The following is a 57,439-nucleotide window of genomic DNA, read 5'->3' as shown; positions in this document are numbered from 1 at the left end:
TAATAACAGCCGTTAATATTAGATTTGAGATAAAATTTATGAAATTGAAGCTACAACTCCCTGTAAGGCTTGATTTTCAAGGCAAGTAAAGAGCTTTATTTAAAAATAGAGCATAATTAATTATGTACTGAAGAACCAAAAGTTTTACTAAATTTTATTTCCAACTTCATCTTTTAGGATTTCAGCTTGAACGCAATTTCATCGAGATACTTTTGATGAATCTCTGCACAAAGGCATCTTTAACAGACTCTACAAAGGGCCTGCCATTAATGTAGCTTGCACTGTTTCCCCAATAGACTGGGCTACAGACCAAGATGTTTCTACCTGTCCCAAAGGTTCCATTGGAATTAAAATACTGACGCCCACCCAAGGAGTGCGTTGCTTACGCCACTGTGCTAATTGATCCGCTACAAACCAGTGAAAAGGCGATGAATTTCCGCCGCCTGGCATGGCGTACCATTGCAAGACAGCAAAAGTTTGTTGTGGTGTGGAGGCGCGAAAGAACCTAGCTTTTACTTGAGTTTTGACATTAGAAGCCAACTTGGCAGGTGGTTTGACAGTAAATTCAGCAGAACGAGATTGAGCTACATCCCATTTTCCCCAACGCGATCTTCCCCAGCCGTTAACGTCTGTCCACTCTACCTCTGGTTGATCCATAGGCCCATTTTGCGGTAACAAAAGTAGAATTGCCTGGGATTCAGAGCCTTCTTTTTTAATTATCTGCAAAGACCATCGATGTTCGCCAATTTGTTGTTGTGCTTGTTCAATGGTTTGCCAACCAGGAAGGGTTAACCCAGTCTTGTGGATCTGTTTTAATTGTCTGAGGGTAGTAACAGGGGGTGGCTGTTTCCATTGCCAGTGTCCTGTTAGGTATCCGGGAATCCCTGCAATTGCCAGTAGCAGTAGCAATAACAAGAGTGCTGCTACTTGACTCAATTGGTTTTCCTTGAAAAACTTGGAGAAGGAAGTCATCAGTAAAATTTGCAATACTTACGCAAAATTTTACTTTATAAAATAACATTGTGAGTTCAGTAATATTTAGGACTTACGTATAAGGGATGAAAAATTAAGGAAGTGGGCAATTTGGAGATGGAGAAGCAGGGAGCGGGAGAAATGACCCCTGACCCCTGCCGTGGAATGAAGGGGAGAACATATTCTTACGTCCCCCAATAAGAGTTAAGTGTTTCTCGAACAGGAATAGGTCGAATCCCCATCTGAACTATCACACTTGCTCCCTGCTCTCTGCCCCCTGCCTCTTCTTCAATCCCCAATCCCCAGTTCAACTTTCTGCTTCTTGCTGAGTTTCTGGAGATGTCGAGAAATAGTTATTAATCCAATTCAGTAAGGGTACTAATGACACCAGCATACAAGCAGAGTAAAGATCGCCACCCCAACCCTCATGTAGCCATCTAAAGGCCGCTTCTTGTCCTGTGCCGTGAAAGAAAGTCAGTAAAGTATTACGAATGATATTGGCACTAGTACTAACGATCGCAGCAATAGATAAAAACGATATAGTTGTGGGGCGTGAAGACAAAGCATCTGTCCAATAAAGCAGCATCAGACCGACGTAAAGAGTAGTAAATAACATTTTCAACCCCGCACAATAGGGGGCAACTTCTACAATCCGTCCTCCCACATACAGATTTATCTCATCTACAGTTACTTCCATACCAAATTGATTTAGTATGAAACCTGCCGCACCAGCGATAAAGCTCTGGAGAGGCAAAGTATAGGGTGCAATGAGATAGGGTAATGCCGTTGGGGTTGCCAAAAATACTAGTAGCAGGGGAAATCCTTGCAGTCTCAAACCTGATATTCCCTTAAACCACAAGCATAATCCTACTAATATAACGGGCAAGGAAAGGTTAACCCACTCTGTAACACCGCTAAGATAAAAAACTGCTCCTAATAACAAGAAAACAGCGCCCAAAGGATGGATGGTATCTGGTAAACGTCTCCATTTTTTCCGGTTTATCCAGCCCAGATAAGCCGCGAATGGTAGACCAATAATCCCGTGGCTAAAATATTCGTGTTCTGTACTAATATTTTTGTATAGCCAACCATCCAACCAATGTAGCAATATCGGAGCATAAAGCAGCAGCAAAACGCCTAAAATAGCTAGATTTAACAAGCCTGATGCGTTTATGTTTTTAACCTGTTGCCGGAGTGCCATGATTTTCAGTATTAGTCATTGGTCATTGGTCATTGGTCATTAGTCATTGGTTTTAAACAAAGGACAAATGACAAAGATTTAGACGTAAATTTAGGTATGAATTAACTTCAGGCTACCACGCTGCTAAGGTCAGCAAGAGAGAGTTCATTTGCCTCATAACTTGCTGAGACTGAATTAGCGATCGCAGCTACAACTTCTTTAACTTGGCTACTGCTCAAACCAGGATACATCGGTAATGATAATATTTGCTGTGATAACTTCTCTGCTTGGGGAAAATCTCCCGGCTGATAGCCTAAGTTGCTAAATGCTGGCTGGAGATGACAAGGAATTGGGTAATGAATGCCAGTTTGAATCCCCGCTGCTGTGAGTTTTTCCTGGAGTTGCTGGCGTTCTATTGGGCAAGAATCATCAACTTTAATCACGTAAAGATGATACACATGTCCTGTATCACTTTGGTTTTCTATAGGAATAATCCCAGCAGTGGCTAAAGGTGCTAGTTCTGAATCATACTGCTGGGCAATAGTCAAGCGATCGCGATTCCACTTTGGCAAATATGGTAATTTTTTATGTAAAATCGCTGCTTGCAAAGTATCCAAGCGGCTATTTGTACCTGGTTCAGTATGAAAATACTTTTGCGATGCACCATAATTTCGCAAGCGCACCATCTTCTGGGCTACATTTGAATCCCGTGTCAGCAGCATTCCTCCATCTCCAAATGCTCCCAAATTTTTGCTGGGATAGAAACTAAAAGCTGCTGCTATTCCTACTGAACCAGCATAATATCCATCTCTTTGGGCAAGATGTGCTTGGGCGGCATCTTCAAAAATTAGTAGTTTGTAGGTATCGGCAAAATTAATTAAATCATCTGGTGATACCATTTGCCCATAGAGATGCACAGGGATAATAGCTTTAGTCTGAGATGTAATTGCCTTTGCTGCGGATTCTAAATCAATTAAAGCTGTTTGGCGATCGCAATCTACCAAAATGGGCTTGGCACCAGCGCGTAGCACCCCGATTAAGGTTGCGATAAAAGTGTTTGCTGGTAAAATTACTTCATCGCCAGCACCGATATTACAGGCTTGTAATCCTAGAGCGATCGCATCTGTTCCTGATGCAACACCAACCCCGTAAGCTGCTCCAGACGCTACCGCAAATGCTGCTTCAAAATCTGAGAGTGCTTGCCCTAAAATAAAGTCTCCCCGTTCCAATACAGATTGGATTGCATCTTGCAATTGCGTTTGTATTGGTTCATGTTGTAATTTCAAATCTACAAAAGGAACTCTAATAGTCATTTTATTCATTACCAGTTGTCCTCAACAAATATTTTCTCGTATGCCAAAAATAGAACCGCCCGCCTAATTTTCAGTGTGAAATTGTAATAGATTTAATCTATTGGATCGGGAGTTAGATCAACTATCTTGTAGACTAGGGATAATTCAAAATCATCCCCTATTCATTTGCTTCCTCGAAGTTACCATCAGACTTATTCCAAAATTGCCATTCCAACTTCTCTCAAAATGCAAAAAGCTTTTCAACTAAGCTTTTGACTAATTTGTAGCTTGCTTCCCCATAGAAATATGCTTAGTCTATTTACGTCATACTGTACTAGGATTATCATTTCTTGGTGCTAGATGTTATCGGTAAAAGTGGCTATATATAATTACACTAATATGCTAGTTATTTTCAGTAAATTTACTTTAAACAAGTCAGTAAAAGTTTTCGCTTATATAGATCGAGAATGACACTGCCTTTACATTCTGTCTCTAGAATTAGCTTACCCTAGCTGAATCCAAATCTAACGCGCCTGATTGCAAAATCTCAAGCAATAAAGACTACACCAGCGATCAACAAAGAACATTCAGCATCAGTAAGTAGTAACTAGCGGACACACTTCGCCGGCTTAAGGGAAGGGATAAAAAATTTTTGCCCTAAATTTGTTTGTCGGAGGCAAAATTAGGGAATGCTTAAAAATAGCAATTGATAACCTAGAAATAGAGCTTATATCAATTACAAAATCGAGAAATTATTAAGGTAGCAGTGGCAATGATAGAGCCTGAAAACAAATTATTTGCCCTAAAGGATGGTTGGGATTCTCATGAATCAAGAGAACAACAACGCCTCAAAGCTTTGTCAGATTTAGGTTTGCGGCAACCAGAAACGATTCCAGTTTTTGAAGAAGCCACACAGACTGCTGCCCACTTTTTGGAAGCACCAATTTCCATATTGGGATTTGTGGATCAAGAACGTCACTGGTTCAAGTCGTCGGTGGGCTTATCTAGACTGGGATTGATGAATCATTTGGCACAAAGCCGCCAACTGTTACGCCGGGAATCCTTTTGCACTCAGGTAGTAGAGAGTTTACAAATATTTGTAATTAATGATACACATAAGCTTACAGATCCAGTACTTGCTAGCAGCAAGTTAGTGCAAGATTATGGTATTCGTGCTTACTTAGGAGCGCCACTGATAGATGCTGAAGGACATTGTTTGGGTGCATTGGCGGTGATGGATTTAGTCCCACGCAATTTTACAAACCGAGACATTGAGTTTTTACAAATCATCGCTCGTTGGAGCATGAGTGAATTTGAGCGTAACCGACTCCTACAAGGGAAACTTGAATCAAGCACTCCCAAAAACGCTCCAATATTTTCACTCAATGACGAACGTAATACTGAGGTTAAAATCACCGCATCTACTAAAGATAGCGACTCTATTTCTACCAAGCAACTGAAACTAGAACTTTTGGGTCAGCTAACTCAGGAGTTACGCACGCCCTTAACATCTGTACTCGGTATGGCTAGTGTTTTAGGACGTGAGATTTATGGCCCTTTGACAACTAAGCAGAGAGAATATTTAGAAATCATCCAACACAGTGGTCGGTACTTACTTTCTCTAGTAAACGAAATTACCGAACTAGGAGCTATGGATGAAAACTCAACTGCGCTAAATCTAGCTCCTGTGGATATTGAAATGCTGTGCCAACAAGCTATCAATACCCTAGAAGAAGTGGCTAACCGCCGCGAGCAAGATATTCGCCTGTCTATAGAACCGGGACGCAATCGCATTTGGCCTTTAGATAAAGACAAGGTGCGGCAAATCCTCTATCACCTGGTTTTTAGTGTAATTCAACTTTCGGCTACAGGTAGCATTGTTCGCATTCATGTTTCTTACAAGGAAGATACGCTCAACATTACTATTTGGGTTTCCCATCCTTGGCTGGGAGATGGCATCACTGAGGTTGATCCCTATTTTCGTCTTAATTCCTTGTCGCTGCTGGAATTGACAGGTGAGGTAGGAACTTACAATCCTCATGCAGAAGGCCAAGAGCAACTAGATGCTTCATCAGTAGCGGTGGATAATTCCAAAAATTCGAGTGATTCCCACGCAAAATTCTTTGCTACTAGTTCCGGTATAAATTTAGCTAAATCACATGGAAGTCTTTCTCGTGAAAGCTTGGGTCTATTACTAAGTTGTCAACTGGCAGAATTGCATGGTGGACACATTTTGATTCAAGGTTCGCCAGAATCAGGATATCGTTATGTGCTTTCTTTGCCGCTGCAAGTGGCGACTCCTTCACAAGCAATTAGTGATGTCTAATCTTGGGGATTGGGGATTGGGGAAGGTGGGGCCCCCTCTGGGGATAAGGGGTAATGGGGATTGGGAACTTGGGATTGGGAAAGACGTATTTTTTATCTATAAATCATTAATTTGTAGCGAATTCTCTGTGTGCCTTGGCCCTTGCCTCGACGCGGCGGGAAAGCATACCCCTACGGGGAAGCAAGCTACGCGTAGCGTCTCGTAGAGAAGCGTATCGGCATTAAAATTTCAACCCTCAATTCACCACGATTTTACGTAAAGTTGTACTAAGTACATGAAAAACTATCTTAACTTCCTATTGACTAAGGTGGTTTTAGATTAAAGGTAGTGATTAATGGCTAGGAATAAGAGCGCCATAGACGATGTACAATTTCCGTCATTACCTTTTTATAGAGGTATGCACTATGATCAATTCCAAGTTCTGCGTCGGCAGGCTAATTGATCGCAATGTTTTTTATGAATTTAGTCTGGCAACGATTTACTTTATCATCTTTACCGCTCAAAGAATATCTTGCTAGCAGTTATGTACACCGCTCTCTGGTGGGACTGTTAAGTTCTTGGCGGCAAACCAGCATCTTGCTCCAGTGGGGAGATGCGATCTCAACTGCTTTACTCAGCTTAATATATGCTCTTGCACCTTTTGCTTCGAGTACGTTGGTGGGTTTGTTGCTAGTGGCTTGTGCCGGATTTTGGCTGTTGTTGACTCTTTCTGATGAAGTCACAACAACAAATGTTTCGTCAGTCACTCCGATTCACTTACTGGTATTGCTCTACTGGGGAGTTGCCGCAGTTGCAACAGCATTATCACCAGTAAAAAAGGCAGCACTTAATGACTTGGGTACGTTGACCTTGTATTTGCTACTATTTACCCTTTGTGCCAGGGTATTAAGGTCGCCTCGCCTCCGGTCTTGGATTATCATTCTTTATCTGCATGTATCGTTAATTGTCAGCGTATATGGGTTGCGACAATGGTTTTTTGGAGCCACAGCACTAGCGACTTGGGTTGATCCAGAATCTCCTCTGTCTAAGACGACAAGAGTCTACAGTTATTTAGGCAATCCCAACTTATTAGCTGGATACCTTTTACCAGCAGTAATTTTTAGCCTAGTGGCAATTTTTGCATGGCAAAGCTGGCTTAAAAAAGCTCTAGCATTAACAATGTTAATTGTCAATACTTCCTGCCTGATTCTGACTTTTAGTCGTGGCGGTTGGATTGGACTAGTGGTAGCATTTTTAGCTGCGATGGCATTGCTAGTTTATTGGAAAAGCGTGGAAATGCCTCGTTTTTGGCGTACTTGGTCACTGCCGATTGTCTTGGGAGGTTTGATTGGGGTATTAGTGCTAGCAGTGATATTTGTAGAGCCAGTGCGCCTGCGGGTATTCAGTATTTTTGCCGACCGTAAAGATAGTAGTAATAATTTTCGCCGAAATGTGTGGGATGCTGTTTTTGAGATGATTCGCGATCGCCCAATTTTCGGCATTGGCCCTGGTCACGCCTCTTTTAATAAAGTTTATCCACTCTACCAACACCCTCGTTACACTGCTTTGAGTGCCTATTCGATATTGTTGGAAGTGACGGTAGAAACTGGCTTTGTTGGTTTAGCCTGCTTTCTCTGGCTCATAATTGTCACATTTAATACGGCATTTTTGCAAGTGCGACGATTGCGACAAGTGAAAAGTGTTGAGGGATTTTGGTTAATTGGAGCGATCGCTATTTTGTTGGGTATGCTAGCTCACGGCACTGTAGATACTGTCTGGTATCGTCCTGAAGTTAATACCCTCTGGTGGCTGATCGTTGCCTTAATTGCTAGCTACTGGACACCTTTAGCTCAAAACCAGACAAATTCAACTAATTCAGAACCAGCAGTAAATTAACATAAATAAGTTGTCAGTTGTTTTCTTACTGGACAACCTGACAACTTTTGAATTTTCCATGAATAAACTTTGAATTGTCTAATCTCTGTAGGTAGTAGCACTTGGGGCATTAGGGTCGCGATAAGCAGTCGCCCGGTCATCACGCTTCTTACCAGCCAAACCACCTAAACCTAAGAGACCAAGCAATCCTAGCCAACCCCAATCAAAATCGTTGCGATCGTCAGTAGTCGTTGTTGGAGCAGTAGTACTGGCTCCGGTATCATTACTTGTCTGAGCTTGGGCAGAGAGGGATAAGGGTAAAATTCCCATACTCAAGGTGAGAACGCCAGCGCCAATAGCTGCAATGAAATTACTTTTCATAAGTTGTGAAAATTCTTGGTGTCGTCTGAAGTTACCCACCACTGTATCGAGTCTCAACCTTAAGAAAATCAATCTGCGGCTATAAACTAGACATTTTCATAACTCACGCTGTAGACATACAACATGGTTTTCACAGCAGTCTGTTTCTCACTCTGGCTGTGGTAGTTTAGCAACACTAAATCCTCAATAACTTTTCATTGCCCGTTGAATGTCACGCTGGTCTTGGCGTCGTTTCAGGTCTTCTCGCTTATCATGGAGCTTTTTACCTTTGCCAAGGGCTATACTCACTTTTAGCCAGCCTCGTTTGAGATACATTTTCAACGGGATTAAAGTTAAACCCTGCTGTTCGACTTTGCCAATTAGCTTACGGAGTTCTTGACGATGCAATAATAGCTTGCGTGTACGCCGTGGTTCATGATTGAAATATTGTCCACTAGCGTTGTAAGGCGAGATATGCACATTGATCAACCATGCTTCGCCATTGCGAAGCAAAGCATAGCCATCCTGGAGATTGACTTTCCCCGCACGAATTGACTTCACCTCTGTTCCTGTCAATTCAATTCCAGCCTCGTAAGTTTCTAGAATTTCATACAAATAACGGGCTTGACGGTTGTCGCAAATAACTTTGTAACCTTCGTTCTTGTCGCTCATTGATAATTTTGTGTGCTTTAAATGTACCTAAAAAATTATTTGGATTGGCTTGTAAATTATAGGGTGTATCTTAGAACCGCTATGAATGTTGAACCACATATCACTAATCTAGCTTTTTTAAGTTCACAATTAAGAGTTTTCTAGCAAATTTAAGTTATCGAAACAGAATTTAGGAGTCAGGAGCAAAGCCGGAGACGTTTCCGTTAGCGCCGATCAGAATATTGATGAGTTGTTACAAATTACAAAGGTCTTTGTGCCTCTCAAGCACGGGTAGTCAAAGGTGAGTTAGACTTCATTAACCTTCCTAAGGATTTAAGATTTTCTTTATAAATCAGCCCTAAAGGCAGTAATTAGCTGATAATCCTGTCATAGTATGAAACATAAGAACACTATTATTGTTTGTGTTCACTCATGGAACACGTAGAAGTAAATTTCTGAGTAAAAAAATGCTAGGGGTGTATTATCCATGCCCTTGACGATCCTTATAGTGGATGATGATTTGGGCACTCGTCTGTCTGTTAGCGACTATCTTGAACTGTCTGGCTACTCAGTGATCACGGCTAATGACGGTCAAGAGGCTTTGTTTATGGTGGATGAGTATCATCCTGATTTGATTGTCACGGATATCGTTATGCCACGGATCAATGGCTATGAACTAGTGCGTCGGGTGCGTCAGCAACCAGTGTTTCGTTTATTGCCTGTAATTTTATTAACGGCACGCATTAAGACCCAAGAAAGAATTCTGGGCTACCAGTCAGGGTGCGATTTATATCTACCCAAGCCTTTTGAACTGGAAGAGTTAGCAGCAGCAATCCGCAATCTTTTGGAGCGATCGCAAATTATCCAATCAGAGTATCGTTTTTCTCATAGAGAGAGTTTGGGTATTTCCGCCTCTACAAAAGCGGGGGATGTCCATAATTCTCTGTCTACTCAAATTCAGACATCCCATCTGCACTCACCCCTAACTCATAGAGAACAAGAAGTCTTAGAGTTATTAACTCATGGTCTTTCTAATGCCGAAATGGGTCTTCAGCTACACCTGAGTCCTCGAACTGTAGAAAAATACGTTAGCAGTTTATTGAGAAAAACCTCAACTAGCAACCGAGCAGAATTAGTGCGTTTTGCGATGAAGCATGGTCTGGTGGAATAAAAGTTAGGAGTTAAAAGTGAGAAGTGAGAAATTAAAACTCCTAACTCCTAACTCCTAACTCATAACTCCTCACTTTTAACTTTTGTCAGTAAACCTTCACAAGCATCGATCAATAAATCAATAACCTGATTAAATCCCTCTTCACCGCCGTAATAGGGATCTGGAACTTCCTTTAGAGTGTGTCGAGAGCAAAACTCGCACATCAAACGCACTTTATGCTTATATTCCTGAGTGCGATCAAGAGTGAGGATATTCTCATAATTTTCTCGATCCATCGCTAAAATCAAATCAAAGTCTTGAAAGTCTGACTTTTGAAACTGGCGTGCCCGTCCACGCAGTTTAATTCCCAACTTTGCAGCAGCCGCAGCACTCATACGTCTGTCAGGTGGGCTACCAATGTGATAACTAGATGTCCCAGCAGAGTCACAGAGGATGCGCTCGCTCAAGCCAGCCTGCTCAATTAAATGATTCATGATATTTTCTGCCGATGGCGATCGGCAGATGTTACCTAAGCAGACAAACAGTAACTTGTAAGGCATAGATATTATTTGTCCTTTGTCAATAGTCATTTGTCCTTTGTCCAATGACTAATGACCCTTCGGGTGACGCTCCTACGTCGCTAACGCTGCGCTAACACCAGTTGCTCATGGGGGAAACCCCCAAGACCGCACTGGCTCACCAATGACTAATGACCAATGACTAAAATCCAGGTAACTCCAACCCACTGGTTAATTCTTCCATACGTTCTCGCATGGTTGCTGTGGACTTGTTGTAGGCTTCTTTCATTGCCACTGCTACAAGATCGGAAAGTACTTCTGCACCTTCTGCTAAAGCTTCTGGAGAAATTTCCACCCGCTTGGGTTCTTGGTTCCCACTGACAATCACTTTTACCAGACCACCACCAGATTCTCCTTGAATCTCCATTTGCTCCAATTCTTCTTGGAGTCGCTTTGCACCTTCTTGAACTTGCTGCGCTTTCTTAAAAGCTTCAGCCAATTCTTTCATTTTTCCTAAGCCGAAGCCAAATCCCTGTCCTTTTCCTGTCATAATTATTTGTACGCGTGTGCGTTGAATAACAAATCAAATTCAATTATAGATGCGGTAAGTAATTTGACTCTTTTTTTACCAATAATTAATGCTTCATAGAATGGGAGTAGGGAATTGGGCATTAGAGATTGGGCATTGGTTATTAATTCTTCCCCATTCCCCATTCCCCACTCCCCACTCCCTATCCACAAGCACCTTGAAACTCTCCGATAATTTTGACTTCTGGCTCTAAATTAATAGACCAACGTTCTTGTACTTGATGTTGGATGTGGCGAATGAGACAGAAGATATCACTAGCTTTTGCTCCACCACGGTTAACGATAAAATTAGCATGAAGTAGTGCTACTTGCGCTCCGCCAATTTGGTAGCCTTTCAAACCAGTTTGTTCAATTAACCAGCCAGCACTGTAAGGTTTGGGATTGCGGAACACACTACCACAACTGGGGAAGTTATATGGTTGGGTGCTTAACCGATGCTTTTTGTGTTGTTTGGTGATTGCTACAACTGCTGCTGGGTCTGCACCTGGGGCAAGTTGTAAGGTGGCTTGGGTGACGATGCGATCGCCACCCTGCAATGATGAAGTCCGGTAGCTATAACCTAATTGATCGGGGGTAAGAGTTTCTAGCGTCCCATCGGGTGAAAGTACCTGGGCACTAACTAACATATCTGCAATACAGCGATTATGTGCCCCTGCATTCATGACTACTGCACCCCCGGCTGTTCCAGGGATACCAACAGCCCACTCCAAACCTTCCCATCCTAATTCCGCTGCTGCCCATGCCAAACTAGGAATTGATTCTCCAGCAGCAACGGTTAATTGACCGGTTTGGGGGTCAAAGTTGCTGAAGCGGAGATGACGAGTCGCAATGACTAAGCCTGATATACCACCATCGCTTACCAGCAAGTTAGAACCTGCTCCCAGCGTTGTCACCTTTAAATCACGTTCTTTTGCGTATTTAAGACTTGCTTGCAGTGCTTCTACATTTCGGGGGGAAACGTACAACTGTGCTTCTCCCCCAACTCTATAGGAAGTGAACGCTGACAAAGAAGCCTGAGACTTGATTGCACAATCAGTATTGGGTAAGTAAATTACTTCACTCTCCACCGAATTAGCTGTTTGCTGTTTCTTTGTATTCAAAGCAGAAACTGTGCAGACGTTTCCAGCGGCCTGGGAAATGGTCATTTTTACTTTTTCTTGGTAAAATTTTTACATTTATTTACCGCAAAGATACGGTAATGGAGTTAACTTCTGAAACCGTTACTAGAGGGTCGCTTTGCTCAGAAATAAAACTTTGCAAAGTCTTCACTTTAGGATGTGGCTTTAGCAGGCTCACAAAGTGTTGTAATTACTTCAGGAATCACCTGGTTCAAGTTTCCAGCTCCCAAAAACAACGCCAAGTCTCCTGGGCGTAATGTTTGTAGCAAGTACTCACACACTGCGGGTAAAGTTGGTTGATAAACGACAGAAGAATGCTGTTTAGCAATCTCTGCGGCTAGACTTTCACCACTAATTTGTCCTAAATTTGGTTCACCGGCACTGTAAATATCAGTCAGCACAACCAAATCAGCATGTGCAAAAGACTCGGCAAATTCTTCTAAAAAGGTGAGTGTACGGCTATAGCGGTGAGGTTGGAAGATGGCAACCACTCTTTGCCCTGGTCTTGCCTGTAAACGGGCTGCGGCGAGAGTAACGCGAATCTCGCTCGGATGATGGGCATAATCATCGATGAAGGTAATGCCATTGACTTCACCTCGGAACTCAAAGCGTCGTCTTGCTCCTTCAAAGGTAGCGATACCTTTGGCAATTGCTCCAAATTCTAAACCCAAGGCGCGACCAACAGCTACGGCGGCTAGGGCATTGCTGAGATTATGCCGACTGAGCAGCCGCAATGTCAATACGCCCAAAGCTTTGCCTTTTTCCCAAACCAAAGCAGTGGTGCCATCAGCCCGATAATCAATATTGGTGACGGTGTAATCAGCGTTGGTATCTGAGTGTAAGCTGTAGGTAATTGTGGGTTGTAAGCGATCGCGCACTGTCGCACAGTCAATGCTACCTATCAAGGTTTTACAACTCTTAGCAAATGTCTGGAAGATGTCAATGACTTCTTCTAATGTCTCGTAGTGGTCAGGATGATCGAGTTCAATATTGGTAATGATGCCAATTTCAGGAGCGTGTTTTACCAGGGAACCATCTGATTCATCTGCCTCGGCTACCAAATATTGGCTTTGTCCCAATCTAGCATTACCGGACCATGCATTGACTTCGCCACCGACTAAAATCGTTGGGTCTAGACCTGCTTCCAAAAGCATATAGCCAATCATACTACTGGTTGTCGTTTTGCCGTGTGTTCCTGCCACTGCAATGCTGTAGTACTCGGCAATTAGAGCTGCTAGTACATCTGAACGATGTAAAGTTGGACAACCTAATTCCAGCGCTGCTTTGTATTCTAAATTATTAGTATTAATTGCTGTTGAACAAATGACTTGAGGCAATTTCGAGTTAGTATCAGGAGTTAATTGTTCTTGTGAATTTAATACTACTGCATTAGCCAATACTTGAGGTCGAAAGAATTCAAGATTGCTTGCCTCTTGTTTACCAAAAATATGAGCGCCGATAGATTCCAACTTGCGCGTAATATGGTTTGGACGAAGATCCGAACCTGATACTGGAAATTGACGCTTTGTGAGAACGTATGCCAGAGCAGACATACCTATGCCACCGATGCCAATGAAATGAAATGGTCTACCACTAAAATCTACAGAATTAGTCATTTCTTGCTCCTCTTACACCACACCACACCATAATCACAAATGACACGCGTATCATAACAGGAATTTGATTTTTACCGTAACTACTCCTGTATCATGTTCATGTTTGATGTCCAAATGATGTTTCTGCTCTGGTTTTCTTTGTTCAGAATGATTTTACCTTGGTTAGAGGTTTTTGCTATTTTTGAACTGTTCTTAAGATTATTCTGAAAATTTTGGCCGCATCGGGAAAGAAATTCTTGTAATGTCAAATACATAAATTTGGCTGCCTTACTGTAATTGGCTACATAATACATTGTTTAGTGAAACTGATTTGAAATTGCATCAAGTTTAGGCGTGAATTGAGTAAAATAGTACATTGGTAATAAAACTATTTTTCAATTGCATAAAACCCAGGCATAACTGGATGCAGCAACTAGCAATTTTTGGTGGCACATTTGATCCAATTCATTGGGGACACTTGCTTGTAGCCGAGACAGCTTTGCATCAAGTATGCCTTGAAAAGGTAATTTGGGTGCCATCCCTAAATCCTCCTCACAAAGAAGCAGCTTTGTTTGAGCATCGTGTACAAATGCTGCAATTAGCCATAAAAGATAACCCAGCGTTTACTGTCTCACTAGTGGAGACAAATCGCTCTGGGACTTCTTATGCCATTAACACCCTGATTGACTTATCTGCTTGTTACCCAAATACTCACTGGTGCTGGATTGTCGGCTTGGATACTTTCCAAACCTTACCCCGTTGGCACCGTGGACACGAACTAGCGCAAATGTGTGATTGGTTAATCGCACCCCGACTGCTAGGTGGTGAGACTATAACTCAAAGCAAATTAATCTGCAAGCAAGTGGAGCAACAACTTAGAGAGCAATCGTCCACCATTCACTGGCAACTCTTGGATATACCTTTAGTAGGAGTTTCGTCAAGTCTAATTCGCAAATTTCGCCGCGAACGCCAGTCAATTCGTTATTTAGTACCGGAATCGGTCAGATCATATATCACTAACAGCAATCTCTACTCTCACAAATCTGAATAAATTATGTGTTTTTTTATTGATCTAACACTTTATGGTTATAAGTGCCCCCCCCCTTTGCGATATGATTGGGGTCAACGATATCAACATATAAGCATAAATACAGAGGGCAAGGTACTGTGATTAGAGTTGCAATCAACGGTTTCGGGCGGATTGGACGTAACTTTGCGCGTTGTTGGGTGGGTAGAGAGAATAGTCAAATCGATCTTGTCGCGATTAATGACACGTCAGACCCCAGAACTAATGCTCACCTGCTCAAGTATGACTCAATGCTAGGGAAGATCAAAGGTGCTGAGGTTAGTGCCGACGATAACTCTATCATTGTTAACGGCAAGACCATTAAGTGCGTATCCGATCGCAACCCCGAAAACTTGCCCTGGAGAGATTGGGGAATTGACCTAATTATCGAAGCAACCGGGGTGTTTACTAGCAAAGAAGGGGCGCTCAAGCATGTGAATGCTGGAGCCAAGAAAGTTCTGATTACCGCTCCAGGTAAAAACGAGGATGGCACTTTTGTGGTTGGTGTGAATCATCACGACTATGACCACAACGTACACAACATTATCAGTAACGCTAGCTGTACTACCAACTGCTTGGCACCAATCGCCAAGGTGTTGAACGATAAGTTCGGCATTATCAAAGGTACGATGACCACCACCCATAGCTATACAGGCGATCAGCGCTTGCTAGACGCTTCTCACCGGGATTTGCGACGGGCAAGGGCCGCAGCGATAAACATTGTACCTACCTCCACTGGTGCAGCGAAAGCAGTGGCGCTAGTTATCCCAGACCTGAAAGGCAAGCTAAATGGCGTTGCCTTGCGCGTACCAACCCCGAACGTCTCAATGGTAGATTTCGTAGTGCAGGTTGAGAAGCGTACTATTACTGAAGAAGTTAACCAAGCTCTCAAAGATGCTGCCGAAGGCCCACTTAAAGGTATTTTGGCCTACAGCGATCTAGAACTGGTATCGTCTGATTATCAAGGTCATGACGCTTCTTCGATTGTTGATGCTAGCTTGACTTTGGTCTTGGGTAATGACTTAGTAAAAGTCATGGCATGGTATGACAACGAGTGGGGTTACAGCCAACGAGTTTTGGATTTGGCAGAATTAGTAGCCGAGAAGTGGCAATAATTTGTCATTTGTCATTGGTCATTAGTCATTGGAAAAATCACAAATGACAAAGGACTATTGACCAAAATGTTGAAATCCCTGGCTAAGATTCAGAACTTGGTCAGGGAATTTTTTTTGCTCGTCGTGCAATATTACTGTCGATCCGGCTGTAATCCTGCCTGCGATCGCCGCACCTTCTCCAAGATGTTGCACTAAGGCTGATGCTAATTCTTGTGGTAAACATAGGACTAATTCAAAGTCTTCGCCACCATATAGAGCATATTTTAACGCTTGCTCTGGTGGCAACCAATGATTAAAAGTTTTTGGTACGGGAATTTGTCTGTGTTCTAAAACAGCGCCAACACCACTGGCGCGGCAAATTTGGATAATCGCATCTGCCAAACCATCACTGCTATCTATACCAGCAATGAAGAGTTGGGAGTTAGGAGTTAAAATTTTCCAGAGGATTGGTAAGACATCTAATCGTGGTTGTGGACGTTGATGTGTGCGGATTAGAGCCGTGCGTTCTGCATCTTTGAGGTCTTGGCCTAATTCGGGATGTAAGAGCAGTTCTAAGCCAGCGTGGGAAGCTCCATGAACGCCTGTAACGACGATCGCATCACCCACAACAGCAGCAGAACGGCGGATAATTTGACTATGGTTAACTTGACCAAAAGCGGTAATTGCCAGAGTAGTCACAGGCGATCGCACTACATCACCCCCAACAATTGGGGTATTGTATTTTTGCAGGCATTCTGTCATTCCCTGGTATAAGCGTTCTACCCAACTCACCCTAAGTTCACCGGGTAGTCCCAACCCGACAGTGATTCCTAATGGAGAAGCACCCATTGCTGCTAAATCTGATAAATTGGCAGCAGCAGCTCGCCAACCTGCATCTTCTGGGGAAGTGGTGAGGTTACTAAAATGAACGCCATCAACCAGCACATCTGTAGTCACTACCAAAGATTGCCCTGGTGCAGTCTCAAGTACTGCGGCATCATCGCCGATAATTTCTGGAGGACAGAAACGCTGTAATCTTTCTAAAAGACCTTGTTCGCCAATGTCTTTTACGTGTTGAGAAGATAACTCACTGTTCACAATCGGTTTTCCGTGTTGCAAAATTACGAAGAAAACTGATGATTACTTTACTGTTTAAGATAAGGGTATCGTCTAGGAGTCAGTTGGAATGGTAACAACACCAGTAACCAGCATCACATTTGAGGAGTACTTAACCTATGATGATGGTAGCGATTTTCATTATGAACTGGTGGATGGCAAGCTAGAGCTAATGAACCCACCAACTATTGAACACTTCCTGATTGCCAAATTTCTTGAGCAATTACTGGATGCAGAAATCAAACGTTGTAACTTTACTTGGCTGTGTTTTCGAGAAAGTGGGGTGAGAACGGGTAGAAATAAATCTAGGTTGACTGATTTGTGTGTAGTGACACTGGAGCAAGCCAGAGAATTGTTAAATGCTTCAGCAGTATTTGAGTCACCGCCGTTACTGTTTGTCGAGGTCGTTAGTCCAGAGTCAGTGAAACGGGACTATCGTTATAAACGCTCAGAATATGCCGCTTTAGAGGTTCCTGAATATTGGATTGTAGACCCACTACAAGCAAAAATTTCAGTGTTACTACTCGAAGATGGATTTTATGAAGAAACAGTTTTTACAGACAATCAGCAAATTGGATCACGGACTTTTCCAGAAATAGCGATCACAGTTGATCAGGTGTTCACCGCCGGAAATCTGAATCAGGGGAGACGCGATTAATCGCGTCTGTACAGGAATTATTCTCCCCCTGCTCTCTTCTTATGCAGCTTGCGGTTCAACCAGATTTTCTATCCCTTGAACCACTTTTGCTGATTCGATTTTGTCACCAGCTTTCAGTTTATCCAAAACTTCTCTGCCTTCGGTGAGATAGCCAAAAACGGCATAACGACCATCCAATAGGTTGCGTCCGGCAGGAGTGAGTTCTGGTTCAAACAAAAAGAAGAAAAATTGTGATGAACCACCATTGACTTCACTTTCAGGACGAGCCATCACTACTGCACCAAAGGCAGAAAAAGGTAGAACTGGCATATCAACGTAACGACCAGCTTCTTCTAAAGTAATGCCATAAGTAGGTGCTTTATCTCCTTGAACTAAGATTTCTAAGGGAATAGCGCGATATTTGCCCGTTTTGGGGTCAATGAAACCCACCTCTTTCCCAGTTGGATCTCCAGTTTGGAGAAAGTAAGATTCTTCAGAACGGGTAAATTCTAAACCATTATAAAAACCCCTCTGCACCAAATCTACAAAATTACCAGCAGTCACGGGGGCGCTGTAACCATCCACGACAAGGGACAAATCGCCTTTGTTGGTTTTGATTTCTACAGTGGCACGACCTTTAAGTTGCGGCAGATTACTATATTCAGCAGGGACTTCAAAGGGGAATTGTTTCACCATTGACTCTTCTAGCTGAGTAACTAGATTTAGCAGTTTACCTCTCTCTTGCAGAGTTTGTTCTTTATCTTTGTTGTTTGCCAATTCTTGCAATTTACCCACCCCAGATTTCAACTCGGTAATCCAAGCTTCGGCTTGGGGTTGGCGTTCTGCGGGAACGCTTGTTAAGATTTGGGAAGGTTTATCGAGAATGCGGGATGCTTGGCTGATGTCTTTGGAAATAGCACCCCAACGCCGATTCGCCCGCAGTTGGGCAGAGATGTCCTCTAAACTGCCTTGTAGTTGCCGCACAGGTTTGTTATCTATCGGGAGTGCATACCGCAACAAAGCCTTTCCGTCGGTAATTGCATTGCCGGCTGGCAGTGCGGCGCTACTGGAGGGAGTCCACCCAGCTGTAGTTATGCCTAAAAATATTGTTACCAGCAGTATTGCCATTAGGCTGTTCTTCAGCCAGGATTTTAATAAGTTAAGCATGGGATAACTCAAATGCAGCAGTGAATTGTTGACTGGACGTAACCCATCAATAATCTTCCCACGTTAGGTGATGAGTGGAGCAGAGGTCTAGGGCAGAGGATAAATAACTAATGACAAATGACAACTAACTCAATGACAAATGCCCAATGACGACCCTAGAAGGGTACAATAAATGCCGATTGTCTTCCAAAATTTGAAAGTTTCATGATCTCCAGTAACGACTTTCGACCCGGTGTTTCAATTGTATTGGATGGGTCTGTATGGCGAGTGCTTGAATTCCTACACGTCAAGCCAGGCAAAGGTTCCGCTTTTGTACGAACTAAGCTAAAAAATGTCCAGAGTGGGAGCGTAATGGAAAAAACGTTCCGCGCAGGGGAAACAGTGCCGCAAGCCACTCTAGAAAAAAGCACGATGCAGCATACCTATAAAGAAGGCGATGAGTTTGTCTTTATGGATATGGAAACATACGAAGAAGGTAGATTGACTCGCGCACAAATTGGCGATCGCGTCAAATACCTGAAGGAAGGTATGGAAGCCGAAGTTATTAAATGGGGCGAACAGGTGCTAGGAGTAGAATTGCCTAAGTCTGTGGTTCTAGAAATTGTCCAAACAGATCCAGGTTTAAAAGGTGACACCGCCACAGGTGGCTCAAAACCAGCAACTCTGGAAACTGGTGCAGTTGTGATGGTTCCTTTGTTTATTTCCCAAGGAGAACGCATCAAAGTTGATACCCAGGAAGATAAATATATCAGCAGGGAATAACTTTCATCTCTATGGAGATGCAAGTCCCGATTTAAATCCCTACATAGGGATTAATCCCCTGCCACACTTAAAATACTAATTTACGGATAGGTCGAGGTAATAAAAACTGTGCCATTGGACTTTAATGAAATCCGCCAACTTCTGGCAACTATCGCACAAACAGATATTGCAGAAGTCACGCTCAAAAGCGATGATTTTGAACTAACAGTCCGTAAGGCTGTGAGCATTAGCAATCAGATGTTGTCGGTAGGTCAAGGGACTTTAGGCAGTGTGGTAGGTTCAGGCTTGACATCAGGTTCATCTGGGGGAAACCAGGTGAGCGGAAGTCAGGTAACGGAGGTGTCCACATCTCGTGTGTTTGAGAATACTGGTACTAGTACGCAATTGCAGTTGTCAGTAAGTCCTCCCTCAACCATTGACCAAAGATTAGTAGAAGTACCTTCCCCAATGGTAGGAACGTTTTATCGCGCTCCTGCGCCTGGAGAAGCGGCATTTGTGGAAGTGGGCGATCGCATCCGCAAGGGTCAAACGGTCTGTATCATTGAAGCCATGAAGCTGATGAATGAAATCGAAGCCGAAGTCTCTGGGCAGGTGATGGAAATTCTTCTACATAATGGCGACGCTGTAGAATATGGTCAACCTTTGATGCGAATTAACCCTGATTAAGTATTAATGTATATATGATGTGAATCATTGTTAAAATTTTCTTTCCTTGCGGGTTAACCCTGATGAAACAAACGTTGCCTTTACCACCAGAAGTGGTGCAACAAGTAGCTGAATACTTCAGCCTGTTAAGTGAGCCAATGCGCCTACGGCTGCTACACTTATTACGGGATGAAGAAAAATGCGTGCAAGAGTTGGTAGAGGCAACACAGACTTCTCAGGCAAATGTGTCAAAACACCTGAAGGTAATGTGGCAAGCAGGTATCCTTAGCCGCCGCAGTGAAGGAACTTGCGCCTATTACCGGGTGGAAGATCAAATGATTTTTGATTTGTGTAATCGGGTTTGCGATCGCCTCGCCACAAGGTTAGAGCAGCAAGCCCGTAATTTTCGTGTATTAAATAGCAAACGGTAAGTTTAAGAGAGTTACGAGTTATGAGTTATGAGTTATGAGTTATGAGTTAAAACTCCTCACTCCTAACTTCTAACTCCTAACTTTTTTAAAGGGGATAATCTTTCTGAAACTGTTCACGAGTTAGCGGTTGTTGTATCTCTACACCCTCACCGCCTAAAACATCTAATGGTTTGCCGTTCACGTCAATGTACACCTTGGCTTTGGGATTTAAAGTTGTCGCAGTGTAAACAACTTGTCCCACGCGGCCCATCATTGAGGTGCTACCGCCTCCGCCGGTAAAATCTTCAGATAAATTAACGTGAACTTCATTATTTTCCGCCTTCAGTCCCAATAGCTTGGTTCCTTTAGGGATGGTTGTTGAATCTGTCCCTTCTGTTGGGCCTGCTAACAAACTTTGGAAAGCTGCTTCTAAAGCTTGGTTGGGTAATACAGAAGCTACTTTAACAGGCTGGGGAACCAAAGTAACATTTTTGTCTTTTGGTCTTAGCCAGTAAACGTTAGGGGTTTTCTCATTACCTGGCTGCCTAGTTGATGGTTGTGCTGGTTGAGCTATTTGCCCAGAAGGGTTTGACGGTGTGGGAGTATTGTTGGATTGTGTGGTAAACCAAGCTACACCACCACCCACCGCTACAACCACTGCTGATACAGCTGCAATTACGCCTGAAGAAATACGATTAGATCCTTGTTGGTCTTTCATGTTCAAAACCTTCCTAACTGAGGGCTGATATGGTAGTTATGTGAGGAGCAGCCTGGTTAAAGACGATACTTATAAGTGGAGAGTTTCCCACAACCTAGAGGAGACTTGATGCCTTTTAATTCTGCAAGTCCCTAATCCAATTCTAGGATTTTTATTTCTAATCCGTCACCCACCTGCCAAATTATGTAAATTGTGGGGAGTGAAAAGTTAAGAGTTAGGAGTTGGGGACAAGGAAGATAAGGGGAAATTATTGAACAAGTCTCTCCCTTGTCTCCCCCCTCTTCCTTGTCTCTTCTCCATACTTATGCCGTATGCCCTATTGCTTCTGTAATCCAACCTTTGAGTGTTGTTGTCACTTCATCAATGACTATTTCTTGAGATTTACGGGTGGCTCTTTCTACAACTTCAACTTTGCCATTAGCGATCGCACGTCCGGTTACAATTCTATAAGGGATGCCAATTAAATCAGCATCTTTAAATTTCACTCCCGCCCGTTCGTCTCGGTCATCTAGTAGGGTTTCAATTCCCGCTTGATTGAGTTCTGTGTAAAGTTTTTGGGCGATTTCGATTTGTTGAGCATCCTTAATGTTGGGAATTGTGACGATCGCGTGGTAGGGTGCGATCGCAACTGGCCAAATAATCCCATCTTTATCGTAAGATTGCTCGACGGCAGCTTGTGCTAATCGTGATACACCTACACCAAAACAACCCATAAATAGCTGCTTTTCTTCACCCTGTTCATTGGTATAAGTTGCACCCATCGCTTGGGAATATTTAGTACCTAATTGGAAGATGTGACCTGCTTCAATTCCACGGGCGCTTGCAAGGGTTTGTTCTGGGTTATGGATGGCGCGATCGCCTGATCTTGACTTACGGATATCTACTATTCGCTCTGGTAACTTAAATTGCTCACCCCAATTAGCACCAACTACGTGATAACCAGCTTCATTTGCGCCTGTAACAAAGTTTTTTAAATCAACGGCTGTTTGATCTACCAAGCGCAAAAACTTGGGATGAATCTGTTTATTAGCAGTAATATACTCATCTGCGATATCCGGGGCAATGTAGCCTAAAGGCAGAGATTTAGTTGTCCATGCTTGCTGGGCTTCTACATTTGGCACATTCAAACTAATAATAGTTTTAGCACCATATTTAGAAGCTAATTTGGTCAGTTCATTTTGCAATTTGACCTCATTAACTTCCTGATCACCTCGGATGCTCACCAAAACTAACACTGTTATACCATTATCATAAACTGTTTGATAAAGGACATTTTTAACTAATTGAGTGGGAGAAGAGTTGAGGAGTTGACAGACTTTTTCAATGGTTTCTGTTCCAGGTGTATCGCGTTTTTCGTAGGTTGTAAACCGTGAGGTTTCGGCGTCAATTGGTAAAGAAACAGCCTTTTCTACGTTAGCAGCGTATTTACCGTCCTCAGTGTAGAGAACTTCGTCTTCACCCGCTTCTGCCAAAATCATAAATTCTGTGGAACCAGAACCGCCAATTGCACCAGAATCAGCTTCCACTGCGCGAAAAGCTAAACCAGAACGCCGTAGGATATTGCTGTAGGCTTTATACATATCCTGGTAAGTTTCTTTGAGGCTGGCTTCATTAGTATGGAAAGAGTAGCCGTCCTTCATGATAAACTCTCGTCCGCGCATTAAACCAAAACGGGGACGAATTTCATCGCGGAACTTGGTTTGAATTTGGTAGAGATGTAGTGGTAGCTGGCGATAAGAGCGAATCATATCACGAGCGATCGCTGTGATTACTTCTTCATGAGTTGGCCCTAATCCTAATTGTTGCTCGCGGCGGTCAATTAGGGAAAACATAATTCCCTCAGCTTTGGTGTAAGTGTCCCAGCGTCCCGATTCCTTCCATAAATCAGCAGGTTGTAATTGTGGCAAAAGACATTCTTGTGCGCCTGTCGCGTTCATTTCTTCTCGCACAATCTGGGAAACTTTTTGCATTACCCGCCACATTAACGGCAAATAAGCATAAAGACCGCTACCGATGCGACGAATGTAACCTGCACGGAGTAATAATTTATGGCTAGGAATCTCAGCATCAGCTGGATCATCCCGGAGTGTAACGAATAACATTTGTGATAGTCGCATCGTTGTTTATTCCCTTTCCAGAATCTCTAATTTGTTTATAAACCACCTCGCGATTAGAAATCGCGGCCACACAAACCCTCGTCCGCCTGGGTGCATTCAGAAGGTATCCTAGTTTTTGAACCTGCAAGGTAGGCAAAGCGCAAGCGCGATCGGCATCTTACAGCCGTTAAGATATGGCATGATATAATCTTTGCAACTATTTAAAGGTCTAGGTTATGAGTCATTTGACATTAAAACTAGACACTGTTCACCTTAGTGACGAACAATTTTATCACTTATGCCAAAATAACCGCGAATTGAAATTTGAACGCACTACCAAGGGAGAATTAATCATTATGTCCCCCGTTGGAGGTGAAAGCGGCAATCGAGAAGCAGATTTAATTATTGATTTGGGAATCTGGAATCGGCAAACTGGCCTTGGATTTACCTTCAGTTCTTCTACTATATTCAAATTACCTAATGGTGCTGACCGTTCCCCAGATGCCGCTTGGATTCAACGAGAACGTTGGCAAGCACTTACACCTGAACAAAGACGGAAATTTCCCCCCATTGCACCCGATTTTGTAATTGAATTAAGGTCAGCAACAGATGATTTGGAAATGTTGCGTTCTAAAATGCACGAATATATAGGTGCAGGAGTGCAATTGGCGTGGTTGATAAATCCCCAACAGCAGCAAGTGGAAATTTATCGCCAAAACCAAGATGTAGAGGTGCGAAATCTGCCTACACAATTATCGGGTGAAAATGTATTACCAGGATTTAGCTTGAGTCTATCCTGTTATTAAAATTTGCAAGTGCTGCTAAATCTCCATTATCTGCCCATACTTTACATCGCAATAAAAAATACTCTATAAGTCTGCGTAGGTACGCTTCATTTTTTATCGTGTGTGACTGCGACTTCAATCGTCAGGGTATCTTACAGCGGCTAAGATAGCTTAAAAGAAATCACGGCATCTTTAGGAGAAACTACCTTGGCAGATGTAATTTATCAAGCACAAGCACCCTTAGAATTTATTCCTCCAGCCTTTAACCCTTTATTGCTGCGAGTCGTTAATCTGTTGCTACCCAGTTGGATAAATTGGCAAACATCTATTACCCAAATTGAAGCGGATAACGTAGAAGTTCTGGTGGATCTCTATCGCCAGTTTCAGGAGGGTAAGATCCGTTTTATGCTGGCATTTCGCCATCCGAAAACAGACGATCCACTTTGTTTAGGTTACTTGCTGTCTCAACTTGTGCCAAAGACAGCGCGATCGCAAGGTACAACACTACAATTTCCGACTCACGCTCATTTTATCTACGATCGCGGCATTCCTCTCTGGGCAGGTTCCCACGTTGGCTGGATTGCTTCTCATTTAGGTGGGACTCCGATTCAGCGAGGTAAAGCTGACTGGACAGGGTTACGTTCGGCGCGTGAGTTGTTCGCCAATGGCAAATTCCCGATGGCGGCTGCGCCTGAAGGTGCTACCAATGGTTTATCGGAGAATATCAGCCCTCTAGAACCTGGTATCGCCCAATTAGGCTTCTGGTGTGCTGAAGATTTGCACAAAGCTGGAGACGATCAACAAGTTTTGATTGTACCAGTTGGGATTAAGTATAATTACGTTGATGCTCCTTGGGATGCGATCGCTAATCTTTTAAGTGAATTAGAGGCGGCTAGCGGTTTACCTGCAAATCCACCAGAACAGGCTTCGGTAGAATCGCTTTATCCCCGGTTGTTGGCTTTGGCAGAACATTTACTTTTGCTCATGGAAGAATTTTACACCCGGTTTTATCATCAAAAACTGCCAGATCCCAAGATTGTCAACGGGCAAATTCCAGATAGAAATGAAGCATTAGCAGTTCGTTTACAAGCTTTATTGAATGCAGCGCTGTTAATCTCAGAGCAGTATTTTAATTTACAGTCAAAAGGGAGTTTGAGCGATCGTTGTCGCCGAGTCGAGCAAGCAGGTTGGAATTATATATTTAGAGAAGAATTTAAAGATGTAAAAGGAGTGTCTGCTGTCGAAAGAGCTTTAGGCGATCGCGTTGCAGAAGAAGCGAATGCACGGATGTGGCACATGCGTTTAGTAGAAAGTTTTGTGGCAGTTTCGGGTAATTATATTCGTGAAAATCCAACGGGAGAAAGGTTTGCTGAGACGACTCTAATTTTATGGCAAATGATTGCTAAAATCAAAGGGAATAAAGCTGTGCAGCGTCCACAATTGGGTAAGCAAAAAGTAAAAATAACTATAGGCGAACCTATATCTATTTCGGAATATTACCCGAAATATCAAGAAAATCGTTTGGGTGCTAGACAAGCTGTTGCTGATGTGACAAATGATTTACAACAAGCGATGGAAGCTTTAATTTGAGCAGGATGGAAAGGACAATTGCTTTAGATACCTCAAGTTATATTGACAAAAAAAGATAAATGTGTAAGAGGTGTCAAGCAAAAGTCCTTTCTAAAAAATGCCAAAGTAATTTTATGTTTGTTTTGCGTCTAAAAACAAAACAAAGTTGTCTCAGCTGTAAAATATAAGTGTAGAGCCAGTAGTAGATTAAACCTCGGCAAAAAAACCCTAAAAATGCCAGGGTAATTTTATGCTTGTTTTGTGTCTCAGAAAAAACCAAGTTATCCCAGCTATAAAATATGAGGGTGGAGCCAAAGGTGACTAGTATTGATAATTACACTTTCTCTTTTTCAGGAGAAGTAACAATCCCCCAAGCTCCTCCTGAATTTAAATCAGGTTTTATCGGCATCGTTGGTCGTCCAAATGTCGGTAAATCTACTTTGATGAATCAATTAGTAGGACAAAAAATTGCCATTACTTCACCAGTAGCGCAAACTACACGTAACCGATTGCGCGGTATATTAACGACACCAGAGGCGCAGTTAATATTTGTAGATACGCCAGGAATTCATAAGCCTCATCATCAATTGGGCGAAGTATTGGTGCAAAATGCCAAAATTGCCATTGAATCAGTAGATGTAGTGCTATTTGTAGTAGATGGAGCGGTGGCTTGTGGAGCAGGCGATCGCTATATTGCCGAATTACTCAGTCGCAGCAAAACACCAGTGATTCTAGGTGTGAACAAAACCGACCAACAACCGGACGATTCTCAGTATCTAGATGATAGTTACGCTCAGATGGCCCAATCTCATGAATGGGAAATCGTGAAATTTTCTGCCAAGACTAGTGCAGGATTACCGCAACTTCAAGAATTATTAATTGAACATTTAGAACTTGGCCCATTATATTATCCCCCAGACTTGGTAACTGACCAACCAGAACGCTTTATTATGGGTGAATTAATCCGAGAACAAATTTTATTATTGACTCGTGAAGAAGTACCCCATTCAGTAGCGATCGCCATTGACTTAGTAGAAGAAACACCCAGCATTACCCGTGTACTTGCTACCATCAATGTCGAGCGCGATTCCCAAAAAGGCATACTCATTGGCAAAGGTGGAGCGATGCTCAAAGCAATTGGCAGTGAAGCTCGCGAACAAATTCAAAAGTTAATTGCTGGTAAAGTTTACCTAGAATTATTTGTGAAAGTTCAGCCAAAATGGCGACAGTCGCGGCTCAGTTTAGCAGAGTTAGGCTATCGCGTCGAAGAATAATAATTGGTCATTGGTCATTGATAAGGACAAATGACAAAGGACAAAGGACAAAGGACAAATAATTAATAAAAATGTCTTTAGATACTCCCTATCCCTTAAATTTACCCGCTAATGCTCCGCCATTACGTGTGTTAATTGTTGAAGATGATCCAATGATGCAACTGGGATTAGAGCAATCGTTAATGGCTCATCCTCAGTTGGAGATTGTTGGACAAGCTGAAGATGGTTATTTGGGAGTTCAAGCCGCACTGCAACTAAAACCCGATTTGGTAGTTATGGATATTGGATTGCCGCGATTAGATGGCATTGCGGCGACACAGCAAATTAAAGCGGCGCTGCCAGCAACTCATGTAGTGATGCTGACATCTCATCAAACAGAGACAGAAATTATTGCGGCACTATCTAGCGGTGCAGATGCTTATTGTATCAAAGGTGCAAGTGTAGAAAGATTGTTAAGTGCGATCGCCGCCGCAGTTGATGGTGCAGCCTATCTCGATCCCCAAATTGCGCGGCGAGTAATTGATAATCTCAAACCACCTTCACCCACTACCAACACAGCTAATTTATCTGGACGCGAATTAGAAGTGTTGAAACTCATGGTAGATGGTTTGAGTAACCCAGAGATTGCCGAAAAACTCTATCTCAGTCCCAACACCATTAAAACTCATGTCCGAGGGATTATGAATAAATTAGCAGTAGACGATCGCGTGCAAGCAGCAGTCGTTGCATTGCGTTCTGGGTTGGTTTGATTATATATAAATTAAACTTTACAAGTAGAGGCATACATATAATATATGTATGCCTCTATGACCGATTAATTCGATTAGTTCGTCGCCAAGAATTTGGAAAAATAGTCTACCTCAATGCATTTTCGTTAAAAGAGTTTGAGAATTGATTAGGGTCTAGATGCTCTGGAAATAGTAAAATTTCCTTGCCTTCTAAATTTGCCTTTTGGTGAAGCAAAATCGCTTTTCCCAAAGAACAATATTTAATTGGAACCCATCTGTCGCCGCTATAAAAGTAGACAGTTACCCGGCTCATTGCATACTCTTTCAGCGGTAGTGGAATGTACCAGGACGAGTCCACAATTTTAACTTTACCTGTGGAGTCCATGCTTTGAACCTCAGCTACTAAGTATATTTACTCTCATTCGTTATTCTTATTACTCTCACTCATCAAAGTGAATTATGGTAACTATCATAAGTAATAAGCTAATTTGTCTTTAAGGTAGAAGTTTAGGAGTCAACTAGCTTTTCGCCGGGATTGAGTCTTAGTAATTCGTAAGGAATTCTCGGATAAAGTTTGACAGACTGTCTTTTGACGCAATGATTATTTTAAAATTATCGTTCCTAAATACTGGTGGAAAAATAGCATCAAAAATCTTTGAATTTTTCTTTAATTGCCTTTCCCCAGTCAGCCTGCTTTACTTCACTTACTCTTAGAAACTCTATGTTCCACTTTACCTTAGAGAAGAATTTGGGATGGCTATTATTGATTTCGGTTTTGATAGCTACACCAGTTAATGCCCACACAGAAAAGGTATCAAAAGACGTGGGTGGAATGCTGCATATTGAACCCCATGACAATCCTCAAGCTGGCAAAACCGCTCATGCTTGGATTGTCCTCACCCGTAAAGGCGGGCAATTAATTCCCCTAACCCAATGTAACTGTCAGTTGGCTGTCTACCCTCAACCTCACAACGAAACTGATGCCCCATTGCTGAAGCCAGCCTTACATAATGTGTCAACCAAGCAATATAAAAGCATTCCCGGAGCCGAAATTGTATTTCCCAAAGTAGGAACTTATGAATTGGAGTTAAGCGGTACTCCCAAATCTGGAGCTAGTTTCAAGTCCTTTGTGTTGTCTTACACCATCACTGTCGGCTCATAAAACTTAACTGTAATCGCACTGCGATCGCTAACCTTTCACCTTCTACCCCATTCTCAATGCCCATAATTTAAAATCCTGCCAAACGATATCAAGGTTTCAAACTCAGGGATGATGAGTAATTAGCAACTAAATTGACAAAATCACACTATAAAGAGTGATATTAAGCGATAGATAGCGCTTGTAAAGGACTAACGGGCATGATTAAATCTTGGATGGTGATTGGGGGTGTGGCTTTCTTGGTTGCCTTAGCCGCGAACGTGATTACGCCTAGCGATCGCCAATGGTTCAAGCGCTTACAACGACCAAGGTGGCTAACTTTTGAGGGTGCGATTCCAATTATCTGGACTGTAATATTTATTTGCGGTGCTTGGTCGGCTTATATTGTCTGGGAAAAAGACCCAGGAAGCACTTCAACCTGGTTAATCATGGGTTTATATCTGCTATTAGAAATTGTTACCATTGCTTATACGCCTGTCATGTTTAAGCTTCGCAGTCTGAAAGTGGGCACAATTCTCGGTGGCACAGGTTTAATTATTAGTGCTTTATTGATACTTGCAGTCTTAGGCTTTTCTGGTTGGGCAGCACTATTACTAGTTCCTTATTTGCTCTGGAGTCCCATTGGTACTTATACCACTTGGCAGATGATCAGTCTCAATCCTCAAGATGCCTAAGAATCGCCCCAGGGAGTGATTAAACATCTAGCCTAAATTGTCAAACTTGCAGTGTATGACTTGACAAAATACACAAAATTTGGGTGCATTATGATTCCATCTTGGATAATAATTGGGGCTGTAACCTTCTTCATTGCCCTTGGGAGTTTCTTGATTACGCCGCGTGATGTTAAATGGTTTGCACGATTAAGTCGCCCTCGCTGGCTAATTTTTGAGCCACTGATTCCGTTCATCTGGACTGTGGTTTTTATTGGTGGTGCAGTTTCAGCTACTATTGTCTGGCAAAAAAATCCCGGAAGCCTAATTACTTGGCTATTAATGGCTTTGTATCTCGTGGTGGAAATTATCACCGTCGCCTATATACCTTTAATGTTGAGATTTCGCAGTCTCAAAATTGGGGAAATTCTTGGATTAATGGGTTTGATTTTAGGCGTTGTCCTAGCAATCTGCGTTTTACCGATTTCTCTAATGGCGGCGCTGTTACTCCTTCCCTATCTAGTTTGGACTCCCATTGGTACTTACACTACCGACGAGTTAAGAGAGTTAAATCCTCAAGATGCTTGAAGAAGTATTCAGTAGTCTGAATTCAGTAGTCAGCAGAAGAAAGTGTGGGATGAACGCTTATTTATTCCTTATGGATTCCGCAAGAAAGATTTAGCATTTAGTTCACCATTTATTCAACATTAGATTGAGCAAGTCTGCCAGTCAGACTCCAATTCAATTCTGAATTCTGACTCCTGAATTCTTTTGTAATAACGCATTTATATAAGCCGTCCATAACGTGCCGTGACAGGATTGGCTGGATTGGATTGATTATTCAGCCAAGCCCACATTTGATCGCCGACAGAAAAATGCCACCACTCTCTAGGATTGCGTTGAAAGCCAGCTTTTGACATTACATCTAGCAATAGCTGACGGTAAGCATGATACTTTTGTGCTTCTGAGTTGTCATCATTGGCATAATAATCAGGATGCGATCGCTCTGACATTTCATCAATTGGCGAACCCATATTCACTATTTTCCCAGCATCATCTACTAGCGTCACATCCACCGCCGCACCTGTACTGTGAGGAGGCGGAGTTTTTTCATCCAAACTCGGTACAGCCCAAATTGCATAAACTGCTTCCCAAATCTCTTGACGTTGGTTTAGGGATAATTGCACGTCAGTCAGTCCCCTATCCCGTACTGCTTGGGCGAAGCTGTAATCTACCATAAATTGTTGGACTGCTACTGGGCGATAAGCATCAAAAATTTGGATACGCCAGTTAGGATGCAGAACGTCAAGATAATTTTGCGCTTGAATCAAATTTTCAATAACGCTTTGACGGAGATAATAAGGGGAGCGATCGCCATAAGGCGCACCTAATTTTTCATAAGGATGAGGAGATTCCACCGCAAACAATTCTAAAGGAATTGCTATTAGCGGTTCACCACACTCGAAAATTGGGATTTGATGATAGGGTCTCATCTAGTCAGCTACACAGGACTTACGGATTTTAACGCAAGCATAGCATTGTGTGTAACGATTTTCTTGTTCCTCTGTATCCTTTGCGCCTTTGCGTGCAATACTAATTTTTCTCAAATTAATCGCGCACGAAAAATGTAACAATACCATATACCTTCTTCGTATTATTTAGGAAGAACCTTGCACGAGAAATTAACATAAAAAATAAAGTATGGCAGATAAAACCAAGATTATTTCCTTTGAACTTTCTGACGGCAAAATAATTAAAGTAGAAGTTACCCCTATAGGAGAACAACCTGTTTCTAATGAAACCAGAGTCTTTAAACAAGCAACAGAAATTATTAAATCCATTGCTGAAGATGTCGCAGGTACATTAAAAGATATTAGCGAAACAGTCAAACCAGATAAATTTAGTGTCAAAGTAGGTTTACAAATTGGAGTTGAGTCAGGACAACTAACCGCTTTAATTGTCAAAGGAACAGGCACAGCTAACCTGGAAATTACGATGGAATGGGGTAAATAACAGTTGATTGTCTTACAGTTGTGGTAATCTTTTTACAAAGATGCTGCGTGAGAGCAATTAATGGGTAACGAAGACGATTTACAACGCTGTACAGTGCGTTTAAATGTTGCCAGTAGTCAGGGAACAGGTTTCTTTGTTGCACCGAATTTGATTCTCACCTGCGCCCATGTAGTCGAATCTGCGAAAGATAACCCTGTGCAAGTATTCTGGAAAGCGGGAAACCAGAATTACACAGCTAAAGTTACGCAATCATACAAATATCCCCTTGATTTAGCCCTTTTACAACTGTACGAGGATTGTTTGGATCATCCCTGTGTTGAATTGGATGACACAGAACCAAAAACCAACGATGATTTATATATTTTCGGTTATCCCAAGAATAGCGAAGTTGATTATTCGCAGGGAGATTCGGCAAGCTTTAAATATGAAGGAAGAAGTTTTAAAGAGGATATTATTCTCTATAAGTTAAAGCAAGGGCAAGTTATCTCAGGCTTTAGTGGTTCGCCTTTGCTAAATTTACTCACAGGTAAAGTTTGTGGAATTGTGCATCTTTCCCGTGATGAGAGTAACGATTTAGGTGGGCGGGCAGTTTCGGCTCAAGTTATTGTGCAACAGTTTCCCGAAATCGCCGAAGCTAATAAACAATTTCATCAGCCAAAGCCTAAAGGTGATAATCCATTTGAATATGGTCTTCCTGTTCCTCCGCAACGTTTTTATGGGCGGAGAAGAGAGATTTTAGAGATTAAAAACCGCATTGGTGCGATTAGTCCTCAATGTGTCAATTTGGTTGGATTGCGGCGCAATGGTAAAACCTCTCTATTGCGATATATCAGAGAAGGAATCAGCAAATTTTGTTCGCCAGAACAAAAGCCTTTAGTTGTTTTCTTAGATTTAACGAATGGGAATTTTCATACTCCAGAGGGGATTATTGAAGGCTTAAGGCGAGGGATTCACAAACTAACAGGGAATTTTCCTTGGTCAAAGGAAGATAATGAAGATGGCTTTGCAGTAGAAGATGGCTTACAGGACTTAGTAGATGAAGGGTATCGTTTAATCATTTTCTTGGATGAGTTTGAAGCCATTGCTAGTAAAAAAGATAGATTAGAATTGTTTCAGGATTGGGGAGAAGATTGGCGTTCTAAGGCTTCTGCGGGTTTATTAACAATGGTAATTGCCAGCAAACGCCCTCTTAATGAAGTCTACGAAACTTTGAGTCTGGGTTCTCCCTTTGCCAATATTTTCAGTACGACTATTTTAGGGGCATTAGAGGAGGAAGCTTGGCAAAGCATCATCCAGAAAGGACAGGAAGGATTTATGCCTAATTCTGCGGTATTACAATGGGTGGATGAGTTAGCAGGAGGGTTGCCCTATTATGTGCAGATGGCGGGGGCGATGTTGTGGCAAAATGGGAATCAAGAAATTGCTAAAAATGAGTTTAATTTTCAAGCAAAGCCTCGTTTTGAAGAACTTTGGAAAGACTTAACCGATGTTGAACGTTTAGCATTACGTTATGAGTTGAGAGGTGGTAACTTACCTATTCCCGATCTGGCAATTGTAGATAGGCTTCAGCGTCATGGTTTACTACAGAAGAATCGGGGTTTATTTAGCAGTGTTTTTGCAGAGTTTGTGAAAGGTCAAAGATAAAGCAAAAAGCCAAAAAATTAAACATTAAATATAGAAAATGTTGCTGTTTTTGCGAGAGACTTGGGAACTATTTTGGTGGGCAATGTTTTGTCCTTCAAGGCTTCAGCAACGAATGAATGAATGGTTTCCTCAAGAAGAAAAAGATGGGCGCAGGCCAAACACAAATTTTTGGAAGATTTTATTTTTATTTTTAGGAAACTTACGATTTAGTAGTCAGTATTTATTACTATTATTTATTTATAATATCCCTCTGATTTTAAGACTGATTGAGCGTAATCAATTATTAGATTGGTTACAGTTACCTTGTGTAATGTTAATTGCTTATACGATAGGAGTTTTATTTTTACCTTTAGGGCTGGTTATCTCCTTCTTGTGGTTAATAGTTGTATTAAATAAGCCTGATAGCTGGTTAAATGGCTTAATAGAAGCTACTAAAATTTTACCTCCTTTACTTCAAATAATGATAGGTCTTGCAGTTTTGGTAGTATCTTTATCATTAACTGTTTGGTTAGTGTTGCAACGGTTAGAAAAAAAACATCTTTCCCTTGCTCATAGTGTAATGGTGATAGGGGGAACAATCAGTGTGATGTTAGGTGCATGGTTAGCAACTGAAAACTGGTGGTTTCTGTTGTTAACCAGTGGGATGACAGGCTTTACCTTATTTTTCTTAAAAGAAAATATTACCGATATTGATGATGTGGGATTCGTGGCGGGAGTCGTGGCGGGAGTCGTGGCGGGAGTCGTGGCGGGAGTCGTGGCGGGAGTCGTGGCGGTAGCCGTGGCGGGAGTCGTGGCGGTAGCCGTGGCGGTAGTCGTGGCGGTAGTCATGTGGGGAGTCGTGGCGGGAGTCGTGGCGGTAGCCGTGGCGGTAGTCGTGGGGGGAGTCGTGGGGGGAGTCGTGGCAGGAGTTGCGACTTTACCGCTTACTTGGTTTTCGGTTGTTGCAAGTTTAATCGCTTTTGCTCTTGCACCAGCAAAAGACAACAGACTTTTTATCATCACTACAGTGATTTTAATAGCTTTTTCTGCCCAAAATTTAGGATGGCTTTCAGCATTAATTATCCCTGTAACCTTAGTCAGCTATTACAGAATATTTCCTGATTATTACTTTATCTCTTTAATTAGTTATTATATATTTCCTCATTATTTACTAAAACTTTTCAGATTTTCAGATTCAACAAATAGGCGGTTACGTCCCCAAACAGCAAAAATACTTTTTGAATTACCTCCTTACACTAGCGAACTTTTGTGGATACCTTTACCTAATCATGCTCGACTTCTTATTTCTGAATTTCGTGAAAGACCTCAACAAGCCTTAACAATCTTTCAATATACCCAGACTTTTTCCTTACCAGGATTTCAAATAACCCTGCAAAACGCCTTACCACAAATTGTTGCCGACCAACTCAAGCAAATTCAAAGTATTCCAGAACTAATCTTTACTGCCAACTCAGATCATCCCATATTACCCTTCCTGATTTCCCCCTTCTATCACCTCGATTCTGACAGCAATATCCACACTCCAGAAATACTTTTGCCAAGGGTTAAACCCGAATTGTATATCCTTCTTCCTCGCTTGCAAACTATTATTAAAGATATTCAATCTGCACTCGAAAATGAAAATATAGCCTTACGAGAACGAGGATTAGAAAAAATCAATGACAAGGTTGTTCGATTACAATCTCAATTATCCTCTCTGGGACTTAAAAGCGAAGCCATAAAACGCTGGACACCTGTACTGGAACATTGGCAAAGCGTTATTGAACTAGAACAAAATGAACAACACAAACTCTCTCAAGGCGAACTAATCAACCCGTTCCAATATGGAAATCCGGTACGACTTGACCAAAAAAACTTGTTTAAAGGTCGTCAGAGATTTGCCAATGAAGTTGTCCGTCGAGTTTTAGACCGTGACCGACCTACCCTTGTGCTGCATGGCCCCCGTCGCTGTGGTAAAACTTCCTTTTTGTATAACTTTCCCCGCTTGCTTCCCAGTGATATTCTCCCCGTATTTGTGGATATGCAAAGTTCCGCCATTACCACTAGCGAATCCGACTTTTGCTTTGGCTTAGTCCGTGCAATTCATAAAGACTGCAAAAGTCAAGGCGTTCAATTACCAAACATTCCTAAACGCACCGATTTTCAAGCTAGTCCCTATACCACCTTAGAAGATTGGTTGGATGAAGCATTTGCCCAAATCGGAGAACGGCGCATCCTTCTCAACCTTGATGAATTTGAAAAAATCGGTACCGCCATCCGAAACGGACAGATAACTTTACGTTTATTTGACCAACTACGCCACTTAATTCAACATTATGAACAACTAGGTTTTCTCCTTTCTGGGGTGCAAACTTTAGAAGAATTAGGCCCGAATTGGAGTAGCTATTTTATCAGCGTTGTCCCAATAGAAATGCTTTATCTTGAACTTAACGAAGCTGAGGAATTACTGCGTAATCCAGATCCAGATTTTGCACTGGGTTACGCTCCAGGCATTGTAGAGGAAGTATTAAAGTTTACCAATTGTCACCCTTACTGCCTACAATTATTGGGCGCATCAATGGTGAATCAAGCTAACTTTAACCATACTGATTTTATTACTGCTGAACTTTTGCAAGCTTCAATTAATGACGCATTTATTTCCGGTCAACCTTATTTTACAAATATTTGGACAGAATTTACAGGAACTACACCAGAAGAAATAGTAATTGGTCAAGAATTATTATTACAAGTTGCCAAGACAGATATTTTATTACCTATAACTACAGAAATTGCTGAAAAGGTATTAACCCGCTTGTTGCGTTATCATATTTTACAAAACATCAATGGAGGATATGATTTTGAAATTCCTCTGTTAAAACAATGGGTGAGAGAGCGTGCAGTAAGAAGCTAATTATTTAAAGTTAGGATGGTGCGTTAGAGGTTGTTTTAAAAGTCCTATTGTAGGTATCAAAACGTTCTAGATCCCCCCAACCCCCCTTAAAAAGGGGGGCTTTAATTCCGGTTTCCCCGTTATATAAGGGGGGTTAGGGGGGATCAACAAGTGCCTAAAATCACAGTCAAATAGTTTTCAAACATCCTCTTAGCCTCCGGCATAACACACCCTACAGCTACAGGCTTAACAAGACTAAAGTTCTGTTGTTGCACATAGCCTAACGTACTCTGATGGAGTAGCAAGCTACCCGTAGCGTCTGGTAGAAAAAAGGTATTGCTCCTTTAATTAAATAATTTTGTTCATGAAAACGATGTGTTTATTCATAAACGCAATGTGTTTGTTCATGAAAACGATGTGTTTATTCATGAACGCAATGTGTTTGTTCATAAAAACGATGTGTTTATTCATGAAAACAATGTGTTTGTTCATGAACGCGATGCGTTTGTTCATGAAAATCATAATTTAAGTAAAATTGTGTAGGCGTAGTCCCTCGTAAATGAGTAAGTGGTTACGCAACATTATTTATGTCATTGCGTAGGCGATTTTAGTCTTGTCACGCTACGACAAAACGGGATTTGGGATAATCAATAGTATCCAAAAATTTAATTTTGTTCATTTAACTTCACAAATGCAGTAATCAAACGTGTATAGGGTTTATTAGCGGTAGTTTCCCAGATTGTCCGCAGTCTGATTCCGTCTATGTCACGTACTATCCAATCTACTTTAAACTGTTGACCAAATTGTGTAGTACTTTGCTGAACAATTTCACCTGTAACTGCTGCTGTTTTAATAAGTTCACGCAAAACATCGACGTTTTCTAGCGTGATTCCTAAAATTTATGCGAAAACTCTGGCTTTATGTTTACCACTCGGATGTTCTGGGTTAAGACAATAACCATGAGCTTTTGCACAGAAATCTCTGCTTTCTCAGTGTTGGGTAATTTCATGGTCTATGAATATGCCCTAACAGACTTCAAATTTTATCATTGACGGTTCGTTTCTCAAAAAATGCTCAATCAAAACAAGACACCTCTATTAGATGCCTTAAAGGCCAATGCAGCAAGACCTCATGCACCTTTTTACACTCCAGGACATAAACAAGGTGAGGGAATTTCTCAACCCTTGGCTGATTTACTTGGTAAAGCCGTTTTTCGCGCTGATTTAACCGAATTAACAGATTTAGATAATCTCTTCGCACCCCAAGGCGTTATTCAAGAAGCACAACAACTAGCAGCTGAGGCGTTTGGCGCTTCGCAAACATGGTTTCTTGTCAATGGTTCTACCTGTGGGATTGAAGCGGCAATTCTCTCTACTTGTGGCACAGGCGATAAAATTATTCTGCCTCGTAATGTGCATTCTTCGGCGATCGCAGGTTTAATTCTCTCTGGTGCAATACCAATTTTTCTCAATCCTGAATACGATCCAGCTTTAGATATTGCCCACAGCATCACGCCCAACGCTGTACAATCTGCACTCCAACAGCATCCAGATGCGAAAGCAGTGTTGGTGGTTTATCCAACATACTACGGTGTTTGTGGAGATTTGAGTGCGATCGCCAACATCACACATCAATATAATATCCCTCTACTTGTAGATGAAGCACACGGCGCACACTTTGCTTTTCATCCCGAATTACCAACTCCAGCCTTAGCCGCAGGTGCCGATTTAACTGTACAATCCATCCACAAGGTACTCGGTGCGATGACACAAGCATCGATGCTACACGTTCAAGGTAAAAGGATAGATTGCGATCGCATCAGTAAAGCTTTGCAACTTGTACAGTCTACCAGTCCTAGTTATTTACTTTTAGCTTCCTTGGATGCAGCGCGTCAGCAAATGGCACTCCACGGAAAAATGCTGATGTCTCGCACTTTGCAACTTGCTGACGAAGCTAGAACGAGAATCAGTCAAATTCCTGGATTATCAGTTTTGGAAATGCCTCCCTTGGGAGAATCTCCTGGTTTTATGGCTTTAGATAAAACACGACTAACTGTCACAGTTTCCGCTTTAGGCTTAACTGGATTTGAGGCAGATGAAATTCTGGATGAAAAATTAGGCGTTACTGCTGAATTCGCCTCACTGCAACATCTCTCCTTTATCATTAGTTTGGGGAATACCTCAGCCGATATTGAGCAATTAGTCCAAAGTTTTACCATCCTCGCAAAAGAATATCGCCGAACTGATTCAACAGTTAAAAACCAAGTTTGGCAAACCCTGGATAAAACACCGAGTTATGCTTTACAACTTTCTCCCCGTGAAGCTTTTTTTGCGATCAGTGAAACATTACCTTTGCCACAAACAAATAAACGCATCTGTGCCGAAATCATCTGTCCCTATCCCCCAGGAATTCCTGTGTTAATGCCAGGAGAATTCATCACTAAATCTGTCCTGGAATACCTACAACAAATCCAGGCTATGGGGGGACTTATCAGCGGTTGCAATGATATTAGCCTCAGAACTTTGAAAGTTGTGAAATCACATCTTCACTCCTAACTTATAAATTATTTGCGATAAAAATTTAATTATGTAGTCAACAGTAAATATGCGGTTAAAGGGATAAAATAAGTAAAAATACGCAGTGATTATACTAGTTATAAAAGTTCAATGAAAATAGCAGCAAACTAATGCCATGTTTTATTTATACCCATAGGATCGTATTGATGATTACTCAAATAAAAGATGAAATCGAAAATCTATTATGTTTGGAGATTAGTAGCAACTCCGATTGTAGTCACTCTAGCGCTGGGTTTCTCAGCAAGAGCGAATGCAGTTGAGTTAGGCGCTGCCTCTGATTACAATGTATTTGTTCTGGGAGATATCACTCAAAAATATACAGATATTGAAGGAAAACTTGCTGCTGGCGGTAATGTGAATTTCGTCGGCGGACTTGGAAGCAAACTTTCTGGCAATAGCGGCAACGTAGTAGTAGCTGGAAAAAACTTAACTTTAAGCAACGGTCAAGTCAATCACGGTAATGCTGTCTACGGAGGAAGTGCCAATGTGTCTAGCAATGTGGGATTTCCACAGGGAACTTTCACCAAGGGTAATCCCATCGATTTCAATGAAGCAGGGAAACAACTACGAGGACTATCTCAATATTTGGCAACCTTAACCCCTACTGGTAAAACAACAGTTCAATCTTGGGGTGCTATTAACCTTAGTGGTAGTGGTACTGCTTTCAATGTTTTTAATGTTGCCGGTTCATCTGTCTCCAAGACAAACAATTTTGAAATTAAGGGGGACGCAAACTCGACTATTGTTGTCAATATCAGTGGTAAGGATGTGTCGCTGCAAAACTTTGGGTTCAATATCCTTGGCACAGATAAACAAAAGGTGATTTACAACTTCTATGAAGCGACAAACATAAATGCCAGTGGGATTAGTATACTAGGTAGTATTCTTGCGCCTTTGGCTAATTTCAATTTCAATAACGGTCAAGTTAACGGCAACGTGGTAGTAGCTTCCCTAACCGGAAATGGCGAATCTCACAACTATCTGTTTAATGGCGATCTACCAGATGTGCCAAGTAAATACTACACTCCGCCTAAGCCTCCTACTCGTACTCAGGTTCCAGAGCCGACAAATCTTCCAGGTTTAGGATTAATTGCTTTAGCATTTGGTTTGTTTCGCTACAAACGCAATCCAATAACTTGCTTAAAATAGCTAAAAATTTTTGGCAGCATAGCGCATGACGCGAATTTATTTAGAGATTTTCGCTCATGCGCTATTTCCTTACTCCCTACCTTCTACAATAAGGATAGACTTTATTGAGATTTGTATAGTTGGGGATCAGCTGTCATGGCTCCCGCCGTTTTCATTCAAAATTTGCAAAAGCGCTACGGCACAGTGGTTGCCGTCCAAGATGTTTCCTTTCAGGTAGAACCAGGAGAAATCTTCGGTTTACTAGGCCCCAACGGTGCTGGGAAAACTACAACCTTGCGTGCTTTGTGTACGCTGACCACACCGGATGCTGGCAAAATCGAAGTATCTGGGATCTCTGTGTTGGATAATCCCAGAGTGGCAAGACAACGACTAGGCTATGTAGCTCAGGAAGTCGCTATAGATAAGGTGTTGACTGGAAAAGAACTGTTGCAATTGCAAGCAGCACTTTATCACCTCCCAGGCGCAGTAGCCAAACAGCGTATCGAGACAGTATTAGATTTACTCGGTTTGCAAGAATACGCCAATAAAAAGACAGGAACCTACTCTGGCGGTTTACGCAAGCGCCTAGACTTGGCTGCTGGGTTGCTCCATGCACCTGATGTTTTGGTGTTGGATGAGCCAACTGTAGGGCTTGATATAGAAACCCGTTTTGTGGTATGGGATTTCTTGAGAAAATTACGCGCCTCTGGCACGACGGTAGTAATTACCAGCCATTATTTAGAAGAAATTGACGCTTTAGCTGATCGCGTGGCAATTATAGATCGTGGCGTTGTGATTGCTAGTGGTACACCTTCACAATTGAAAGATCAAGTAGGGGGCGATCGCATCACCTTGCGAATCCGCGAGTTTTCCCCCATTGAGGAAGCTGAAAAAGCCAAAAACCTCCTGAAACCTTTGCCCTTTGTCCAAGAAGTAATCATAAATAGCGCTCAAGGTAATTCCCTTAACTTAGTGGTGACACCTCAGAACGATGTTTTGATTAATATACAGCAAGCGCTGAATACTGCGGGCTTGCCTATATTTGGCATCGCCCAATCTCGGCCCAGCCTCGATGACGTTTACCTTGCCGCCACAGGACGCACCTTGTTGGATGCAGAACTTGCAGCTGTTGCCACCCGCGATCCCAAGGCTGAGAAAAAGCAGAATATGAGATAGAGAATGGAGCAGGGGAAGTAGGAAAGAAGAACTATTGATCAATGCCCAATGCCCAATCTAAAATTCAAAATCCAAAATCCAAAATTGCCATGAGCGTTACTCCTAAATCTGATATCAATTGGCAGCCATTAGCATCGCCACAAGCAGATGCTAATGTTGCGCCTAACTTTTTCGGTGAATTGCTACAAGAGACGTTGGCTTTAACTCGTCGCTTATTTATTCAGTTGCAACGCCGTCCCTCATCTTTAATTGCTGGAATTATTCAACCAGTAATGTGGTTAGTACTATTTGGTGCATTGTTTCAAAATGCTCCCAAAGGTATATTTGGCAATACAACAAATTACGGTCAATTTTTGGCTGCTGGCATCATTGTATTTACAGCCTTTGCTGGGGCGCTAAATGCTGGTTTACCAGTAATGTTTGACCGCGAGTTCGGCTTTTTGAATCGTTTGTTGGTAGCACCATTAGCATCGCGGTTTTCTATTGTCTTTGCCTCGGCAATCTTCATCATCAGCCAAAGTTTGCTGCAAGCAGCCGTAATTGTTGCAGCAGCAGCATTCTTGGGGGCTGGACTACCAGATATAGCAGGTTTAAGTGCGATTGCTCTCATTGTCTTGCTTCTAGCTTTGGGTGTAACAGCCATCTCTCTCGGTTTAGCTTTTGCTCTACCCGGACACATTGAATTAATTGCAGTGATTTTTGTCACTAACCTACCATTATTGTTTGCTAGTACTGCTTTAGCACCTCTATCTTTCATGCCTCAATGGTTACAGGTTATCGCTACTCTAAATCCTCTTAGCTATGCGATCGAGCCAATTCGCTATCTCTATTTCCATAGTGATTGGGAATTAGGTAGTGTAGTGATGCAGGCTCCTTGGGGCGATGTCACCTTTGGGGGAGCATTGCTGGTGTTGTTTGGCTTTGCCCTAGTCGCCTTACTAAGTATTCAACCCCAACTGCGGCGGACTCTGGCTTAAAGAGATAAAATAGATAAATTTTAGGTAGGGTAAAAATCCCATGAAAAAACCATTTTTACAAATTACTAGACTCTTTCTAGCTACGGCAGCAGGAATTAGCTTTGCTTCCTTGCTCATGGCTCAACCAAGTTCCGCTCAAGTCAGCAGTCCAGCAGATGCTTTCCCCAGTAATAGTACAACAGACCAAAATACCGATCCTTTCGCCCGTTCCAATTCAGACAATTTCAATATGTTTGATCTGATTCATCGGGCAAATTTCGGGACTCTCAACTGGAATTCTGACCAACAGAACGAAGAACTAAACTCAGCAGCAGCAGCCTTTAGAGCAAGGCAACAAAATCTAATTCGAGGTAAACAACAGCAAGCAACCCCCAGTTCGCAAACGATTATACTACCATCAGTTACGCAGCCATCGGTTACATCACCATCAGGTAACTGAATTCAAAACAAAGAACCCCAAGCCATAGAAGCTTGGGGCTAAGACTATTTAAAAAACCCTGAATTATCAGGAAAAAAACTACAGCCCAAGTGCAGCTAAAATATCGCTAGCATGGGTGGTGGTATTTACAGCACTGTCAACATGGGTAATTTTGCCGCTGGGGTCAATTACGTAGGTGACGCGCTTGGCATAACCGCCACCATCTACATCGAAAGCTTTGATGAGCGATTTGTCGCTGTCAGCCAGTAGGGGAAAATTCAAATTATATTTTTGGGTGAATGCCTGATGGGAGACTTGATCATCTGCACTGACTCCCAAGATGACAATATCTTTACCTTGATATTGAGACTGGGCATCCCGAAAACTACAGGCTTGTTTGGTGCAGCCTGGCGTGTCATCTTTGGGGTAAAAATACAAAACGACCGTTTTGCCGGCAAAATCAGATGACGAGACTGTGTTGCCGTTTGTATCTTTGGCGGTAAATGCAGGTGCATCCGTACCAACTGCTAGAGGCATAATTAACCTTTCCTGTTTCAGATTGTTGATGCACTTGAAATTTTACATTAATTTATAATGATTAAAATAATTATTAAAAAATAGCATAACTATACTTTAAGTAACTAATTTTGGTTTAATGGGTTATTCGTTGCAATAAAAAATATATTCTTCAATTAATCTTTTTGAGAAGAAAAATTTCTCCCCATACACAATGCCTGTTGTTGATTCGCAAAACCCAAATATTTTTGTCTATCCTCAAAGCACAGTAGAAAGAGCCGAGCGATCGCTAGTGTGTTCACCCTTTAATGTATCTTTATTTGAAGTGATGGGACACCAGAGTGTGTCATTAACTGCGATCGCTCTAGAAAATGGACTCAAGCATGGCTATACCAAGCGTCCTTTATCAGAATTAGCTTGTGATAACGCCTTGGGCTGGCTAATTCAAGTGGGTGTATTGCGGCGAGAAGTCGATGGACAGGGGATTACAGATAGTTTTCGCCTCACTCCTTTGGGACGCCAGTTAGTGGAACAATATCAAAGAAAAAATTGGCGTACTCCTTCATGGCGCGATCGTTTCTATGATGCTGTGATTCGTTGGTTACGGATACCTTTTTAGAATCAAAACCCCAAGAGTTAGGATTAGGGAATCAAAGGGAACAATATATACTGAAACATCACATCTATTCATGAAGTCTTTACCATAATCATCTAATTGAAGTTTGTTATGGTGGGCATTGGGCATTGGTCATAAGAGGCAGAGGGGAGAAACTTACTTCAACTCTCCCCTGCTTCCTGGTCTGCCGTGCTTTTTAAATGATGGACGGATTGTTACATAACTATTTGCTCCTAAAAATTAATCCTGTATCTTGAAAAACTAAGTGATAGCGACTATGAAATCAATTATGGTGGTGGGGACAACATCTCATGCAGGGAAATCACTTTTAACTACAGCTATTTGTCGCATTCTGTCGCGGCGTGGTTGGCGAGTGGCTCCCTTCAAAGGTCAAAATATGGCTTTAAATGCTTATGTGACTGCCAGTGGTGGAGAAATTGGCTATGCCCAAGCAGTGCAAGCTTGGGCGGCGGGAGTCGTGCCTTGGGTAGAAATGAACCCGATTTTACTCAAACCCCAAGGGGATATGACTTCTCAAGTAATTATCAAAGGTAGGTCTGTAGGCAAAGTGAGTGCTTCAGATTACTACGAGCAATATTTTGAACTGGGATGGCGGACAATTGAAGAATCGCTACAGCATTTAGGAACAGAGTTTGACTTGGTGGTTTGTGAAGGTGCCGGTAGTCCAGCGGAGATTAACCTCAAGCACCGCGATTTAACTAATATGCGGGTGGCCAAACATTTAAATGCGCCAACTATGTTAGTAGTTGATATTGACCGGGGTGGTGCTTTTGCCCATGTTGTTGGCACTTTAGAGTTATTAGAACCAGATGAACGCGCCTTAATTAAGGGTATAGTAATTAACAAATTCCGAGGACAGCGATCGCTCCTAGATCCGGGGATAAAATGGTTAGAAGAACGTACAGGTATCCCCGTTGTCGGTGTTATACCTTACTTACAAGAAATGTTTCCAGCAGAGGATTCTCTTGACCTGCTAGAACGTCAATCGTCATCAAGTAAAGCCCAAACTGACCTCAACATTGCCGTCATCCGCTTACCAAGAATTGCCAACTTCACTGATTTTGACCCACTGGAATCAGAAAGTACAGTTTCAGTAAAATATCTTAGCCCTAAGCAAGATTTGGGACATCCTGATGCCGTGATTATCCCAGGTACAAAAACCACAATTTCTGATTTGCTACTGCTACAAAAAAGCGGTATGGCAGAAGCAATCCAAAACTATGCTGCTTCTGGCGGAACAGTTTTAGGTATCTGCGGTGGCTATCAAATGCTCGGTCAAATCATTGCCGACCCAGAAGGGATAGAAGGACAAGCAGGCAGATTTCAAGGGTTGAATCTTTTACCAATCAGAACCGTAATTACCGGACAAAAAATCGCCCGCCAGCGCCAAGTTAGCTCAAATTATCCACAACAAGGCTTGCCAGTTAATGGCTTTGAAATTCACCAAGGGCGATCGCGCATCGAACAGCAAGGCATAGATCCCCAATCGTACCATGCCCTATTTGACGATATTAATTTAGGGTTAGTAGATAGTTGTCAATCGGTGTGGGGAAGTTACCTCCACGGGCTTTTTGACAATGGGCCTTGGCGACGGGCTTGGTTAAATCGTCTCCGTCAACAGCGCGGTTTAAAATCTTTGCCCACAGGTGTTGCTAACTACCGGGAACAACGAGAGCAGATTTTAGACTCTCTAGCTACTGAAGTAGAAAGCCATTTAGACTTAACTCCATTTTTGTCGTAAGCTAGGCTCTGATCTCAATTTGAGAGTCTCTTAATTACGAATTACGAATTACGAATTACGAATTATTATCTAATGATTGTTCGTGTCCGCTTTTTACCAGATGATGTCACTGTAGATGCTGAAGTAGGCGAAGCTCTCTTAGATGTAGCAGACCGGGCTGGGGTATTTATTCCCACCGGTTGTCTAATGGGGTCTTGTCACGCTTGCACTGTCGAATTAGAGGATGGAGAGATTATTCGCGCTTGTATCACCGCAGTACCACCACGCGAGGAATTGACGATTAATTTATTTAGCGACCCTACTTGGTAGTTTTTTAACCCTCTAAGTTCAGAATATCAGATGAGAAAGTAGAGGAAAAGAAACAAACAAGATGAGTAAACTTAAATACCCAATGCTTATTCAATGGTCTGAAGAAGATAATTGTTTTTTGGTAGCATTCCCTGATTTTCCAGGACAACGCTGGCGGACTCATGGCAATACTTACGAGTTAGCTGTAGCAAATGGAATTGAAGCTTTAGAGTCTCTAATTATTGCTTACGAAGCTGTCGGTGATCCACTTCCAGAACCAACAGGAAGTAGAGTGCGTTAACGCGATTGAGTAAGTGGTAACTAATGCTGAACAAATTGCGCGATCACGGGTTATTTTGGTTGAAATAGTATTTTTAGGTGTTATTACAGTTATTTTTTACTTACTTTAATAATTAGTATGAATAGTCTATGTCAGAATAAAAGAGCTTAAATTATTAATTTATGGCACAATATGCGATTGCTTTTGATTTAAAAACATCTCTAATGAAAGCTGACGGGATGACCCAATCCCAAATTACGTATGTTTATCAGACTGAAATACCTAGTGCATTAGCTAACTGCGGTTTTACAGCCCATCCCCAAGGTTCTCTTTATCATACCGAACTTGAGAAAGATCCAATAAATGCTTTGATGCAACTTCAAAGTATTTTAAAGAATGAAGCTCCTAAATTCTGCAAATACGTGAACTCTGTTGACGTATTCCGTATGGAGGAATGGAGCGATGTAACTCCATTAATTGCAAATCGTCCATCTGCTGATACCCCATCACCCCAAGATGAGGTAGAAGAACAAGAAATCTTTGAATCAATTATGCAATAATTCTGCCCAATTGTACTCACTACAACTTTTAAAAATCCAAATTTTTCCATCAGACAGTAAGAAACTTTTACACCTTGTTTCCTACTGCCTGGTTTTGCTATCTATATCAATTAGCTTTAACATTCAGCGCGTATTCTTTAAACCTTTCCAAATCAGCTTGAATTGTTGATTCAACTATCCGTCCCAAAAATAAGTTATCCATAATTTTGCCAATAATGCCGGGGATGGCGTAGGAAATAGTCATTTTCACAATGCTAGTATTGTGGCGATCGTAAAAGCGAATTGCTCCCTGATTAGGTAAACCATCAACAGATTCCCATTGGATAATTTGGTTGGGAACAACTTTGAGAATTCGAGATTGCCAATTAAATTCTAGACTGCCCGTCTTTAATTTCCAAAGAGATATATCTGGATTATCTGGTGGAATTTTCACCGAATCAATCCACTTCATCCAGCGGGGCATTTGCTCTAAATCAGACCAGAGGCTCCATACTAAATCTATGGGAGCCTCTACTTCTACCTGCACAGTATGCTCTAACCAGTCTGGCATTTCTCTTTTTCCTTCTCTACGAGACGCTGCGCGATCGCTGTTCGTTATTTCTTCAAACTCTCTAAAATTACTTTTGCCGCACGCCGTCCAGAAATAGTAGCACCTTCCATACTGTCAATGTAATCTTGCTGAGTATAACTGCCAGCAAGGAAGAAGTTATCTACTGGTGTTTTTTGGTTGGGACGGTACGCATCCATTCCTGGCGCTTCTCGGTAGAGAGACTGAGCAAGTTTTACCACGCTGTACCAAGTCATATTTAGCTCCCGCGATGAGGGAAACAGTTCATGGACTTGTTTGAGGACATGCTGTGCGATCGCTTCATTACTTTGGGCAATAAACGGATCTCCTGGTGTCAGCACTAGCTGTAACAAAGATCCCTGTCCTGGGCGATAATAATCAGCAGGACTAGTCAACGCCAAATCGGCAAAACAAGAAAAGTCAGCATCGGCTGTGTAAAGTAAATTATCGATTCCAGCCGCATGATTTAGCTGTTTACGTTGCTCTTTATCATTCAGTTCCGTTACCCAACCATCGAAACGTAACTGCACTGTCGCCACTGGCACTGCATCCAGTTTATAAATATTGTCAAATTCTGACCACTTACGCCACTCCTGGGGTAAGATGCGTTGAATTCCTGGAACATCACAGGCAAAAACGTAAGCATCAGCAGTAATTGTTTCTACGGTATCACCTTGGGCAACTGCTATACCAGTAACGCGGGTTTGTTCGTCTAACTCTCTAAACTTAATTTCCCGCACCTGCCGACGTGTGTAAATTTTAGTGCCTCTAACTTCCAGATACTCCAGAATGGGCTTGTGTAAATACTCATAAGGGGAACCTTCCAGCATTCGCAAAACTGAAGCTTCAGTTCTGACTGCAAATAACTGGAATATCGTTAACATACAACGGGCAGACATATTTTCGCAATCAATAAACCCCAATGCGTAGGCAATAGGATTCCACAGACGCTTGATGCTGCCATTACTGCCACCATGACTGCGGAACCAATCGGCAAAGCTAACTTTATCCAAATTGCGGATGGTTTTCATCGCCCCGTTAAAGTCTACCAATCCGCGAACTATGGGACTAGTACCCAAAGCGATCGCATTTTGCAATTTATCCTGCAACGATAGTTGGGAAGTAGTGAAAAATGCCTTTAAACCATTGAAAGGCGCACCTGTAAGAAAGCGAAAATCTAAAGCACCAGTCTGGCCCCCTTTGTTAATGAAAGTGTGGGTATGTTCCTTGAGGCGTAAGTTTTCTAACACCCCCACTTTCTTCATTAAGTCAAATAGTTGGTAGTAGCACCCGAAAAATACATGCAGCCCCATTTCTAGATGGTTGCCATCTCCATCAACCCAACTGCCAACTTTACCACCCACAAACGGACGAGACTCAAAAATCTCGACTTCACAACCAGCATCAGCTAGATCTACTGCGGTTGCTAGTCCAGCCAGTCCCGCACCTACGATTGCAACGCGCATTCCGTCGTTCCTTTTCAGTTTCTTTACAGATTGTAACTGGGTTGGTGTCGGAATTTGCTACTTAATATCAACTCCACCAGCATATTAACGCATGGCAATGTCGAGACTAAAACCTCTTTGATTACTTCTTTTAATCCCAGCAAATGACCAGACGCGTTTTTCTCGCGTCTGGATCATCTAGACAAACTCTTGTCCATAGCAGCGGACTCTCAAAAGTATCATAGATATTTTTTTGGTGGCAAAGCAGTTTTCTGGATAAGTCATGAAAGTAACTTCTTACTTATTTCCATCTTTGCTGTCGTCGGAAACAGGCAAACTTCTAATCAGTTCACGAATCACGTCAGTTGCAGGTCTACCTGTTTGCTGACAATATTTTTCTAGTTTTTCCGCTTCCTGTGTTGCGAGATTAACTGTTATGCGTTTAACGGCCCATTTTTTATTTGTCATTATCATGCTATCTGCTGTATATTTAGATGGTCGAAAGAGTCTAAATTAAAGAGGGAACCGATAAGGTTATCAGAGTTTGTCTCAGGAAACAAGTAATACCATTAATATTAAAAATGTTCATTTTGTCAAAGGATTCATAATTTTCTAAAAAAATCAAAAAGCGATACTTTATTTGTTACTATTGTGACAGCATAATTAGCACATAGTTGCTTTTGAAGATAATAACCCTACTAACAGCATGAGTAAAGACTGACAATGAAATTTGATAAATCAATTTGAGACACCTACTGTTGACCCAATGAAGATTTACAAAGTTATTCTTCATCGAAAGCACTTGACCTTCTCTCTTAACTAAGTTCGACAAACCTGTTTGGAGAGAACATCTGCTAGAACACTAGAAAGTAAAACTTCAGAATCACAATCGTGCTGAAATGCTGCCTCACAGCCGGGTTAGAGTGGTTTGTGTAGAGCGTGAATAGTCACTTATAAAGTAGGCAAATAAGCGATCGCTCCAGAAAAAACTCCATCTGCACCCATCACTGTAAGCAAGCATTTAGAGCTACTTGAATAGCTATAAATTTCGGCTTACCTCGATCAAGCTGATTGCTTTTCAGTGCCAATGTAGTAGCCATAAGAAAGGGAACAAAACTCAGTCTAATGTGTGTAGATAGACAATTATTTTGGTAAATTTTGACAGCATTATCTGTAATTTCACACAGATGAATTAATCCAGATAGACGTGATGTTAATTGACTGTTGCCGATAATAATATTTTAGTTTGATTTCATGCTTTTACACTAAAGTTCCCGTAAATATACGATTAAATTTTGCGTATTTTTTATCTTTCCTCTATCGATATAATTTGCTTTCAATCTAACAACTGCTTTGCATTTTTCCTATTGATCTATCTATAGGTTATGTAAATATTTTTTAGTCAATCATGGCACTAAAAATTCAACAGCAAATCTTCTTATCAGATTTAAGCTAAGAGATAAACTATTGCCAGAAAAATTGATTTACAACTATTTGCTATTTGGTAAGTATACCTATAAAAATAATTGTATATTTCAATATACTCTGGTAGTTTGTTTATTATAGCCATTATTTACGTACTTTAAATAATCTTCATTTAGACATTCAATAAGCTACTTTTCATGCTTTATAAAAAAATTACAAAGAAAAAGATATACATCTGAACTTTTGCTTAATGATATTGATATATAAGAAGATGCTCAAATAAAAAACTTGCTAAAAAAAAGATTCAAATATCTAAATGCATCAGTTAGGTTTGATTAAAGCAAACTTTGCAGATACTTTTTAGGACTTCGTAGCTATTTATACTGAATATATTTCAATGAGATGAATGAAAAATTATGAAAATACAGGTACTTCATGAAATTAAGGTAAAGCTATACTAATTCCAAAATTGAAGATCCCCCTAAATCCCCCGATCAATTGGGGGATTTTGAGAATTTTTTGCACCCCTTAAATCAATCAGGACTTACGCAAACAATAGCCAAAACCATTATTTTCAGGTAGGGGCAATACCCTGCGGGAAAGCACGCGGAGCTTCTCCAAGAGTTGCGGCTTCCCGCAGGGGTACGCGTCTACATTAAATTGCCCCTACCACGTGTACTTTTGCGTAAGTCCTATTAATGTGAGATTGAGAATTATGGAAATTCGTGCAACTATTCAAATTTAAGTTGGGGCATCAGTTGGAGAGTGCCAATACCTAAATCTTTAGGTGAGAGCGATCGCGCTTCAAACAAAGCCATCATATCTCGTAACTGAGGATTGCCACGGGAGGCTCCCGTTAGTCCTTTAGCAATGATTAAACCACAGTAGCCCTTAGTGTTTTTACAGCGCTGATTCCATTTTTTTCGGGCTTCGACATGAGTCGGATCTTCGTCTAAAAATTCACCAAATAGGAACAATTCGCCATTTTGAGTTTGCAATAAACCCAAGTCGTAGCGATCGCCATCAAAGGAGTCAGCACCCGGATTAAAGCAAATTGCCTTCAGTCCGCCTGTTGCTTCAATTCTTTCAATTACAGTTTTCGCCTTAGGTCGGGAAGTTTGAATTAGAATTACTGGCAAACCATCACCCACTTGTTTGATTTCACCAGCCTGATGGTAGCTGACTCCCTTTCGCAGAAAGTCCAACATTTCCCAAGACACCACATCTAAGCTGAGGAAGGAATCTTCTGGTATCAAGTCATCTTGCAACGATTGGAAATCAAGATTGTCAATCTCCTGATCGTCGATATCAAAACCTGCCATTTCCTCTAATTCTGCTGCTAACTGCGGCATGGTAGAGACTGTCACAGGAACAGATTTAGTTGATTCTTCCGACTGCGGCAGAGAAATGCGATAGCGACGGCTCAGAGTTGGGAAAATATCTTCGTGAAGTTGGCGACGGCGATCGCGAATAAAGCGGCTCAGGCTTTCGATCGCAACCAAGATTACCAATGCTTCTTCGTCATATAAAACAGCCCGTAGTCCTTCTAAGGGGTGGATATTACCGAAAGTAGGGTCAATTTCTGATAATGGCAGATCCGCCAAATCATCTCCTTGATCCTCATCTTCATGGGTTTCATCAGCACTCTCAAAAGTGAGAAACAAGCAATCTTGCTTGAGGAACGCTTCTTCTAAATGCTCTGTGGATTCTTGATCTGTTAAAACTGCGGCGCGAAATTGTTTTAAAGACTCTTCTGAACGATAAAACAAAATCCCATATTCCATTCCCAGCATTCCCATAACTGAGGCATAGAGTGTACCAACATCCCACTTATTAATCTCAATTGACAAAATTTGCTGTTCTTCCAAAAACTCCCAAGGTGCTGCTTGCCAAATTGCAAATGCTTTTTCTCGTAAGATTTGTGCATACTGTGGGGGTAAGTCGGGAGTTTGACTATCGAGAATGTCAGCAAATCCACGAAATAGTTCGTCAATTAAAGGCAGTTCTGGTGCGTAGTCAATGGCAATATCTAAATCTTGTAACACTCCCCGCAGGTAAAATTGGATCTCGCGGTCTTTGACTACAATTCTTTGGGGTCTGGCAGGTCTTGCCGGACTCTGGGGATGCTCCATAGCTTGCATTAAGGTGCGAACTATTGCTTCTGGGCCAATATCTGAGGCTACTACGTCCATGCCTCGAACGACACCTTGGGAGTAATCTACCCAAAGAATGCATTCTCCCTTTGCCTCTGAGTCTGAGAACTGGTTTGGTGATGACAACGGACGGCGATCGCCCTCCCATACAGAAGGAATTTGAGTTAATTTCTTCAACCGACGACTGGTAGAGCGATTAAAACTTGTCATAGAGATCAAAAGAAGCAATTTGGAAGTAAACTTTGGGAGATAGTTAGTCTCGGATTAAATTTTTATGGCTGCACCTGAAGGGTTGTTGCTTCTCAGGCTGCTGCAAGGCTTAGGAAGCAGGGAGCAGGGGGCAGAAGGTAATTCCGATGAAACAAGTTTCTAAAGGCTTGTATGAAAATGTTCTAGGGACTGGGATTTTTACTCAGTACGGCTTAAATGACTTGATACAATTCTTCTTTTTAAACTGAATTTTATACCGATAACTAAAGTTTTCATTCATAATTCTTTCCTCCTGCCCCCTGCCTTCTCGTATAAATATACTGAGTCTCTCAATTCTAGAATAAAAATCTTTGGCTGCTTTTAACAGAGTGTTTACAATTTGGCATCTAGCGACTTCTGAGCCGCTAGAATGAATACAAAAACACTCAAGAGCAACCTAGAGGCATTAACAAGCCAATATCAGGTAACGATTAGACTAATTAAGGAGTTTAAAAAGCAGATGACACAAGCAATTCAGGCTCAACAACGCGGAATTCTGTTGAGCGAAGCCGCATTGCACCAGGTAAAATCTCTCCGGGACAAGCAAGGCACAGACTTCTGCTTACGCGTAGGAGTACGTCAAGGTGGCTGTTCTGGGATGTCTTACATGATGGACTTTGAAGACACTAGCAAGATCACCCCCCAGGATGAAGTTTTTGACTATGATGGCTTCAAAATTGTCAGCGATCGTAAGAGTCTTTTATATCTCTACGGCTTAATGCTCGATTATAGCGATGCCATGATTGGCGGTGGTTTCCAATTCACTAACCCCAATGCCAACCAAACTTGTGGTTGCGGCAAGTCATTTGGGGTGTAATATTGTCATTTGTCATTTGTCCCTTGTCATTTATCGTTTATCATTTGCAGTTGCCCAATGACTAATGACTAATGACCAATGACCAATGACTAATGACCAATGACTAATGACCAATGACCAATGACTAATACAGTTGAATCCCTGTTTGATACAGGTTTAGAACGCTATAAAGCTGGAGAATCAGTAGAATCTTTAATCCCTGTGTTTAAAGAAGTGTGCGATCGCGCTCCTAAAACTAGTGCTGCTTGGGTTTGTTTAACGTGGTTGTATCTACTCGATAACAAACCCAGCTTGGCTTACAAAGCTGGACAGAAAGCAGTCAAGTTAAATCCACAAGATCCCCAAGCTAGAATAAATCTCGCCCTAGCAATGCTAGAAACAGGTCAAAAAGGTTTACGAGAACACATTGACATAGCACAACAGTTGATTTTTGTCAATGAAGAATGGAGTGATGAAATAAAAAATAGTATTGAAGACGGTTTAAGTAGAAAACCAGATTGGCAGAGTTTGAAAAAAGTCAAAAATTGGTTGTTTGAAGAATGATGATTGGGGATTGGGGACTGGGGACTAGGGGGAATTTATTGAAGTCAGTCTCTAAGTTGTCTCTTCCCAATGCCCAATGCCCAATGCCCAGTGCCCCACTCCCAACTCGAATCATGAAAGATAAATTGTTAAATTGGCTAAACATGGCTTTAGTCGCAGATGTTTTTTTGGTTTTGTTTGGCTTTGGCTGGTTAGCGATCGCTGCGATCGGTGATGCCGTAGGAGTAAACCTGGGCTTGGATTTGTGGCATCAACTGTGGCAACCCTTATTTAACCCAGCGATCGGCATCCTCATGGGCGGTGCTATTCTCAGCGGTATTATCAGTTGGGTTTCCAAAAAATTTCTTTCTAGTCAATAGGCTGGGGACTGGGAATTAGGGGCTGGGGACTAGGTAATGAAAAAGAAGCAGATTAGCAGGGGTAAAATTTCTCTCCTCTGGGCCTCTGCCTGTTTTGCCCAATCCTTAGTCCCCAGTCCCCAGTACCCAGTCCTTTTAATTAAGAATTTGTGTTAATGCTGATTGCAAATTAGGGTATTTGTACTCAAAGCCAGTTTCTACAGTGCGTTTTGGGATGACTTGCTGACCTTCTAAAACTACTATAGCCCCGTCTCCTAAAAGAGCTTCGATCGCAAAAGCAGGAACAGGCAACCAAGAAGGGCGATTCATAACTTGTCCCAAAGTTTGGCTTAAATCTGCCATCCGAACTGGGTTAGGGGCAGTGGCATTATATATACCTTCTATTTCCGATTTACTTAAAGCTTGGACAATTAGGTTAACTAAGTCGTCTACGTGAATCCATGAGAACCACTGACGCCCGCTGCCAATAGGCCCACCCGCGAAGAGTTTGAAAGGCGGAATCATTTTACCTAAAGCACCACCATTGCCCAAAACAATCCCAAGACGCAGAATTACTAACCTTACACCACTATCTTTTACCTTTGTTGCCTCTGCTTCCCAGGCTTGGCAGACTTGGGCTAGAAAATCGTTACCAGACAGACTTGTTTCATCAAAGGTGGCCGTTTCACTGGTGCCGTAGTAACCAATAGCGGAAGCGTTAATTAACACGTTAGGTTGGGGGTTAGCGTTAGCTATCGCTTCAACTATTTTTTGTGTGCCTAACTTTCGACTATTGAGGATTTCTTGTTTGCGTTCAGGTGTCCAACGTCCTTCACCAATGGGTTCTCCTGCCAAATTAACTACACCATCACAACTAGAGATGACACTTTGCCAAGAACCGGATGCATTTGGTGTATAGGCAACAATTTCTATATTGGGAAAAGCCTCAGATGGAAAAACCTTTTGAGCAAAGGCGGTGTTCCGAGTTAATACTACGATCTTATGACCTTTAGCGTGGAGTCGTTGTACCAAAAGATTACCAACAAATCCTGTTGCTCCAGTAATTGCGACTTTCATTTTCTATCTTAGCCAAACCTTTATTGTAAAGTTTTTGATCGAGCTTTCAGCTTACGGCACTTTCCTTGTCCATAGAACGATGTTGTTAAGAAGGCAGGAGGAAGAAGGCAGGAGGCAGGAGGAATCCTCATAAATTCAGGGGATTTAGCAAGGACGCTGTTAATATACCCTGTACCACTTGTTATACATATTTTTTTGTTTTTCATAAATAAATTTAGAGGCTTTAAACCCTTTTGGCAGAGGGAAAAATTCTTTTCTAAAACCTTCTGCCTTCAGCAAGAACTGCCCTCTGCCTTTCCGATAATGCCTGATCTCAAAAACTTTGCTTTGTTAATGACTATCTGTTTAGATGCTTCGGTATTATAGGATGGACGGAGTGTTGCAAGGCGTGGGGCTATTATGGCTCGCTATACCTGTTCATTTGTTGTTTCTGTTCCTAGTGACCATCTGTTGCCGTTACTTGTAGAACTTCTACAGGACTGTCAGTTGGATATTCAATACCACACGGGCGATTACATTATCGCTCGTCAAGTTCCTGGCAATGTTCCTTTTCCTAAATTGGTAACAGTAGAAGTACTGATTGACAAATCAAAATCTACTGAAACAGAAACCCGGATGAGTATTGTGATTAAAAACGAAGAACTACCACTTCAATTAGATAATTACTGCCGACAAATGTTTGAATTTATCAAGCAGGCTATTGAAAATAGCCGCCATTGGCATTTGATTGAAAGTCTTGCAGGATAAGCTTTGGTGATTGAATTGACACTCTCACTGCTTAAAACTGTGGGAATGTCAGACTGTGATTGTTAGTGATTGGTAGTTATAATTCACTCTCCTATATCCTCTAAATCCTCGGCCATACCGGGGTTTATTAGTGTAATGTCGTATTCACTCGAATCTGTTTGTCCTAAACGCTGAGTGTTTCTTAAAAGGTAATAAATGGCACGTACTTGAGGACCAAAAACGATCTCGTCTTCATTTTTGAGGTCGTGGGCTGGTATCTTGCGTCCATTAATCATCAAACCGTTAGAACTAGGCTTACCTTTGACATCGCCATCTACAATCCGGTAATAGTAGCTATGACTATTATGCTCTCGTGGCAATCTCACTAATGTGGCATGGCGGCGGGAGACAAATTGCGACATCAAACGGATATTACATTCGCGATCTCTACCGATAGAGTAGACGGGGTGCTCTAGAGAAAATTCTTTGCGACCTTGATCGTCTTCAATAATCAGTAGATGGTTTTCATTGGTTTCTGCTGCCATTGACAAATCGGTGGAACTATAATTGATCAAGATTTGTTTAGTATCGTATCCTGTCATTTTCGCGCACCATAAATCTGTGGTGCTGATCTAAATAAGCTTTAAAACTGCATAATACCTTGAAAGAGTAGAACATGTCCGTTCTACTCCAGTAGCTATGATAGCTTTGGTAAGTCTCTAAAAAAGGTTTGTGAGCCGATAAAACTTAAATACCGACTCAGTTTAACTAGATATGGGAGTGACCAAGATTAGTGTTGGGAAATTTTACGTGTAAGCGAATATTCTAAGGGTGATGAGCTAATCGCCGTAATAATATTGAGTTGGTGACGACGCTCACAGAGCTAAAAGCCATTAATGCAGCAGCACCAGATGGGTTCAGGACAAAACCTAAACTAGGGAATAAAACACCTGCTGCTAAAGGAATGCCAACTGTATTATATGCAAAAGCCCAGAATAAATTTTGGCGGATTTTGTTGAAGGTAGCACGACTCAGCTGAATAGATTCGACGACATCGTTTAAGCGATCGCGCATTAAAATAATTTCAGCAGTTTCCATCGCTACATCTGTCCCAGAGTGTAAAGCAATTCCTACATCTGCTTGAGATAAAGCTGGAGCATCGTTAATTCCATCTCCCACCATTGCGACAACGGATTTGGAATTGGAAATTGGGGATTGGGAATTGGGAAGAATTTTTCCTAGTCCCCAGTCCCTAGCCCCCAGTCCCTCCTTCTGAAGAGACTGTATTGCAGCCGCTTTTTTAGCTGGGGGGACACCTGCGATGACATCAGCGCTGTCTAATCCTAGTTGTTTGGCTATGGCGCTAGCGGCTTCTAGGCGATCGCCACTGAGCAACATTACCCGTAAGCCCATCTGACGCAATTTGTCTACGGTTGATTGGGCATCTGGTCTGAGGGTATCAGAAACACCAATTAATCCGGCTAAAGTTCCCCCAATTGCTACACAAACGACTGTTTTACCATCTGTTGCCAAATCCTGTGCTACCTGTTGTGCAGTTTCACTAATGGGAATGCCGTGCCAACTCAACCAGTCCCAGTTACCCAATAGCACAACTGTATTATCTACCACAGCAGATACCCCTAATCCCGGTTCCGTATGAAAGTCCACAGCTTTTGGAATAGATAACTGTTGTCGCTGTGCTTCTTGCTGAATCGCTTTTGCTAGGGGATGGTGAGTACCGCTTTCTACGGCTGCTGCTAGTTGAATTAGGGATTGGGCATTGTTTTCCTGCTCC

The 57,439-nt window shown here is 41.9% G+C and carries 56 protein-coding genes (1 of these 56 only partly in view); 33 read left to right on the top strand and 23 right to left on the bottom strand.

The genetic code is table 11. The features are described from left to right. Positions 1-249: 249 nt before the first annotated feature. The 3 genes from HWQ39_RS13840 to HWQ39_RS13830 all read right to left on the bottom strand — a co-directional run bounded on the left by HWQ39_RS13840 (position 250) and on the right by HWQ39_RS13830 (position 3,474). Positions 250-972 (bottom strand): cyanoexosortase B system-associated protein, encoded by a 723-nt coding sequence (locus HWQ39_RS13840; RefSeq protein ID WP_292845547.1) that lies wholly within the window; start codon positions 970-972, stop codon positions 250-252. A 307-nt stretch (positions 973-1,279) separates the two neighbouring features. Continuing rightward, positions 1,280-2,173, bottom strand: coding sequence for a cyanoexosortase B (gene crtB, locus HWQ39_RS13835; RefSeq protein WP_292845544.1), 894 nt, complete (start codon positions 2,171-2,173; stop codon positions 1,280-1,282). 107 nt (positions 2,174-2,280) lie between these two features. After that, positions 2,281-3,474, bottom strand: coding sequence for a DegT/DnrJ/EryC1/StrS aminotransferase family protein (locus tag HWQ39_RS13830; protein WP_292845542.1), 1,194 nt, complete (start codon positions 3,472-3,474; stop codon positions 2,281-2,283). Between the two features lie 742 nt (positions 3,475-4,216). Between HWQ39_RS13830 and HWQ39_RS13825 the strand changes: the two genes are divergently transcribed. Both HWQ39_RS13825 and HWQ39_RS13820 read left to right on the top strand, forming a co-directional pair. Beyond that, the gene (locus tag HWQ39_RS13825; RefSeq protein ID WP_292845539.1) at positions 4,217-5,770 is read left to right on the top strand and encodes a GAF domain-containing sensor histidine kinase; all 1,554 of its coding nucleotides are present in this window, start codon (positions 4,217-4,219) and stop codon (positions 5,768-5,770) included. 456 nt (positions 5,771-6,226) lie between these two features. Then, positions 6,227-7,645, top strand: coding sequence for an IctB family putative bicarbonate transporter (locus HWQ39_RS13820; RefSeq protein ID WP_292845536.1), 1,419 nt, complete (start codon positions 6,227-6,229; stop codon positions 7,643-7,645). 78 nt (positions 7,646-7,723) lie between these two features. Here the strand turns inward: HWQ39_RS13820 and HWQ39_RS13815 are convergent, their stop codons facing one another. Together HWQ39_RS13815 and smpB are read right to left on the bottom strand one after the other, a co-directional pair. Further along, positions 7,724-8,005, bottom strand: a complete 282-nt coding sequence (locus HWQ39_RS13815; RefSeq protein ID WP_292845533.1) for a WGxxGxxG family protein — start codon at positions 8,003-8,005, stop codon at positions 7,724-7,726. A gap of 183 nt (positions 8,006-8,188) precedes the next feature. Next, a complete protein-coding gene (gene smpB, locus HWQ39_RS13810; RefSeq protein ID WP_094349892.1) occupies positions 8,189-8,656 on the bottom strand; it encodes an SsrA-binding protein SmpB in 468 nt (155 codons plus the stop codon). Between the two features lie 466 nt (positions 8,657-9,122). Here smpB and HWQ39_RS13805 point away from each other — a divergent pair, with 466 nt between their 5' ends. Then, positions 9,123-9,806, top strand: coding sequence for a response regulator transcription factor (locus HWQ39_RS13805; protein WP_292845530.1), 684 nt, complete (start codon positions 9,123-9,125; stop codon positions 9,804-9,806). Between the two features lie 59 nt (positions 9,807-9,865). Here HWQ39_RS13805 and HWQ39_RS13800 read toward each other — a convergent pair whose 3' ends face one another. From HWQ39_RS13800 to murC, 4 genes are all read right to left on the bottom strand, one after another. After that, entirely contained in the window at positions 9,866-10,345 is a 480-nt protein-coding gene (locus HWQ39_RS13800) for a low molecular weight protein-tyrosine-phosphatase (protein WP_292845683.1), read from the bottom strand. Positions 10,346-10,505: 160 nt separating this feature from the next. Beyond that, positions 10,506-10,853, bottom strand: a complete 348-nt coding sequence (locus tag HWQ39_RS13795; RefSeq protein WP_179067011.1) for a YbaB/EbfC family nucleoid-associated protein — start codon at positions 10,851-10,853, stop codon at positions 10,506-10,508. 181 nt (positions 10,854-11,034) lie between these two features. Beyond that, positions 11,035-12,036, bottom strand: coding sequence for a UDP-N-acetylmuramate dehydrogenase (gene murB, locus HWQ39_RS13790; RefSeq protein ID WP_292845526.1), 1,002 nt, complete (start codon positions 12,034-12,036; stop codon positions 11,035-11,037). Positions 12,037-12,161: 125 nt separating this feature from the next. After that, positions 12,162-13,625: a UDP-N-acetylmuramate--L-alanine ligase gene (murC, locus tag HWQ39_RS13785; protein ID WP_292845523.1), complete on the bottom strand. Its 1,464-nt coding sequence runs from the start codon at positions 13,623-13,625 to the stop codon at positions 12,162-12,164. A 403-nt stretch (positions 13,626-14,028) separates the two neighbouring features. Between murC and nadD the strand changes: the two genes are divergently transcribed. Both nadD and HWQ39_RS13775 read left to right on the top strand, forming a co-directional pair. Beyond that, a complete protein-coding gene (gene nadD, locus HWQ39_RS13780) occupies positions 14,029-14,655 on the top strand; it encodes a nicotinate (nicotinamide) nucleotide adenylyltransferase (protein ID WP_292845520.1) in 627 nt (208 codons plus the stop codon). A gap of 116 nt (positions 14,656-14,771) precedes the next feature. Beyond that, positions 14,772-15,785, top strand: coding sequence for a type I glyceraldehyde-3-phosphate dehydrogenase (locus tag HWQ39_RS13775; protein ID WP_292845517.1), 1,014 nt, complete (start codon positions 14,772-14,774; stop codon positions 15,783-15,785). A gap of 54 nt (positions 15,786-15,839) precedes the next feature. Here the strand turns inward: HWQ39_RS13775 and thiL are convergent, their stop codons facing one another. Further along, positions 15,840-16,862, bottom strand: coding sequence for a thiamine-phosphate kinase (thiL, locus tag HWQ39_RS13770; protein WP_292845514.1), 1,023 nt, complete (start codon positions 16,860-16,862; stop codon positions 15,840-15,842). Between the two features lie 88 nt (positions 16,863-16,950). Between thiL and HWQ39_RS13765 the strand changes: the two genes are divergently transcribed. Continuing rightward, a complete protein-coding gene (locus HWQ39_RS13765) occupies positions 16,951-17,538 on the top strand; it encodes a Uma2 family endonuclease (protein WP_292845511.1) in 588 nt (195 codons plus the stop codon). 39 nt (positions 17,539-17,577) lie between these two features. Here the strand turns inward: HWQ39_RS13765 and HWQ39_RS13760 are convergent, their stop codons facing one another. Continuing rightward, entirely contained in the window at positions 17,578-18,684 is a 1,107-nt protein-coding gene (locus HWQ39_RS13760) for a peptidylprolyl isomerase (protein ID WP_292845508.1), read from the bottom strand. 204 nt (positions 18,685-18,888) lie between these two features. Between HWQ39_RS13760 and efp the strand changes: the two genes are divergently transcribed. The 3 genes from efp (at position 18,889) to HWQ39_RS13745 (ending at position 20,522) form a co-directional block, all read left to right on the top strand. After that, positions 18,889-19,446, top strand: a complete 558-nt coding sequence (efp, locus tag HWQ39_RS13755) for an elongation factor P (RefSeq protein WP_292845505.1) — start codon at positions 18,889-18,891, stop codon at positions 19,444-19,446. Positions 19,447-19,554: 108 nt separating this feature from the next. Next, on the top strand, positions 19,555-20,112 hold the full coding sequence (gene accB, locus HWQ39_RS13750) for an acetyl-CoA carboxylase biotin carboxyl carrier protein (RefSeq protein WP_292845502.1): 558 nt from the start codon (positions 19,555-19,557) through the stop codon (positions 20,110-20,112). A 62-nt stretch (positions 20,113-20,174) separates the two neighbouring features. Further along, positions 20,175-20,522 (top strand): metalloregulator ArsR/SmtB family transcription factor, encoded by a 348-nt coding sequence (locus HWQ39_RS13745; protein ID WP_104909018.1) that lies wholly within the window; start codon positions 20,175-20,177, stop codon positions 20,520-20,522. Between the two features lie 85 nt (positions 20,523-20,607). Here HWQ39_RS13745 and HWQ39_RS13740 read toward each other — a convergent pair whose 3' ends face one another. Beyond that, positions 20,608-21,219, bottom strand: a complete 612-nt coding sequence (locus HWQ39_RS13740) for a GerMN domain-containing protein (protein WP_292845499.1) — start codon at positions 21,217-21,219, stop codon at positions 20,608-20,610. A gap of 302 nt (positions 21,220-21,521) precedes the next feature. Further along, entirely contained in the window at positions 21,522-23,336 is a 1,815-nt protein-coding gene (locus HWQ39_RS13735) for a proline--tRNA ligase (RefSeq protein ID WP_292845496.1), read from the bottom strand. A gap of 215 nt (positions 23,337-23,551) precedes the next feature. Between HWQ39_RS13735 and HWQ39_RS13730 the strand changes: the two genes are divergently transcribed. The 7 genes from HWQ39_RS13730 (at position 23,552) to HWQ39_RS13700 (ending at position 30,068) form a co-directional block, all read left to right on the top strand. After that, positions 23,552-24,121: a Uma2 family endonuclease gene (locus tag HWQ39_RS13730; protein ID WP_292845493.1), complete on the top strand. Its 570-nt coding sequence runs from the start codon at positions 23,552-23,554 to the stop codon at positions 24,119-24,121. A 186-nt stretch (positions 24,122-24,307) separates the two neighbouring features. Continuing rightward, a complete protein-coding gene (locus HWQ39_RS13725) occupies positions 24,308-25,690 on the top strand; it encodes a 1-acyl-sn-glycerol-3-phosphate acyltransferase (RefSeq protein WP_292845490.1) in 1,383 nt (460 codons plus the stop codon). A 278-nt stretch (positions 25,691-25,968) separates the two neighbouring features. Beyond that, entirely contained in the window at positions 25,969-26,943 is a 975-nt protein-coding gene (gene era, locus HWQ39_RS13720; protein WP_292845488.1) for a GTPase Era, read from the top strand. 71 nt (positions 26,944-27,014) lie between these two features. Next, on the top strand, positions 27,015-27,692 hold the full coding sequence (locus HWQ39_RS13715) for a response regulator transcription factor (RefSeq protein WP_179067025.1): 678 nt from the start codon (positions 27,015-27,017) through the stop codon (positions 27,690-27,692). Positions 27,693-28,392: 700 nt separating this feature from the next. Beyond that, positions 28,393-28,833 carry a hypothetical protein gene (locus HWQ39_RS13710; RefSeq protein WP_292845483.1) on the top strand — a complete coding sequence of 147 codons (441 nt, stop codon included), beginning with the start codon at positions 28,393-28,395 and terminating at the stop codon, positions 28,831-28,833. Positions 28,834-29,030: 197 nt separating this feature from the next. Then, entirely contained in the window at positions 29,031-29,504 is a 474-nt protein-coding gene (locus HWQ39_RS13705; RefSeq protein WP_292845480.1) for a TspO/MBR family protein, read from the top strand. A 90-nt stretch (positions 29,505-29,594) separates the two neighbouring features. Continuing rightward, positions 29,595-30,068: a TspO/MBR family protein gene (locus HWQ39_RS13700; RefSeq protein WP_292845478.1), complete on the top strand. Its 474-nt coding sequence runs from the start codon at positions 29,595-29,597 to the stop codon at positions 30,066-30,068. A gap of 197 nt (positions 30,069-30,265) precedes the next feature. Here HWQ39_RS13700 and HWQ39_RS13695 read toward each other — a convergent pair whose 3' ends face one another. Then, positions 30,266-30,973 carry a M15 family metallopeptidase gene (locus HWQ39_RS13695; RefSeq protein ID WP_292845476.1) on the bottom strand — a complete coding sequence of 236 codons (708 nt, stop codon included), beginning with the start codon at positions 30,971-30,973 and terminating at the stop codon, positions 30,266-30,268. Between the two features lie 208 nt (positions 30,974-31,181). Here HWQ39_RS13695 and HWQ39_RS13690 point away from each other — a divergent pair, with 208 nt between their 5' ends. From HWQ39_RS13690 to HWQ39_RS13680, 3 genes are read left to right on the top strand one after another with little or no spacing between them, the layout of a single operon-like run. Continuing rightward, the gene (locus HWQ39_RS13690) at positions 31,182-31,493 is read left to right on the top strand and encodes a CU044_2847 family protein (RefSeq protein WP_292845474.1); all 312 of its coding nucleotides are present in this window, start codon (positions 31,182-31,184) and stop codon (positions 31,491-31,493) included. A gap of 60 nt (positions 31,494-31,553) precedes the next feature. Continuing rightward, positions 31,554-33,137: a trypsin-like peptidase domain-containing protein gene (locus HWQ39_RS13685; protein ID WP_292845472.1), complete on the top strand. Its 1,584-nt coding sequence runs from the start codon at positions 31,554-31,556 to the stop codon at positions 33,135-33,137. A gap of 37 nt (positions 33,138-33,174) precedes the next feature. Then, the gene (locus tag HWQ39_RS13680; RefSeq protein WP_292845470.1) at positions 33,175-36,027 is read left to right on the top strand and encodes an AAA family ATPase; all 2,853 of its coding nucleotides are present in this window, start codon (positions 33,175-33,177) and stop codon (positions 36,025-36,027) included. 644 nt (positions 36,028-36,671) lie between these two features. Here the strand turns inward: HWQ39_RS13680 and HWQ39_RS13675 are convergent. Continuing rightward, on the bottom strand, positions 36,672-36,872 hold the full coding sequence (locus HWQ39_RS13675; RefSeq protein ID WP_292845468.1) for a DUF6883 domain-containing protein: 201 nt from the start codon (positions 36,870-36,872) through the stop codon (positions 36,672-36,674). Positions 36,873-37,076: 204 nt separating this feature from the next. Here HWQ39_RS13675 and HWQ39_RS13670 point away from each other — a divergent pair, with 204 nt between their 5' ends. The 5 genes from HWQ39_RS13670 (at position 37,077) to HWQ39_RS13650 (ending at position 42,302) form a co-directional block, all read left to right on the top strand. Next, positions 37,077-38,561, top strand: coding sequence for an aminotransferase class I/II-fold pyridoxal phosphate-dependent enzyme (locus HWQ39_RS13670; RefSeq protein WP_292845466.1), 1,485 nt, complete (start codon positions 37,077-37,079; stop codon positions 38,559-38,561). 186 nt (positions 38,562-38,747) lie between these two features. Continuing rightward, positions 38,748-39,731: a choice-of-anchor A family protein gene (locus HWQ39_RS13665; RefSeq protein ID WP_292845464.1), complete on the top strand. Its 984-nt coding sequence runs from the start codon at positions 38,748-38,750 to the stop codon at positions 39,729-39,731. A 135-nt stretch (positions 39,732-39,866) separates the two neighbouring features. Then, on the top strand, positions 39,867-40,886 hold the full coding sequence (locus tag HWQ39_RS13660) for an ABC transporter ATP-binding protein (RefSeq protein WP_094352455.1): 1,020 nt from the start codon (positions 39,867-39,869) through the stop codon (positions 40,884-40,886). Between the two features lie 89 nt (positions 40,887-40,975). Continuing rightward, positions 40,976-41,863 carry an ABC transporter permease gene (locus HWQ39_RS13655; protein ID WP_292845680.1) on the top strand — a complete coding sequence of 296 codons (888 nt, stop codon included), beginning with the start codon at positions 40,976-40,978 and terminating at the stop codon, positions 41,861-41,863. 40 nt (positions 41,864-41,903) lie between these two features. Further along, positions 41,904-42,302, top strand: a complete 399-nt coding sequence (locus HWQ39_RS13650; protein WP_292845461.1) for a hypothetical protein — start codon at positions 41,904-41,906, stop codon at positions 42,300-42,302. Positions 42,303-42,380: 78 nt separating this feature from the next. On the opposite strand, the gene HWQ39_RS13645 is transcribed toward HWQ39_RS13650, so the two are convergent. Continuing rightward, on the bottom strand, positions 42,381-42,818 hold the full coding sequence (locus HWQ39_RS13645) for a peroxiredoxin (protein WP_292845460.1): 438 nt from the start codon (positions 42,816-42,818) through the stop codon (positions 42,381-42,383). Positions 42,819-43,011: 193 nt separating this feature from the next. On the opposite strand from HWQ39_RS13645, the gene HWQ39_RS13640 reads away from it, so the two are divergent. The 5 genes from HWQ39_RS13640 (at position 43,012) to HWQ39_RS13620 (ending at position 46,303) form a co-directional block, all read left to right on the top strand. Further along, positions 43,012-43,416, top strand: a complete 405-nt coding sequence (locus HWQ39_RS13640) for an Npun_F0494 family protein (protein WP_292845458.1) — start codon at positions 43,012-43,014, stop codon at positions 43,414-43,416. Positions 43,417-43,690: 274 nt separating this feature from the next. Further along, positions 43,691-45,175 carry a cobyric acid synthase CobQ gene (cobQ, locus tag HWQ39_RS13635; RefSeq protein WP_292845456.1) on the top strand — a complete coding sequence of 495 codons (1,485 nt, stop codon included), beginning with the start codon at positions 43,691-43,693 and terminating at the stop codon, positions 45,173-45,175. Between the two features lie 72 nt (positions 45,176-45,247). Then, a complete protein-coding gene (locus HWQ39_RS13630; protein ID WP_069073076.1) occupies positions 45,248-45,484 on the top strand; it encodes a 2Fe-2S iron-sulfur cluster-binding protein in 237 nt (78 codons plus the stop codon). 61 nt (positions 45,485-45,545) lie between these two features. Beyond that, positions 45,546-45,764, top strand: coding sequence for a type II toxin-antitoxin system HicB family antitoxin (locus tag HWQ39_RS13625; RefSeq protein ID WP_292845454.1), 219 nt, complete (start codon positions 45,546-45,548; stop codon positions 45,762-45,764). Positions 45,765-45,925: 161 nt separating this feature from the next. Beyond that, positions 45,926-46,303 carry a hypothetical protein gene (locus HWQ39_RS13620; RefSeq protein WP_292845452.1) on the top strand — a complete coding sequence of 126 codons (378 nt, stop codon included), beginning with the start codon at positions 45,926-45,928 and terminating at the stop codon, positions 46,301-46,303. Positions 46,304-46,409: 106 nt separating this feature from the next. On the opposite strand, the gene HWQ39_RS13615 is transcribed toward HWQ39_RS13620, so the two are convergent. The 4 genes from HWQ39_RS13615 to HWQ39_RS13600 form a co-directional block, all read right to left on the bottom strand. Continuing rightward, positions 46,410-46,853, bottom strand: coding sequence for an SRPBCC family protein (locus HWQ39_RS13615; protein ID WP_292845449.1), 444 nt, complete (start codon positions 46,851-46,853; stop codon positions 46,410-46,412). 44 nt (positions 46,854-46,897) lie between these two features. Further along, on the bottom strand, positions 46,898-48,337 hold the full coding sequence (gene zds, locus HWQ39_RS13610; RefSeq protein ID WP_292845446.1) for a 9,9'-di-cis-zeta-carotene desaturase: 1,440 nt from the start codon (positions 48,335-48,337) through the stop codon (positions 46,898-46,900). Positions 48,338-48,613: 276 nt separating this feature from the next. Further along, a complete protein-coding gene (locus tag HWQ39_RS13605) occupies positions 48,614-48,790 on the bottom strand; it encodes a CopG family transcriptional regulator (protein WP_292845444.1) in 177 nt (58 codons plus the stop codon). 1,682 nt (positions 48,791-50,472) lie between these two features. Beyond that, entirely contained in the window at positions 50,473-52,104 is a 1,632-nt protein-coding gene (locus tag HWQ39_RS13600) for a hypothetical protein (protein WP_292845441.1), read from the bottom strand. A gap of 499 nt (positions 52,105-52,603) precedes the next feature. On the opposite strand from HWQ39_RS13600, the gene HWQ39_RS13595 reads away from it, so the two are divergent. The 3 genes from HWQ39_RS13595 to HWQ39_RS13585 all read left to right on the top strand — a co-directional run bounded on the left by HWQ39_RS13595 (position 52,604) and on the right by HWQ39_RS13585 (position 53,862). Then, positions 52,604-52,960: an iron-sulfur cluster assembly accessory protein gene (locus tag HWQ39_RS13595; protein WP_179069217.1), complete on the top strand. Its 357-nt coding sequence runs from the start codon at positions 52,604-52,606 to the stop codon at positions 52,958-52,960. 120 nt (positions 52,961-53,080) lie between these two features. After that, positions 53,081-53,503, top strand: a complete 423-nt coding sequence (locus tag HWQ39_RS13590; protein ID WP_292845438.1) for a hypothetical protein — start codon at positions 53,081-53,083, stop codon at positions 53,501-53,503. A 113-nt stretch (positions 53,504-53,616) separates the two neighbouring features. After that, entirely contained in the window at positions 53,617-53,862 is a 246-nt protein-coding gene (locus HWQ39_RS13585; protein WP_292845435.1) for a hypothetical protein, read from the top strand. A 135-nt stretch (positions 53,863-53,997) separates the two neighbouring features. On the opposite strand, the gene HWQ39_RS13580 is transcribed toward HWQ39_RS13585, so the two are convergent. Further along, positions 53,998-54,918, bottom strand: coding sequence for a TIGR01777 family oxidoreductase (locus HWQ39_RS13580; protein WP_292845432.1), 921 nt, complete (start codon positions 54,916-54,918; stop codon positions 53,998-54,000). 399 nt (positions 54,919-55,317) lie between these two features. Here HWQ39_RS13580 and HWQ39_RS13575 point away from each other — a divergent pair, with 399 nt between their 5' ends. Continuing rightward, on the top strand, positions 55,318-55,665 hold the full coding sequence (locus tag HWQ39_RS13575; RefSeq protein WP_179067051.1) for a hypothetical protein: 348 nt from the start codon (positions 55,318-55,320) through the stop codon (positions 55,663-55,665). Between the two features lie 83 nt (positions 55,666-55,748). On the opposite strand, the gene HWQ39_RS13570 is transcribed toward HWQ39_RS13575, so the two are convergent. Both HWQ39_RS13570 and HWQ39_RS13565 read right to left on the bottom strand, forming a co-directional pair. Continuing rightward, positions 55,749-56,246: an FHA domain-containing protein gene (locus HWQ39_RS13570; protein ID WP_292845427.1), complete on the bottom strand. Its 498-nt coding sequence runs from the start codon at positions 56,244-56,246 to the stop codon at positions 55,749-55,751. Between the two features lie 223 nt (positions 56,247-56,469). Then, positions 56,470-57,439: the 3' portion of a cation-translocating P-type ATPase gene (locus tag HWQ39_RS13565; protein WP_292845425.1), read on the bottom strand. Its footprint extends 1,511 nt past the window's final position; the window shows 970 of its 2,481 coding nt (coding positions 1,512-2,481); its start codon lies beyond the right edge, outside the window; the stop codon is at positions 56,470-56,472.

Origin of the sequence: Nostoc sp. NMS8, assembly GCF_017115045.1 — a bacterium.
GTDB lineage: Bacteria > Cyanobacteriota > Cyanobacteriia > Cyanobacteriales > Nostocaceae > Nostoc.
This window is presented reverse-complemented; position numbering and strand designations above follow the sequence as displayed.

Excerpts from the sequence above, each read along its gene's own strand:
- HWQ39_RS13840 (WP_292845547.1), bottom strand. The coding sequence starts at position 972 with ATGACTTCCTTCTCCAAGTTTTTCAAGGAAAACCAATTGAGTCAAGTA.
- crtB (WP_292845544.1), bottom strand. The coding sequence starts at position 2,173 with ATGGCACTCCGGCAACAGGTTAAAAACATAAACGCATCAGGCTTGTTA.
- HWQ39_RS13830 (WP_292845542.1), bottom strand. The coding sequence starts at position 3,474 with ATGAATAAAATGACTATTAGAGTTCCTTTTGTAGATTTGAAATTACAA.
- HWQ39_RS13825 (WP_292845539.1), top strand. The coding sequence starts at position 4,217 with ATGATAGAGCCTGAAAACAAATTATTTGCCCTAAAGGATGGTTGGGAT.
- HWQ39_RS13820 (WP_292845536.1), top strand. The coding sequence starts at position 6,227 with ATGAATTTAGTCTGGCAACGATTTACTTTATCATCTTTACCGCTCAAA.
- HWQ39_RS13815 (WP_292845533.1), bottom strand. The coding sequence starts at position 8,005 with ATGAAAAGTAATTTCATTGCAGCTATTGGCGCTGGCGTTCTCACCTTG.
- smpB (WP_094349892.1), bottom strand. The coding sequence starts at position 8,656 with ATGAGCGACAAGAACGAAGGTTACAAAGTTATTTGCGACAACCGTCAA.
- HWQ39_RS13805 (WP_292845530.1), top strand. The coding sequence starts at position 9,123 with ATGCCCTTGACGATCCTTATAGTGGATGATGATTTGGGCACTCGTCTG.
- HWQ39_RS13800 (WP_292845683.1), bottom strand. The coding sequence starts at position 10,345 with ATGCCTTACAAGTTACTGTTTGTCTGCTTAGGTAACATCTGCCGATCG.
- HWQ39_RS13795 (WP_179067011.1), bottom strand. The coding sequence starts at position 10,853 with ATGACAGGAAAAGGACAGGGATTTGGCTTCGGCTTAGGAAAAATGAAA.
- murB (WP_292845526.1), bottom strand. The coding sequence starts at position 12,036 with ATGACCATTTCCCAGGCCGCTGGAAACGTCTGCACAGTTTCTGCTTTG.
- murC (WP_292845523.1), bottom strand. The coding sequence starts at position 13,625 with ATGACTAATTCTGTAGATTTTAGTGGTAGACCATTTCATTTCATTGGC.
- nadD (WP_292845520.1), top strand. The coding sequence starts at position 14,029 with ATGCAGCAACTAGCAATTTTTGGTGGCACATTTGATCCAATTCATTGG.
- HWQ39_RS13765 (WP_292845511.1), top strand. The coding sequence starts at position 16,951 with ATGGTAACAACACCAGTAACCAGCATCACATTTGAGGAGTACTTAACC.
- HWQ39_RS13760 (WP_292845508.1), bottom strand. The coding sequence starts at position 18,684 with ATGCTTAACTTATTAAAATCCTGGCTGAAGAACAGCCTAATGGCAATA.
- efp (WP_292845505.1), top strand. The coding sequence starts at position 18,889 with ATGATCTCCAGTAACGACTTTCGACCCGGTGTTTCAATTGTATTGGAT.
- HWQ39_RS13745 (WP_104909018.1), top strand. The coding sequence starts at position 20,175 with ATGAAACAAACGTTGCCTTTACCACCAGAAGTGGTGCAACAAGTAGCT.
- HWQ39_RS13740 (WP_292845499.1), bottom strand. The coding sequence starts at position 21,219 with ATGAAAGACCAACAAGGATCTAATCGTATTTCTTCAGGCGTAATTGCA.
- HWQ39_RS13735 (WP_292845496.1), bottom strand. The coding sequence starts at position 23,336 with ATGCGACTATCACAAATGTTATTCGTTACACTCCGGGATGATCCAGCT.
- HWQ39_RS13730 (WP_292845493.1), top strand. The coding sequence starts at position 23,552 with ATGAGTCATTTGACATTAAAACTAGACACTGTTCACCTTAGTGACGAA.
- era (WP_292845488.1), top strand. The coding sequence starts at position 25,969 with ATGAGGGTGGAGCCAAAGGTGACTAGTATTGATAATTACACTTTCTCT.
- HWQ39_RS13715 (WP_179067025.1), top strand. The coding sequence starts at position 27,015 with ATGTCTTTAGATACTCCCTATCCCTTAAATTTACCCGCTAATGCTCCG.
- HWQ39_RS13710 (WP_292845483.1), top strand. The coding sequence starts at position 28,393 with ATGTTCCACTTTACCTTAGAGAAGAATTTGGGATGGCTATTATTGATT.
- HWQ39_RS13705 (WP_292845480.1), top strand. The coding sequence starts at position 29,031 with ATGATTAAATCTTGGATGGTGATTGGGGGTGTGGCTTTCTTGGTTGCC.
- HWQ39_RS13700 (WP_292845478.1), top strand. The coding sequence starts at position 29,595 with ATGATTCCATCTTGGATAATAATTGGGGCTGTAACCTTCTTCATTGCC.
- HWQ39_RS13695 (WP_292845476.1), bottom strand. The coding sequence starts at position 30,973 with ATGAGACCCTATCATCAAATCCCAATTTTCGAGTGTGGTGAACCGCTA.
- HWQ39_RS13690 (WP_292845474.1), top strand. The coding sequence starts at position 31,182 with ATGGCAGATAAAACCAAGATTATTTCCTTTGAACTTTCTGACGGCAAA.
- HWQ39_RS13685 (WP_292845472.1), top strand. The coding sequence starts at position 31,554 with ATGGGTAACGAAGACGATTTACAACGCTGTACAGTGCGTTTAAATGTT.
- HWQ39_RS13680 (WP_292845470.1), top strand. The coding sequence starts at position 33,175 with ATGTTGCTGTTTTTGCGAGAGACTTGGGAACTATTTTGGTGGGCAATG.
- HWQ39_RS13670 (WP_292845466.1), top strand. The coding sequence starts at position 37,077 with ATGCTCAATCAAAACAAGACACCTCTATTAGATGCCTTAAAGGCCAAT.
- HWQ39_RS13665 (WP_292845464.1), top strand. The coding sequence starts at position 38,748 with ATGAAATCGAAAATCTATTATGTTTGGAGATTAGTAGCAACTCCGATT.
- HWQ39_RS13660 (WP_094352455.1), top strand. The coding sequence starts at position 39,867 with ATGGCTCCCGCCGTTTTCATTCAAAATTTGCAAAAGCGCTACGGCACA.
- HWQ39_RS13655 (WP_292845680.1), top strand. The coding sequence starts at position 40,976 with ATGAGCGTTACTCCTAAATCTGATATCAATTGGCAGCCATTAGCATCG.
- HWQ39_RS13650 (WP_292845461.1), top strand. The coding sequence starts at position 41,904 with ATGAAAAAACCATTTTTACAAATTACTAGACTCTTTCTAGCTACGGCA.
- HWQ39_RS13645 (WP_292845460.1), bottom strand. The coding sequence starts at position 42,818 with ATGCCTCTAGCAGTTGGTACGGATGCACCTGCATTTACCGCCAAAGAT.
- HWQ39_RS13640 (WP_292845458.1), top strand. The coding sequence starts at position 43,012 with ATGCCTGTTGTTGATTCGCAAAACCCAAATATTTTTGTCTATCCTCAA.
- cobQ (WP_292845456.1), top strand. The coding sequence starts at position 43,691 with ATGAAATCAATTATGGTGGTGGGGACAACATCTCATGCAGGGAAATCA.
- HWQ39_RS13630 (WP_069073076.1), top strand. The coding sequence starts at position 45,248 with ATGATTGTTCGTGTCCGCTTTTTACCAGATGATGTCACTGTAGATGCT.
- HWQ39_RS13625 (WP_292845454.1), top strand. The coding sequence starts at position 45,546 with ATGAGTAAACTTAAATACCCAATGCTTATTCAATGGTCTGAAGAAGAT.
- HWQ39_RS13620 (WP_292845452.1), top strand. The coding sequence starts at position 45,926 with ATGGCACAATATGCGATTGCTTTTGATTTAAAAACATCTCTAATGAAA.
- HWQ39_RS13615 (WP_292845449.1), bottom strand. The coding sequence starts at position 46,853 with ATGCCAGACTGGTTAGAGCATACTGTGCAGGTAGAAGTAGAGGCTCCC.
- zds (WP_292845446.1), bottom strand. The coding sequence starts at position 48,337 with ATGCGCGTTGCAATCGTAGGTGCGGGACTGGCTGGACTAGCAACCGCA.
- HWQ39_RS13605 (WP_292845444.1), bottom strand. The coding sequence starts at position 48,790 with ATGATAATGACAAATAAAAAATGGGCCGTTAAACGCATAACAGTTAAT.
- HWQ39_RS13600 (WP_292845441.1), bottom strand. The coding sequence starts at position 52,104 with ATGACAAGTTTTAATCGCTCTACCAGTCGTCGGTTGAAGAAATTAACT.
- HWQ39_RS13595 (WP_179069217.1), top strand. The coding sequence starts at position 52,604 with ATGACACAAGCAATTCAGGCTCAACAACGCGGAATTCTGTTGAGCGAA.
- HWQ39_RS13590 (WP_292845438.1), top strand. The coding sequence starts at position 53,081 with ATGACTAATACAGTTGAATCCCTGTTTGATACAGGTTTAGAACGCTAT.
- HWQ39_RS13585 (WP_292845435.1), top strand. The coding sequence starts at position 53,617 with ATGAAAGATAAATTGTTAAATTGGCTAAACATGGCTTTAGTCGCAGAT.
- HWQ39_RS13580 (WP_292845432.1), bottom strand. The coding sequence starts at position 54,918 with ATGAAAGTCGCAATTACTGGAGCAACAGGATTTGTTGGTAATCTTTTG.
- HWQ39_RS13575 (WP_179067051.1), top strand. The coding sequence starts at position 55,318 with ATGGCTCGCTATACCTGTTCATTTGTTGTTTCTGTTCCTAGTGACCAT.
- HWQ39_RS13570 (WP_292845427.1), bottom strand. The coding sequence starts at position 56,246 with ATGACAGGATACGATACTAAACAAATCTTGATCAATTATAGTTCCACC.